This is a genomic window from Photobacterium sanctipauli, from assembly GCF_003026495.1.
In the GTDB taxonomy this organism is placed as follows: Bacteria; Pseudomonadota; Gammaproteobacteria; order Enterobacterales; family Vibrionaceae; genus Photobacterium; species Photobacterium sanctipauli.
The window spans coordinates 461,371-519,041 of record NZ_PYMA01000002.1 but is presented as its reverse complement, the minus strand read 5'-3'; the positions used below and the strand labels follow the sequence as shown (position 1 = coordinate 519,041).

General features: G+C 45.7%; 46 protein-coding genes (1 of these 46 running past the window's edge). 12 read left to right on the top strand and 34 right to left on the bottom strand.

From position 1 onward, the window contains the following. From C9I98_RS05490 to C9I98_RS05475, 4 genes are all read right to left on the bottom strand, one after another. Positions 1-778, bottom strand: partial view of an MFS transporter gene (locus C9I98_RS05490; protein WP_036824519.1) — the beginning only. 1,337 nt of this gene lie to the left of the window's left edge; the window shows 778 of its 2,115 coding nt (coding positions 1-778); its start codon is at positions 776-778; its stop codon lies off the left edge, out of view. After that, positions 778-1,608, bottom strand: coding sequence for a hypothetical protein (locus C9I98_RS05485; RefSeq protein ID WP_107271679.1), 831 nt, complete (start codon positions 1,606-1,608; stop codon positions 778-780). Before C9I98_RS05485 ends, C9I98_RS05490 begins: the two co-directional genes overlap by 1 nt. An 833-nt stretch (positions 1,609-2,441) precedes the next feature. Further along, positions 2,442-2,840 carry a tRNA (N6-threonylcarbamoyladenosine(37)-N6)-methyltransferase TrmO gene (gene tsaA, locus C9I98_RS05480; RefSeq protein WP_036825243.1) on the bottom strand — a complete coding sequence of 133 codons (399 nt, stop codon included), beginning with the start codon at positions 2,838-2,840 and terminating at the stop codon, positions 2,442-2,444. 3 nt (positions 2,841-2,843) lie between these two features. Then, positions 2,844-3,725, bottom strand: coding sequence for a DMT family transporter (locus C9I98_RS05475; protein ID WP_036825245.1), 882 nt, complete (start codon positions 3,723-3,725; stop codon positions 2,844-2,846). Positions 3,726-3,928: 203 nt separating this feature from the next. On the opposite strand from C9I98_RS05475, the gene C9I98_RS05470 reads away from it, so the two are divergent. The 3 genes from C9I98_RS05470 to C9I98_RS05460 all read left to right on the top strand — a co-directional run bounded on the left by C9I98_RS05470 (position 3,929) and on the right by C9I98_RS05460 (position 7,996). Beyond that, positions 3,929-4,519 (top strand): TetR/AcrR family transcriptional regulator, encoded by a 591-nt coding sequence (locus tag C9I98_RS05470; protein WP_036817500.1) that lies wholly within the window; start codon positions 3,929-3,931, stop codon positions 4,517-4,519. 174 nt (positions 4,520-4,693) lie between these two features. Further along, a complete protein-coding gene (locus C9I98_RS05465; protein ID WP_036817498.1) occupies positions 4,694-5,623 on the top strand; it encodes a putative 2-dehydropantoate 2-reductase in 930 nt (309 codons plus the stop codon). 294 nt (positions 5,624-5,917) lie between these two features. Then, on the top strand, positions 5,918-7,996 hold the full coding sequence (locus C9I98_RS05460) for a DUF4962 domain-containing protein (RefSeq protein WP_036817495.1): 2,079 nt from the start codon (positions 5,918-5,920) through the stop codon (positions 7,994-7,996). A gap of 111 nt (positions 7,997-8,107) precedes the next feature. Here the strand turns inward: C9I98_RS05460 and C9I98_RS05455 are convergent, their stop codons facing one another. Further along, positions 8,108-9,547: a cytochrome-c peroxidase gene (locus tag C9I98_RS05455; RefSeq protein WP_107271678.1), complete on the bottom strand. Its 1,440-nt coding sequence runs from the start codon at positions 9,545-9,547 to the stop codon at positions 8,108-8,110. A gap of 546 nt (positions 9,548-10,093) precedes the next feature. On the opposite strand from C9I98_RS05455, the gene C9I98_RS05450 reads away from it, so the two are divergent. Next, the gene (locus C9I98_RS05450; protein WP_107271677.1) at positions 10,094-11,776 is read left to right on the top strand and encodes a hypothetical protein; all 1,683 of its coding nucleotides are present in this window, start codon (positions 10,094-10,096) and stop codon (positions 11,774-11,776) included. Between the two features lie 103 nt (positions 11,777-11,879). Here the strand turns inward: C9I98_RS05450 and C9I98_RS05445 are convergent, their stop codons facing one another. The 3 genes from C9I98_RS05445 to C9I98_RS05435 form a co-directional block, all read right to left on the bottom strand. Further along, entirely contained in the window at positions 11,880-13,031 is a 1,152-nt protein-coding gene (locus tag C9I98_RS05445; protein ID WP_107271676.1) for a M20 aminoacylase family protein, read from the bottom strand. A 59-nt stretch (positions 13,032-13,090) separates the two neighbouring features. Then, on the bottom strand, positions 13,091-14,068 hold the full coding sequence (locus C9I98_RS05440) for a DMT family transporter (protein ID WP_036827901.1): 978 nt from the start codon (positions 14,066-14,068) through the stop codon (positions 13,091-13,093). Between the two features lie 74 nt (positions 14,069-14,142). Further along, complete coding sequence (locus C9I98_RS05435; RefSeq protein WP_107271675.1) at positions 14,143-15,309, bottom strand: M24 family metallopeptidase; 1,167 nt, start codon at positions 15,307-15,309, stop codon at positions 14,143-14,145. Between the two features lie 329 nt (positions 15,310-15,638). On the opposite strand from C9I98_RS05435, the gene C9I98_RS05430 reads away from it, so the two are divergent. Next, positions 15,639-16,316: a helix-turn-helix transcriptional regulator gene (locus C9I98_RS05430; RefSeq protein WP_036819072.1), complete on the top strand. Its 678-nt coding sequence runs from the start codon at positions 15,639-15,641 to the stop codon at positions 16,314-16,316. Between the two features lie 83 nt (positions 16,317-16,399). Here the strand turns inward: C9I98_RS05430 and C9I98_RS05425 are convergent, their stop codons facing one another. From C9I98_RS05425 to C9I98_RS05410, 4 genes are read right to left on the bottom strand one after another with little or no spacing between them, the layout of a single operon-like run. Further along, entirely contained in the window at positions 16,400-17,347 is a 948-nt protein-coding gene (locus C9I98_RS05425) for a DMT family transporter (protein WP_036819070.1), read from the bottom strand. A gap of 2 nt (positions 17,348-17,349) precedes the next feature. Then, positions 17,350-18,309, bottom strand: coding sequence for a DMT family transporter (locus C9I98_RS05420; RefSeq protein ID WP_036819068.1), 960 nt, complete (start codon positions 18,307-18,309; stop codon positions 17,350-17,352). Between the two features lie 9 nt (positions 18,310-18,318). Next, complete coding sequence (locus C9I98_RS05415; RefSeq protein WP_036819066.1) at positions 18,319-19,089, bottom strand: maleate cis-trans isomerase family protein; 771 nt, start codon at positions 19,087-19,089, stop codon at positions 18,319-18,321. Between the two features lie 58 nt (positions 19,090-19,147). Continuing rightward, positions 19,148-20,314, bottom strand: a complete 1,167-nt coding sequence (locus C9I98_RS05410) for a M24 family metallopeptidase (RefSeq protein ID WP_107271674.1) — start codon at positions 20,312-20,314, stop codon at positions 19,148-19,150. Positions 20,315-20,722: 408 nt separating this feature from the next. Here C9I98_RS05410 and C9I98_RS05405 point away from each other — a divergent pair, with 408 nt between their 5' ends. Then, positions 20,723-21,109, top strand: coding sequence for a RidA family protein (locus tag C9I98_RS05405; protein ID WP_036819372.1), 387 nt, complete (start codon positions 20,723-20,725; stop codon positions 21,107-21,109). Positions 21,110-21,179: 70 nt separating this feature from the next. Continuing rightward, on the top strand, positions 21,180-22,346 hold the full coding sequence (gene dpaL, locus C9I98_RS05400; protein ID WP_036819368.1) for a diaminopropionate ammonia-lyase: 1,167 nt from the start codon (positions 21,180-21,182) through the stop codon (positions 22,344-22,346). A gap of 132 nt (positions 22,347-22,478) precedes the next feature. Here dpaL and C9I98_RS05395 read toward each other — a convergent pair whose 3' ends face one another. From C9I98_RS05395 to C9I98_RS05335, 13 genes are all read right to left on the bottom strand, one after another. Further along, entirely contained in the window at positions 22,479-24,053 is a 1,575-nt protein-coding gene (locus C9I98_RS05395) for a GTPase family protein (RefSeq protein ID WP_036819370.1), read from the bottom strand. Next, on the bottom strand, positions 24,034-25,176 hold the full coding sequence (locus tag C9I98_RS05390) for a YcjF family protein (protein WP_107271673.1): 1,143 nt from the start codon (positions 25,174-25,176) through the stop codon (positions 24,034-24,036). The genes C9I98_RS05395 and C9I98_RS05390 overlap by 20 nt, the downstream gene beginning before the upstream one ends. A gap of 148 nt (positions 25,177-25,324) precedes the next feature. Then, entirely contained in the window at positions 25,325-26,275 is a 951-nt protein-coding gene (locus C9I98_RS05385; protein WP_211318303.1) for an SDR family oxidoreductase, read from the bottom strand. Between the two features lie 138 nt (positions 26,276-26,413). Then, the gene (locus C9I98_RS05380) at positions 26,414-27,544 is read right to left on the bottom strand and encodes an AI-2E family transporter (RefSeq protein ID WP_107271734.1); all 1,131 of its coding nucleotides are present in this window, start codon (positions 27,542-27,544) and stop codon (positions 26,414-26,416) included. Beyond that, entirely contained in the window at positions 27,537-28,211 is a 675-nt protein-coding gene (locus C9I98_RS05375) for a potassium channel family protein (protein ID WP_107271672.1), read from the bottom strand. Before C9I98_RS05375 ends, C9I98_RS05380 begins: the two co-directional genes overlap by 8 nt. Positions 28,212-28,220: 9 nt before the next feature. Beyond that, the gene (locus C9I98_RS05370) at positions 28,221-29,123 is read right to left on the bottom strand and encodes an HlyD family secretion protein (RefSeq protein ID WP_036825293.1); all 903 of its coding nucleotides are present in this window, start codon (positions 29,121-29,123) and stop codon (positions 28,221-28,223) included. Positions 29,124-29,140: 17 nt separating this feature from the next. Then, positions 29,141-29,344, bottom strand: a complete 204-nt coding sequence (locus C9I98_RS05365; protein WP_107271733.1) for a DUF1656 domain-containing protein — start codon at positions 29,342-29,344, stop codon at positions 29,141-29,143. A 5-nt stretch (positions 29,345-29,349) separates the two neighbouring features. Continuing rightward, positions 29,350-30,975, bottom strand: a complete 1,626-nt coding sequence (locus tag C9I98_RS05360; protein WP_245907099.1) for a TolC family protein — start codon at positions 30,973-30,975, stop codon at positions 29,350-29,352. Between the two features lie 50 nt (positions 30,976-31,025). Beyond that, a complete protein-coding gene (locus C9I98_RS05355; protein WP_036817210.1) occupies positions 31,026-33,272 on the bottom strand; it encodes an FUSC family protein in 2,247 nt (748 codons plus the stop codon). Positions 33,273-33,640: 368 nt separating this feature from the next. Further along, the gene (locus tag C9I98_RS05350; RefSeq protein WP_107271670.1) at positions 33,641-34,960 is read right to left on the bottom strand and encodes an amidohydrolase; all 1,320 of its coding nucleotides are present in this window, start codon (positions 34,958-34,960) and stop codon (positions 33,641-33,643) included. Between the two features lie 35 nt (positions 34,961-34,995). Further along, the gene (locus C9I98_RS05345; protein WP_245907090.1) at positions 34,996-36,105 is read right to left on the bottom strand and encodes a lipocalin-like domain-containing protein; all 1,110 of its coding nucleotides are present in this window, start codon (positions 36,103-36,105) and stop codon (positions 34,996-34,998) included. Further along, positions 36,105-38,570, bottom strand: a complete 2,466-nt coding sequence (locus C9I98_RS05340; RefSeq protein ID WP_036817205.1) for an ABC transporter permease — start codon at positions 38,568-38,570, stop codon at positions 36,105-36,107. Before C9I98_RS05340 ends, C9I98_RS05345 begins: the two co-directional genes overlap by 1 nt. Further along, positions 38,551-39,222 (bottom strand): ABC transporter ATP-binding protein, encoded by a 672-nt coding sequence (locus tag C9I98_RS05335; protein ID WP_107271669.1) that lies wholly within the window; start codon positions 39,220-39,222, stop codon positions 38,551-38,553. The genes C9I98_RS05340 and C9I98_RS05335 overlap by 20 nt, the downstream gene beginning before the upstream one ends. A gap of 462 nt (positions 39,223-39,684) precedes the next feature. Between C9I98_RS05335 and C9I98_RS05330 the strand changes: the two genes are divergently transcribed. Further along, positions 39,685-41,145 carry a DUF2867 domain-containing protein gene (locus C9I98_RS05330; protein ID WP_107271668.1) on the top strand — a complete coding sequence of 487 codons (1,461 nt, stop codon included), beginning with the start codon at positions 39,685-39,687 and terminating at the stop codon, positions 41,143-41,145. A gap of 89 nt (positions 41,146-41,234) precedes the next feature. Here the strand turns inward: C9I98_RS05330 and C9I98_RS05325 are convergent, their stop codons facing one another. The 3 genes from C9I98_RS05325 to rsuA all read right to left on the bottom strand — a co-directional run bounded on the left by C9I98_RS05325 (position 41,235) and on the right by rsuA (position 44,082). Beyond that, positions 41,235-41,882 carry a DUF2913 family protein gene (locus C9I98_RS05325; RefSeq protein ID WP_036831209.1) on the bottom strand — a complete coding sequence of 216 codons (648 nt, stop codon included), beginning with the start codon at positions 41,880-41,882 and terminating at the stop codon, positions 41,235-41,237. Between the two features lie 8 nt (positions 41,883-41,890). Next, positions 41,891-43,081 carry a Bcr/CflA family multidrug efflux MFS transporter gene (locus tag C9I98_RS05320; protein ID WP_036831211.1) on the bottom strand — a complete coding sequence of 397 codons (1,191 nt, stop codon included), beginning with the start codon at positions 43,079-43,081 and terminating at the stop codon, positions 41,891-41,893. A gap of 305 nt (positions 43,082-43,386) precedes the next feature. Further along, positions 43,387-44,082, bottom strand: a complete 696-nt coding sequence (rsuA, locus tag C9I98_RS05315; protein WP_036831213.1) for a 16S rRNA pseudouridine(516) synthase RsuA — start codon at positions 44,080-44,082, stop codon at positions 43,387-43,389. A 308-nt stretch (positions 44,083-44,390) separates the two neighbouring features. Here rsuA and C9I98_RS05310 point away from each other — a divergent pair, with 308 nt between their 5' ends. Then, on the top strand, positions 44,391-44,885 hold the full coding sequence (locus tag C9I98_RS05310; RefSeq protein WP_036831216.1) for a GNAT family N-acetyltransferase: 495 nt from the start codon (positions 44,391-44,393) through the stop codon (positions 44,883-44,885). Between the two features lie 166 nt (positions 44,886-45,051). Continuing rightward, positions 45,052-46,797: a DNA repair helicase RadD gene (gene radD / locus C9I98_RS05305; RefSeq protein WP_036831219.1), complete on the top strand. Its 1,746-nt coding sequence runs from the start codon at positions 45,052-45,054 to the stop codon at positions 46,795-46,797. Between the two features lie 60 nt (positions 46,798-46,857). On the opposite strand, the gene C9I98_RS05300 is transcribed toward radD, so the two are convergent. Both C9I98_RS05300 and C9I98_RS05295 read right to left on the bottom strand, forming a co-directional pair. Beyond that, positions 46,858-49,008: a TonB-dependent hemoglobin/transferrin/lactoferrin family receptor gene (locus C9I98_RS05300; protein ID WP_107271667.1), complete on the bottom strand. Its 2,151-nt coding sequence runs from the start codon at positions 49,006-49,008 to the stop codon at positions 46,858-46,860. A 312-nt stretch (positions 49,009-49,320) separates the two neighbouring features. Then, positions 49,321-51,456, bottom strand: a complete 2,136-nt coding sequence (locus C9I98_RS05295) for a TonB-dependent hemoglobin/transferrin/lactoferrin family receptor (protein WP_036821995.1) — start codon at positions 51,454-51,456, stop codon at positions 49,321-49,323. A gap of 379 nt (positions 51,457-51,835) precedes the next feature. On the opposite strand from C9I98_RS05295, the gene rplY reads away from it, so the two are divergent. Continuing rightward, positions 51,836-52,114 carry a 50S ribosomal protein L25 gene (gene rplY / locus C9I98_RS05290; RefSeq protein WP_036821992.1) on the top strand — a complete coding sequence of 93 codons (279 nt, stop codon included), beginning with the start codon at positions 51,836-51,838 and terminating at the stop codon, positions 52,112-52,114. A gap of 88 nt (positions 52,115-52,202) precedes the next feature. Here rplY and C9I98_RS05285 read toward each other — a convergent pair whose 3' ends face one another. Then, positions 52,203-52,454 (bottom strand): DUF1289 domain-containing protein, encoded by a 252-nt coding sequence (locus C9I98_RS05285; protein ID WP_036821989.1) that lies wholly within the window; start codon positions 52,452-52,454, stop codon positions 52,203-52,205. 303 nt (positions 52,455-52,757) lie between these two features. Between C9I98_RS05285 and C9I98_RS05280 the strand changes: the two genes are divergently transcribed. Next, positions 52,758-53,069: a hypothetical protein gene (locus C9I98_RS05280; RefSeq protein WP_036825707.1), complete on the top strand. Its 312-nt coding sequence runs from the start codon at positions 52,758-52,760 to the stop codon at positions 53,067-53,069. Between the two features lie 86 nt (positions 53,070-53,155). On the opposite strand, the gene cobT is transcribed toward C9I98_RS05280, so the two are convergent. From cobT to C9I98_RS05265, 3 genes are read right to left on the bottom strand one after another with little or no spacing between them, the layout of a single operon-like run. Beyond that, positions 53,156-54,184: a nicotinate-nucleotide--dimethylbenzimidazole phosphoribosyltransferase gene (gene cobT / locus C9I98_RS05275; protein ID WP_036825704.1), complete on the bottom strand. Its 1,029-nt coding sequence runs from the start codon at positions 54,182-54,184 to the stop codon at positions 53,156-53,158. Between the two features lie 18 nt (positions 54,185-54,202). Then, positions 54,203-56,584 (bottom strand): DNA polymerase II, encoded by a 2,382-nt coding sequence (locus tag C9I98_RS05270; protein ID WP_107271666.1) that lies wholly within the window; start codon positions 56,582-56,584, stop codon positions 54,203-54,205. 52 nt (positions 56,585-56,636) lie between these two features. Next, entirely contained in the window at positions 56,637-57,410 is a 774-nt protein-coding gene (locus C9I98_RS05265) for a nucleotidyltransferase family protein (protein ID WP_107271665.1), read from the bottom strand. Positions 57,411-57,671 lie beyond the last annotated feature (261 nt).

Below are 57,671 nucleotides of genomic sequence, written 5' to 3'. Positions count from 1 at the left end.
AGTCATGGTTGAGGCGATTCGAAAACAGGCCAATGGTGCCGCGCACTGACGTATTCTCGTCAACCGAGAAGTCACCGTTGATTTGTCGACGTAAAATGGTTTCCGACTCTTCCAATGGCCCTGAAATATAGACCATGACCACAACCATTACGACTTCAAAACACACTAGCAGTACCGCAATCAATACAATGCCGATATCGAAGAAGATGTCGATCAGTTGAGATTGGATATAAGTCGCACTTAATCCCACATAAACGCTGCCATTAACAGCTTGCGCCGCTTCAAGCGGTAGCCTGAACACATCGCTCTGTGGCGGGCTGTCGGTAAAGGGGGAAGAGAAAATCGAAGGCAGTTGGCTAGCAGCCACACTGATTCGCTCTAATAACGATGCATTCAGGTACTGCTTAGAGACTTGCTCAAAAGCGAGTGTATCGACAGTACTCAGATCGGAGACGACCCCAGCCTGATAAAGTAAGTTGTCGCCTGCGGTCACCGCAACAAATGTTAATTCAGGGTATTTTGAAAGCGAGTCATCAAGGTAAGCGTCCATCCCACGAATTTCATTAAAAGGAATACCGGCATTCACCGCAAGCTCAACATCATCATGGACAATCTGGGCAATGGCATTAGCTTTTTTCAATAATTCAGGTTTTACCGAGAAGTTGAACTCAACCAATGTATATAAAGCACTTAATACCGAGGCAAACAATGCACAAAGTACCGTAATTAAAATTAAACGGCTGTTTATAAAGCTAGCCAAGCTTCTGACTTGCCTCATTATTTCACCTCTAGCGATGTTTCTTTTTTGTTATTTGTCTGGCTTGCAGCCATGTCTTGAAGTTTTTCTATTTCACCAGAAACATAGCTTTTCATTTTTTCGCTTTGTTCGATTTGATCAGCAAAGTTTCTCGTCATTTCGCCAGCAGGCATTTTCTCTGGCTTTTGGGACGCCTCAGATGAATAGCCATGAATAAGCTTGATCACGCTGGTAATATCACCAAACCCAAAACGAATGGCTAATAACACAATCAAAGCGGTAAATAGAAAAATAACCACCGTGGCTTCTAGCAAGTGAAGTCGTACAACGGCATATAACCCGTATAGACCTGACTTGTCATACTCAATAACAATACTCCCTGCCAATTGATTAAAACTATCTTTTATCTGTAAGCCACTGAATAATTTAGTTTCTGTACTTAACACCCAATTAGGCTCATTCGAGCGAAGCGCCCGGCGAATAACACTTTCTGGAAGGGGGGGGATAATACTACTCTCAGTCAGCACTTGTTGTTCAGCGTAGGACTGGATAATAGGCGTGCCGTTCTTATCGATTAAAGTGATGGCTTGTACATTGGCCTCCCGCTCTCTCGCCCTATCAAAGCTGTCTTTTAGGTTACTCGCAGACTGGAGCGGCATACCTAAGCGCTCAACACGCTTAATCGATGTATCTAACGAGGATGAGATGACATCGAGTTTAGATGACACCACTTGAGACATTAAGCTATCAAACTTCATATAGTTCATGAGGTAAAGCAAACCAAGCACGGATAGTAAGATCACCCAAACCGTAATAACTAACCGTAAATGTACCTCAAAAAAAGCCTTCATTGGCCATGACTCCCATACCACACATTACCGCTTATCAAATAATATGCAGGGAATTTGAGAAAGGTGTGCCAAGCAAATTTCTTTATGTAAAAACTCTGACCTTCATTCTAAAAACAAAAATTCAATTTTGTCTTTTCAAGAATATCTACTAATAAAATAAACAGTTAATAACCATAATAAACATCATGTTATATCCAGTTAATATCCCCACGATAAATAGAGATATTGATAAAAACAGTCTTTACCGCTATTCCGCTAAGATGCAATATTCATCAATAAAGCCATATTATTTATTGGGTTAATGATACTTATATAACTTTTCTCTTATAAAATAATGAATATGTTTATAAGTTTTATCTATCGATATCCTCCGTTACCAAGTAATATTTGTTATATCTCGTCTTGGCAATCCTTTTGCTTAAACTTGAATGTCGGCAACTTAATTGCTGCTTTTATTTGCAAAACGGCCTTTCTATTAGGCTATATTCAACGACCATTTGCCTTCGCTGCTTTGCAACGAAGGCTTTTTTTGGTTGATTTACTTACAAATGAAACTTTATATCGCCAAGCCAGCAGTCACAGCAAAAAGGCACATCTATACTATAGAAAAATGCTTATCAGCACCTTCAATACTGCCGACATCATTTATCTTTCTTAAAATATTCACTTTCACTATGATGCCTATTCAAGCTCATCCGATCTGAACATTCAGATAAATCCTTGCATTAGGCTTTCACCACATATGGTACCTTCGCTATCGTTTAGGGTAACTAGGCTACGCGAAGGCTTTTTTTAGCGAGCGTATCTTTACGCACTTTTCTTAATGAACAGCTTTAGAGCAACTCACGATAAATCGCGGGCTTGATATCGATAACTTTTGTACCATTCAAACAATCCAGTCCTCGTACGGTTAACCTGCCCTCTTCTCGCTTTTCTATCGTAAGCACAGCAGCTCCAATCGGATTAGGTCGATGGGGCGATCGCAACGCAAAAGTCCCTTTCTCCACCCCAGCCCTGCATGTTGGTTGTTTCACCGCTGCTCTATTCGCATCGTAAAGCCAATACAAGATCAGTACTTGCTGGCCATCTTCTAGCCCTGTCAGCCCTTCCTTGAACTCATCATATAGAGTGACTTCACACAAAGGACCATCAAATTGAATATTGTTCGGGCATTGGTGAATCTCGGTGTATGGCGTGCTGATTGCACCAATAAAGTTAAGTTCAGTTGTCATTGTTTACTCCTTCGTCATTGAAAATGCGTAGATAAAAATGGTGACTAAGATGATGGAGCCACCAATCATGCTGGCGACAGGGGGAACTTCATCAAAGAATGCATATGCCCAAACAGGTGCCAAGACCGTTTCAATCATCAAGATCATGCCAACTTCCGGTGCAGTGATATATCGGGTTGCTACTTGCGAAAGCACACGCCCAAAAGGAGCGGTGAATAACCCCATAACACCCATCACCAACCATGTGCTCACACTGTATTCAGATGGCGAGGCGACAAACAGCATCGCTAATGCCAGAAACAGCCCACCAAACCCGACACTGGCCATTCGGCTTACATGCTGGTATTTACGTAGCTGAGTTTGGTTTAACGCCAGGCAAACCACCGCAAACAAAGCAAGGCCATCACCCAATAGATTGCCTGACTTAAATGAGCCAGATACGACAATGGCGATCCCCACCATGACACTGGCAATGGCTATCCATGTTGAGCGCTTGGTTACCTCACCCAAGAAAATTCGGCTAAATACCGCCGCCAAGGCCGGGGCTGCGCTCAAAATCACAAAGGTATTCGCAATTGAGGTATAAGTAATACTCAACACTAAGCCAGCAGCACTACCCAACATCAATAAGCCAGATAACAGAACTTGCCAGCCACTTTCCCTTACCGCAGTAACAAGACCGCGCTTGTCCAGCAGCTGGATACACATAGGCATCGAAATAGCAGTAAATAGACCGAATAAAAACGCCGTATCAAACCCACTCACACCAGAAAAGCGAATAAAAATAGGATCCAGGCTCATCAACAAAGCGCCCAGCAAGGTAATAAATACCCCTGTTGTCCGTGCACTTTTTTGACTCATTACATTCATGATTGTTGTTGTCATCATCCTCTCCACGTTGCTTTAACACAAATCATACTCACAAGTATGATTTTATATTTGAGAATGATTGTCAACAAAAATCATACCTACAAGTATGATCTTGTTTTGTGCTGCGCTTGAAGCGATTTAGATGATCGTTGGATTGCACCAAAATAAACCATACCGTATAGTATGATTTTCATGGTGTTAGATATGGGTAAAGCAAGTTGAGTAAAATTGAACAAAACAGAGAGAAAAAACGCAAAGCGATCTTGGCTAGTGCGCAGGATGTGTTCCTTTCTGATGGCTATGTACTTGCGAATATGGATAAAATTGCCGCTCACGCACAAATGACCAAACAAACGGTTTACCGCTATTACCCTTCAAAGATTGACTTGTTCCAAGCTACATTAAGGCATATTGGTGAACAGCCTGATGAGGGCTTTCTTGAACACCTGAACAATTCAGATCCCAAGCAAGCCCTCACAGACTTTGCTCGTGACTTCATTACCTTCCATCTTTCAGACGAACACTTGGCAACTTATCGCTTGTTGGTTGCTGAAAGCGCCAAAGCACCAGAGATCCTCGAAAGTTTTCAATCTGTTGGCCCCAATGAAACTCATGACCGCTTATTCCGCTTCTTTAGTGAACGACTGAACATTCAGGAACCTGAATCCCCTATTCGGCTATGGACGGGGATGTTGCTTGCACTTCGTGGCGAAGTATTAATGGGCATGGCAAAACCAAGTCAAATACAGATTAATGCGCATGTAGACGCAGCCACTCAAACTTTGCTTGCTGCCCTGCGACAAGACTAGCGCAGTACCACCAAGCTACTGCAAGTTGCATGAGTATAATAGTAGCCAGGTGAAACAATGAGTTGTGAATAACATCACTGGATGAATTCAGTTTACATAGAGAACGATAGCCACCTCCATAACAAATCATGTACATTATCTAAACAAATAATAATTAGCATGGAAGTAAAGCAGATGGAGAGCAAAACTTACGCGGTGATCGGCACTGGGGCGATTGGTGGCTATTATGGCGCGCGATTACATCATGGCGGAAATAGCGTACATTTCCTATTTCATAGTGACTATGATCATGTGTGCCAACAGGGTTTAACCGTTGACTCCCACTATGGCGATTTCTCAATTGCTGCCGACCAGCTTCAGGCTTATCAGTCAACAGCTCAAATGCCCAAAGTGGATGTTGTTCTAGTGGCGCTAAAAACCACCCAAAACCAACATTTGGCTTCTCTTATCCAACCCCTGCTTAAGCCTGATACGCTCGTGGTACTGCTACAAAATGGTATCGGTGCCGAACAAGAATTAGCCCAACAACTTGAGCTTCCTTATGTTGGTGGTGGCTTGTGCTTTATCTGCTCAAACAAGCTTGGACCCGGCCACATTCATCACCTCGACTATGGCCGAATTACCCTAGGCATGCACGGCGAAACGGGACTACCTGCATTGAGCCAGCTCGCTGAAGACTTTCGCCAAAGTGGCATCGAAGTCGATGTTGAAGACAACATCTTCGCTGCACGCTGGAAAAAGTTGCTCTGGAATGCACCGTTTAACGGTCTCTCAGCGGTACTCGATACTGACACCGCCCAGATGATGCAATGCCCGGAGATCGTCGAGCTGGCAAGGGATATCATGCTGGAAGTCAAAGCTGCTGCCCGCTCAAGTGATACCGAGCTAGAAATCGATCTCATTGAAACCATGCTTACCAATACCGCCAAGATGAAGCCCTATCTGACCAGTATGCTACTCGACAAACGCAATGGCCGAGAGCTTGAACTGCAATACATGTATAAGAATGCCCTTGATATCGCAGCAGAACAAAACATAAAGATGCCAAAAACAGAAGCGCTCTATCAGCAGTTGTGTTTTATCAATAAAGCTATCGTGAGTTAGTCAGCCCTCTCCCTACCTACCACTTCTAATAATGCTGTGATCAATCGAGTCGCCATCGCTCGATTGATCATCACTACTATCAATATTACTCACCCCTGTATTAACCAAGCCACCAATAAAACATTACACTTACCTTGATGTTACATATGCTCAACCTTTGGCGTGTTGACTGAGGCAGATGTCACGAAATCACCATAAATTTTCGATTAAGATTCGCGTTTATTTTTATTATTGTATTACAATAAGGCTTATAGAATTTGTAATCCCCAATCAATACGACATAAGCGAGTTAGTATGAGCAACCAAAAGTCTCTTGATGCGATCAGGAAGATGAAGCTGGAGAACGACACTTCAGCCGGTAACCTTGTAGACCTACTCCCTATCGAAGTTCAAAAGCGTGACTTCGACCTATCATTCCTAGATAACCTGAGCGAAGCGCGCCCTCGCCTGCTTGTTCAGGCCAAAGATCTAGAAGAATTCAAAGCGAATGTGAAGGCAGATGAATCTTTCTGCATGTTTGATGACTTCTTCAACAATTCTACGGCTAAGTTTCTAGATACAGCGCCGTTTGAAGAGCCTCAGCCTTACCCGGAAGAAACGGTAGGTAAGGCATCACTATGGCGTCCGTACTGGCGTCAAATGTACGTTGATTGCCAGATGGCACTTAACGCAACCCGTAACTTGGCTATCGCGGGTATCGTAAAAGAAGACGAAGCGCTTATTGCTAAAGCAAAAGCTTGGACACTAAAACTGTCTACTTACGATCCAGAAGGCGTGACTTCTCGTGGTTACAACGATGAAGCCGCATTCCGTGTTATTGCAGCAATGGCTTGGGGTTACGACTGGCTTCACGCATACTTTACTGATGAAGAGCGCCAGCAAGTTCAAGATGCTCTTATTGAGCGTCTTGACGAGATCATGCACCACCTAAAAGTGACGGTTGACCTATTGAACAACCCACTAAACAGCCACGGTGTGCGTTCTATCTCCTCTGCTATTATCCCAACTTGTATCGCGCTATACCACGATCACCCGAAAGCCGGCGAATACATCGCATACGCGTTAGAGTACTACGCTGTACACTACCCGCCATGGGGTGGTGAAGACGGTGGCTGGGCTGAAGGCCCTGACTATTGGAATACCCAAACGGCATTCCTAGGTGAAGCATTCGATCTATTGAAGGCCTACTGTGGCGTAGACATGTTCAACAAGACATTCTACGAAAACACCGGTGACTTCCCGCTTTACTGTATGCCTGTTCACTCCAAGCGTGCGAGCTTCTGTGACCAATCATCAATCGGTGATTTCCCTGGCCTAAAACTGGCTTACAACATCAAGCACTACGCGGGTGTTAACCAAAAGCCAGAATACGTTTGGTACTACAACCAGCTGAAAGGCCGTGATACGGAAGCACACACTAAGTTCTACAACTATGGTTGGTGGGACTTCGGTTACGACGATCTTCGCTTCAACATCCTTTGGGATGCGCCAGAAGAGCAAGCACCATCCAATGATCCGTTGTTGAAAGTCTTCCCAATTACAGGTTGGGCTGCATTCCACAACAAGATGACCGAGCGTGACAACCACATTCACATGGTCTTCAAGTGTTCACCGTTTGGCTCGATCAGCCACTCTCACGGTGACCAGAATGCATTCACCCTGCACGCTTTCGGTGAAACGCTAGCAGCAATTACGGGTTACTACGGCGGTTTCGGTGTTGACATGCACACCAAGTGGCGTCGTCAAACATTCTCGAAGAACCTTCCACTATTTGGTGGCAAAGGCCAGTACGGCGAGAACAAGAATACAGGCTACGAGGGTCATCAAGACCGCTTCTGTATCGAAGCTGGTGGTAACATCACAGGTTACGACACTGAGTCTGATGTGAAGATGGTTGAAGGTGATGCAACGGCTTCATACAAGCACTTCGTACCTGAAATCGAGTCTTACAAGCGTAAAATCTGGTTCGTCCAGGGCAAAGTATTCGTCATGCAGGACAAGGCTTCTCTATCCGAAGAGAAAGACATGACTTGGCTGATGCACACAACGTTTGCTAATGAAGTGGCTGACCAGTCGTTCACTATCTGTGGTGAAAAAGCGCACCTAGACGTGAACTTCATCAACGAGTCTGCAAACAATATCCTTTCTGTTAAGAACATTGAAGGTTTCGGCGAAGTTGACCCATACGAGTACAAGGATCTAGAGATCCACCGTCACGTTGAAGTTGAGTTCGGTGCCGCTAAAGAGCACAACATCCTAACCCTGCTTGTTCCTAACAAGAACGGCGGCGAACAGGTTGAAGTGTCTCACAAGATTGAAGGCAACGCGCTTGAACTGACCGTTGACGGCGAAACTGTCACTATCGAGTTGTAAGCAATTCGATAGGTAGCATAAAGTTAATACCGCTTTAAAGCCCCAGATCACATGTGTGTCTGGGGCTTTGTTTTAGCACACCCTTTCATAACAGAGTTAGCTACCTTGGCTCTAATCCGCTAATGGTAACTCACTCGGAACAGTTCTTGGGGCTTTATCACGAATATCTAGGCTTGCAGGATCCGTGAGAGCGTAAAGGAACTCCATAATCTTATCGATGTCTTTTTTACTGTATTTAAGTTTCTTTATCTCACTGGCTTCAGCAATTTTATCAACAAGATACGGATTTTCCATCACTTCAAAGTCAATTGCATCAAGGTCTGAGCGGGACGGCATTTGTGCCTGACTCGTATCATAGTTATATAAGGAATAAATCGCATTAACATGATGATCGACAACCTTACGCAAGGTATCAAATGAACCAGTGTGACCATAAGGCGCTGTAAGAACTACATTACGAAGCGACGGGGTTCGAAATTTATATAAATCATTTTCATCGCCACTGACACGAAAATGACCAAAGTCTTCACGACCATTCACACCATCACCTTTACCTGGACCAATTTGTGGCATAGCAATAGCATGAAAGTCCTGATCTGTCTGCAAGGTGCCACTATGACAGCTACCGCAGGTCATACCGCCTAGATTTTTAGCATTCCCATCATAAAATAGGCGCATCCCCTCTTGTGCAGTAACGCTCATTGCTCGCTTATCACCTCGCAAAAAACGGTCAAAAGGACTGTTGTCAGCTCGGAAGCTTGTACCAATATAGGCGGCAATCGCATTACCTACGTGAGTAATATTCATATCGGCGGCACTATTTACATCATCAAATGCCGCTTGGAACAGAGAAGCATATTCAGGAATACCTCTCAGGCGGATGAGTAATAATTCCCAGACACCGTTCGGACCTTCGAAAATTTCATTAACCGCGGCATCAGCGACATCATTTTCACCAGCTTGCCCCGCCATTTCAGTCACATTTGTGAGAGGAAGAATATTTTGTGCTGCCAAAATACTATCTAAGCCTACGGGTAATTGGTGACCTGCTGGTGAATTAAAGCCGCTTGCGAAATTTGAATCAGGAAAAATACGCCCATCATTAAATAACACATTAATTTCTAATAACCCACGGTTAAAAAGATCAGGTGAGTTATGCGGAACACGCTGCACAATTGCATCAACGCCAGTTCCCGTATCCCTTGCCGGGTGTCCCAAGCCCCTACCACCTTCACCCACTGATAGAGAAAGAGAGTCAGCAGTGCTAGTTAATACATGATGACAAGTACCGCAGGAGATATTTTCATTACCACTCATTATCTTATCGAAGAACAAGTTTCGGCCTAACTCGACTTGAGCCGGATCAGATTGTCGAAAGTCTGCGTCTTTCAAAGGCTTTAGAGCAAATGAGCTATTGCCAGATGATGGCGGTAAAAATTGGTCTTTCCCTTTAGGTGATGATGAAAAGTCAAAACCACCGATAGCAACTGCACTCGAACTTACCAGAAGACCACTTATTATTAGACTTATTTTAAGTGTATTAGTTTTCATGTTTATCCCCTATTAAATAAGTACTAGTAATCACTAGCACCCTAATAAAAGATAAGTTTTTTTCAGGTCGTAGTGTAGGCAACTGCATGCACTCTTACAATCAGTACAATTGGGTACTTTTTTGAGCAAGGTTCTTAAATTTAGTACTTTTCTACGATCGAAATAACATCATAAAAGCAATAAATCACCACCTAAATTTCATCAACAAGCAAAAATGTGCCAGCAACTGGATTCAAGTTCAAATAGAGCAACAGTCACGACTCAAAGTAAATGATGGGCTACTATTTTATACTCTATTTAGTGAATACCTACCTTCCATTGAATTCTTAATTATTATTCAATATTTCAATACAGTATGAACTGCTTTTAGTGCCACCGCAGCATTCCAAATAATGCAGTCTCTATTGCCTACGCTTACTAGTTTTGCTTCCTTATTCTCCAACACCTATAATATGAAACTACAACCTTATTAATATTCCTGACAACACCACTTTCTGTTGTCAGGAATATCCATTTCTGTGAAAGTCTTTACCGCAAGGAAATATAATGACTTACACACTAAATGTACTTGGCTTCCCTATGGCAGAAGATGCGCCTAGTCAAGCGTACCCCGAAAACCAACTCGATGATTTCCCTTCTGATTTACAACAGAATATTGGTGTAGCCTTCTCAGGAGGTGGGACACGCAGTGCTTGTTGTACCTTAGGGCAGTTAAAAGCCCTGCACGACACTGGTATTTTGCCAAAGGTTAAATACATCTCTTCGGTCTCTGGTGGAACATGGGCTAGCGTCCCTTTTCTTTTCCTACCTGCAAATAAAATAGGCAATTATTTCTCTGGGGTTAAAAATCCAGATCAAATAGACCTGACCTCAGGTAAGGAAATTAGGCGCCACTGCTTCCAGTACTGCTTAACCCATGCAACCGTCGTCGATAAACTCCTGAAAGCCGCTTTCAACGGCAAAGGTGATGAAAGCTTCGCTGAGGTCATTGGTAAAACATTCTTAGCCCCTTTTGGCCTTCATGACAGCAACAAGTATTTCACCTACAGCAATACAACCCTTGAAGAAGCACTCGAAAGAAACCCTGAAATCGTATCTGCGGGTATACTTGGCCCAAATGACTTTTTCACTCAACGCGCTGGCACTCCATACATGATTGTAGGCGCTACCCTACTCAACCACGATGGGATCGAATTCAAAAAGAAATACCCTGTTGAATACACGGCTTACTACTCAGGCATTCGTACTTTCTTTGAAGATAAAGATTTTTTCAGTAAAGACGATTATTTTGGCGGGGGTTATATCGAATCCTTAGGTTACGACTGTATCGGTCCGAGAAGAGAGTATCAACAAAGTAACAAACCAGTATTCACCGTTAAGCGTCCGGGCAAAGGCTTCTTCGACTGGACACCAGAAAGAGCCTTTTCGCTGTCAGATATCATGGCAAGCTCCGGTGCAGCCCCTCAAGAATTTACCAATACCATTGGGCTAGGCGCACTTGGCTTTCCCGAGTTTTACCATATTCCAATGAGAACTGAAGCAGGAGCCGCAAAGGTTGCCGAAGAGTATCCACACTCTGACGGCGGACACATGGAAAACCTAGGAATTATGCCGCTTCTTGCCAGAGAAGTTACCCGGATATATGTCTTTATCAATACCAAGTGCGTTTATTACCCGCAAAAGAACTGGCAGCCAAATATGGCAGAAAATAATGTTGATATCGAAGATACCAATATCAATAAATCTGTCAAAGGACTCTTTGTCCCCCTCAAAAACTGGTTCGGATTATCTAAGTTTGATGATAATTTGGTTTTTCACGACGGAGCTAACAAGCTCAAAGAACTAATCACGGCATTTAATACGCAAGTGACTGTAGAAGGAAATAGAAGGACTTGCTACGCCAAAGAAGGGCTAGTGTTCACCCAACAACTCGTGACTAAAGCCAATTCGCTATTTAGTGTGCCGGATGGCTTGCAAGTAGAAGTGACCTGGGTTTACAACCAACGAAGCAAAACTTGGGAAGATGCCCTGAAAGACCAAGCTATTGCCGAAGAAATTCGTCAACAACGCTCAGATCACCAGCATTACGATCCACTGAACCTATCCAACTTCCCTCACTATGAAACCTTTTTGGAAAATGGTCCGGTTATAAACTTGCAACCACTGCAAACTAATCTGCTTTCGAGCCATGCCTACTACGTTGCCACTAATGCATTCGCTGTAAACTAAGCATTCCTAAGAATTCCGACCGTGATAATTTAACGGTCGGAATAAATCCATCAGAACCTTTGTGCGGCGAGCCCTTAAATTTGCTTCTCGTATTTGAGTGGCTTTATTTTGCTAACTGAGCTTCGACCAGCGTCTGCCAGTAACGCATACCGGTGCCTAGAATCTCATCATTAAAGTCATAATATGGATTATGTAAAGCAGTACCACCACATTCACCAACACCATTACCAACGAGAATGTAGCAGCCTTTAACCTCGCGTAACATAAAAGAAAAGTCTTCGCTAATTGTAAACGGCTCACAATTTCCGACCACGTTCTCAACGCCTACAACTTTCTCGGCCGCAGAAATCGCATGCTGTGTTTCTTCTTGCGTATTGATTGTCGAAAGGAAGCTGTTATTAAATCGGTATTGATAATCTACACCTGCTGACATGCATTGACCCGCAACGACTCGCTCAATCCCTTCTTCTATCTTCCGCAAGGCTTCGTCGGTAAAACTACGAGTATCACCCGTAATTGTTACCTGCGATGGGATAACGTTAACCGTGCCATTAGTTTCAAAATTAGTTACAGAAATAACCGCAGTTTCATTAATCGCACTCAGATTACGGGAGACAATTGTTTGTAATGCTGTAACGACTTGCGCACCTACAACTATCGGATCGGTCCCCATATGAGGAAGCGCGGCATGCCCACCGGTAGCATTGATCACAATTTCAAAACTACTTTCACTCGCCATGACAGAGCTAGGGCGAGTCACAAATTTACCAGCAGGAATACCTGGTAGGTTATGCATCGCATAGATTGCGTCCATTTTCCAACGAGTGAACAGACCATCGGCAATCATAGCTTTAGCGCCAGTTCCCCTTTCCTCATCAGGCTGGAAAATAAAATAAACAGTACCATCAAAGTTTCGATGTTGGGCAAGTTCGCAAGCCGCACCCAATAGCATCGCAGTATGGCCATCATGACCACAGGCGTGCATAGCACCTTCAAGTTTTGAGGCATGGCAAAATGTATTTTCTTCTTGTATTCGCAAAGCATCCATATCAGCTCTCAAGCCAATACTTCGCTCACTTGAACCTTCACGTAGAATACCGACGACACCAGTGCCACCGATACCTCTATGAACTTCAATGCCAAACTCCTCAAGCTTATTTGCAACAAACTCTGCCGTTTTGAACTCTTCAGTACCAAATTCAGGGTATTGATGAAGATGACGGCGCCATTCAATTGCTGCTTTATCTACAGTCATTTATTTCTCCAAAGAAGAAGCTACCCTATGGGTAACTTCTATCAGTATTTATTTTGATATTAAGCTTCTTGAGCTTTGAGTTTTTCTGCTGCCTGGGGCTCTTCTTTTGTTTCATATTTAGTGAACACATAAAGTGCGACAACAATCAGAGATACAATAATGGTTTTGCCCACCGCCAATTGCTCACCCAGCGTAAACACAGCAACTAAATAGCCAACAAGTGGCATCAAGTTTAGTGCCATCGTCGCTTTTTCAACGCCAATTTGTTTAAAGGAATATAGCTGGACCAGGTAACTACCACCCGAGATACCAGTACCAAGGAAAATAAGCAGAGCAATCAAAAGTGGGCTAGAGAATATGATGTATATCTGAGAGAGATCTAACCCCATTGCGATGACAACGAAGATCCCCATCACAGCTACCGATATATACTGATAAAGCATTGAAACAACAGAACCATACTTTTCTGCTAGACTCGCACGCAGGTGAGCTGTCCATGCAAGTGCTAGCATTGAACAGGTTACATAAGCATAACCAAGCAAAGGTGACCCACCGTCAATGGTATTCGTTGGACCAACACTCATCGCATAGATACAAATCGCTGACGCAATGAATGCCCCCCACTGGACCTTATTCATTCGGAAATTCATAAACATCATGCCAAAGAATACAGTCGCAAAAGGTTGCATACCTTGAATCACACCGTTTTCTGTAGCGCCAATATGTGCCAGTGAAAGGAAGTTAAAAAGTGAGAACACCCCTTGGCCTACGATACCGCACAAGACGATTCTACCAATGTCTTTTTTATCTATTTTAAGTGATGCCCCCAAGTCTACACTCAAGCTCTTGCTGCGAGAGGTAAAGAGGAAAATGATTGACAAGCCAATCACGGCAGTAACATAGCGGAAGAACACCAATGTCATTGGATCAACCGCCATAGATAAAGGCTTAGATACCACCCCGGTAACGCCCCATATACATGCCACGGCAATTGCCGCAACCCAGCCTAGAAATGTATTTTTATTTGTTGTGTTCATATCTATCCTTAAAATTCAAACGTTTGTCTACGCATGATTAGACGTTCGTTGGCTATATCCGTAACTGGGTAAAGTTAGTCGATAATGATTAATTCTGGTTCAGCGCGTTCTGACAGCCATTCCGCACCGTCTTCCGTGATCACGATATTCTCTTCGTGCACCATGGATTTACCCGGGGCGTAAACCATTCCCGGCTCTAGCGTCATCACCATGCCCGGCTTCAGCACCGTGTTGTCCGTAGCCGTATTCGATGGACGCTCGGTCAACTCCATACCTAGCCCATGGCCAAGACGCCCTACGTCATTGCCCAATGCACCGTTTGCTTCCAATACCTTCCACATCGCGTTGTAGATATCGGTGGTCGTTGCCCCTGGCCTTGCGGCTTCAAAGCCTTTGGTCGTCGCTTCATATGTGGCACGATACGCCGCCTTGGTTTGCTCACTCGCATGACCAAACGCCCAGTTGCGGTCGAAATCCGAGAAGTAACCATCTCGCACCGCGCCCGTATCAATTATCAGCACATCACCCGGTTCGATAATACGGTCTGTAGGCCCCATAATGATGCTGTCATAACCATCAGGCCCCGAGCCCGCAATGATATATGGACACTCATCGGCACCTTCAAGCAGCATATCAATCCGAAAACGCTTGCAAATTTCACGCTCGGTCATACCCGCTTTGGCATACTCTGGGACCTTGTTGAAACCAACATTAGTAATGCGGCAAATTTCGCGAGTTTTCTCAATTTCTGCCTGAGATTTAATTTGGCGAAGCTCGTGCATATCTAATGACACATCAACGAAGTCTTTCTTCACCATGGTGGTCAGTTGGAGGTAGTTATTCACCGGCATACGCAGATGGGATTCAATACCCAAAGTTGCACCCACGCGGCCATGGCGGCAAGGCAGTGAATTCAATGCGCTTGCAACTAAGCTGATACCGTCATCCTCCGGGCGCGGGGATGGCCAGGTAATGATGTTATCTATCCAAGTTCCTGCCATACCGCTGGCACCAATTTCAGGGATGATAGCAATTGGCTTACCTTCTGCTGGCACGATAACGAACCAAGGGCGAGTTGGGCTATGCCAAAACTGTGTATGGAAACCCGTGAAGTAGCGGACATTTGGCTCGGTGGTGAAAATCATGGCATCCAGCTTTTTGTCATGCATGACTTTTTGAGCGCGCTGAGTTCGATTTTCAAACTCAGCCTGTTCAAACCCTCGATTCAGATAATTGGTCATTGGAACCTCTTTGCTTGTTCTTATTAGGCTTAGTAAAAGTTAACAAGCCTTATAGTTAATCTTTGTGAACGGTACAAAAAGAAGTTTACGGATATTTCAGTCAAATAATGTGACCAACACCCTACAGTTAACTATTGTTCACTATCACCCCCTAAATTAGCGATAAAACTTGATCTCAGTCAACAATGAGTTACCTAAAGTTAACCATATGAACTAAAGAGAATCTCACGTCCGTTAAATTAGTTACATTTAGTTAATTCCCAGGTTGATTTTGGTTCACCATAGGAGGACAATCACCCCCACATTAAAGTTAACAGTAGTGGTCTATAATGAATGCATCAGCTTATAAGTCATTTAATGTGGAGTTCACGGATATTGACCGACAATATCTCGAGTCTAACTTTCGACTAGCGGAAACCATTGCAGACTTTATTGGTCCGCACTGTGAAGTCGTTATTCACTCATTTGAGAGCTTCGAAAAGTCCGTCGTAAAGATTGTCAATGGACACCACACCGGAAGGGAGCTTGGCTCTCCAATCACTGATATGGGGCTAAGAATGCTCAGTGCATTCGAAAGAACAGGTGAGGTCACGCCTAAAAGCTACTTTACCAACAGCAAAGACGGTTCTTTGCTTAAGTCAACGACTTGTGTCCTTGCAGGAGAAAATGGTAAACCGATTGGTCTTTTCTGTATTAATATGAACCTCTCCCATCCATTCCCTGAAATCATCAAAACTCTAATGCCTGATGCATCTCTTCCACATGTAGGAGTTCATGAGAATTTTAGTTCATCAGCAACTGACGTTATAGAACAAGCGCTAGAACATGCCATTGAAGAAGTGCAGAACGATACCTCTATTAACTTAAAGAGTAAAAATAAGGCGGTTACCAAGGTCTTATTTGATAACGGTATCTTCGAACTGAAAGAAGCAACCGGCCTTGCTTCCGAACGATTAGGCATTACACGCCACGCAATTTATAAATATATTCGCGAGTTCAAAGCATAAACTTTATAGATTGTTCATGAAGGAGGGGCGCTACTGCAAGGTAGCGCCCCTCCTTCATTAACTCCCTTGATAAGCCAACTTACTTAACTAATGTTGTAGGTTAATTGTGTTTTTTTAGGGGTTACAAACAACACCATGCCGCCAACAATCAAGCACATGGCAATAATGCGAAGCGGAGTTACCTCCTCATCGAAAACGAATTTTCCGATAAGAAACGCAGAAACTGGCATGAGATTCAAAGCCATGCTGCTGCCATCTACTCCAACTCTTTCGATACTGTAGATATACACAAGATAGCCTAACCCAGACACACAGCTACCAAGAATTAGAATGCAGAGTAATTCATATGAAGGAGTTAATATCAGCCATACACCGCTTACATCTACATCACCAAACATCAAATAGAAAAAGAACCCTAATGCTGCAAAACCAAATTGATAGAACATTGTTTGAGCCGCGCCATATTGCTTGGCAAGATTAGCTCTCAAATGGGTAACAGAGGCAAAGCTGAGTACACTTAGCAAGCAAATAAAGTGGCCAATGTTCACTCCTTGCTGATCTGAAGACGGGGAAAATACAAGTAATGTCACACCCGCAAGTGCTACAACAGCCGCGCCCATTTGAGCTATTGTAAATCGTTCACCATAGAACAGTGTCCCCATAAGCAAAATAGCGATAGGGACAAGCCCTTGAATAACACCATTTTCTGCTATCGATATATAGTCGAGAGACAAGAATGAAAAGAAGCTAAATAACCCCTGCCCAACGACGCCGCATAGGAATAAACTCAGAATGTCTTTACGATTCTCCCAGCGGAAGTGAAGTACTATTGGCTTCTCTCGATGAGAGGAGGAGGAAAATAGAGACACTGCTAAAACAATGAACAGTACAACGGATGCAATCAAATACCGCAACCATACAATCACCTGAGCATCAATCATCTGTAGCGGCAATGTCGCCAGAGACCCTTCGGCTCCCCACAACAGCGCTACAAATGTTGCTGCAATCCATCCTTTAGCAGTGTTTGACATCGTTAGTTGCTCTCAGCCAGTTTCACTTCTGCTTCTGGCTCTTTTTTATGAGAGCACTTCATAAACATCATCATGGAGCAAATAACCACAGCAATTGCTAGCAGCCTCATTGGGGTCACAGCTTCACCTAATGCAAATACAGCTAGAATGAAAGATGACAGAGGCATTAGGTTAAGTGCCATCCCCGTACCGTCGACACCGACTCTTTCCATCGCATAAATGTAAATTAGATAACTGATACCAGAGATACCCACACCCAAAATAGCGATACATAGAATACGTAGAGGCGAGCTGAAGATTCCCAGTGCTGATGAGAAATCAGCACCAGCGAATAGAAGGTAAATACCGAAACCTATCGCCGCAAAAATAAATTGGTGGTACATCGTTGCGACAGAACCATACTTCTCAGCCAATTTTGCTCGTGCATAAGCCATTGTTGAGAAACTTGCTGCACTACCGAAGCAGATAAGGTGTCCGATATTGAAACCGCTACCTTCTACTGATGGATCGGTGACTAGAATAGCCACACCTGCAAATGCACCAACGGCTGCAACAACCTGTAGCACAGTAAAACGCTCACCATGACGAAGGAAACCGACGCAAAGGATAATAATTGGGATCAAGCCCTGTATAACGCCATTTTCAGACGCCGTGATATAGTCCAATGAAAGAAACGAAAGAAAACTAAATGCACCCTGGCCTATGATCCCGCAACATGCAGCCCAAAAAATATCATGGCGATTGTCCCAATTTAATTTAAAGTCGACTTTCTTCTGAGGTTTACCAATTGCATTGCTCACCTTAATAATGACAAACAATGTAATAAAGGCCACACTATAGCGAACCCAGACTAAAACCTGTGCATCCATTACTTCAAGAATCGGTGTACCTACTATCCAGGGAATACCCCATAGTAAACCGATAAATATCGCTGCTAACCAGCCTTTTGCAGTATTATTCATTTTCCTTTCCTATAGATTTAATAGTTTTCCGTAACCAGGACACTGTGCTTTCTTCCCAACCAAGTGCATGGCATGCCAGAACATGGCTGAATTGCTACAAACAACGGGGATATTGAATTTGGTTTCAATCTCTTGAATATGGTCGAGAACACGAAGGTTGGTGCAAGACATGAACACCAAATCCACATCAGATTCAGACAAGATGATGTCTAGCGCATCTAACATGGACTCTTTTGAAATTTTGGTAATATCAGTATCTTTCTCAATACCCAATGAACCCAACACACTCACTTCAAACCCAGCGGCAGTAAGTTGCTTATACAGGGGAAAATTAACCTCTGTTGGATAAGGAGAGAACACGGCAATCTTCCGAGCACCTAAGTGTTTAAACGCGGCTTGAGCCGCTGTCCAAGGGTTTGTCGCCGGAATATCACCACGGTTTTTTGTTAGTAAATGCGCGACTTTCTCTTCCCCAATAATGATTGATGCGGAAGTACAACCAAATGCCATTACATCCATTGGTAAACCGGTTGCAATCAAATCGGATGCTTCACTGATTCCAATCGCTATTTGGTCTAACGCCTCTGGAGTCATTTCACTGCTGTAATAAACACGCGAACTAAATACACCCGCTTGCGTACCTAACAGTTTTGCCCAATCCATTTCCAACGAATGATCAGTACTTAATTGCACCAAACCAATATGAACACGACCAATTCGCGGAGCTTGAGTGTGAGAAATGTTGATTTCCCAATCTTTAAATTCTTGTATGCTTTCCATAATATTTTCTCTTCGGAGCTTCTCTGAATATCAGGAAACAAAGAAGCCCGCAGGGGAATTAGTCGATAATGATCAATTCTGGCTCAGCGCGCTCTGACAGCCATTCCGCACCGTCTTCCGTGATCACGATATTCTCTTCGTGCACCATGGATTTACCTGGGGCGTAAACCATTCCCGGCTCTAGCGTCATTACCATGCCCGGCTTCAGCACCGTGTTGTCCGTAGCCGTATTCGATGGACGCTCGGTCAACTCCATACCTAGCCCATGACCAAGACGCCCTACGTCATTGCCCAATGCACCGTTTGTTTCCAATACCTTCCACATCGCGTTGTAGATATCGGTGGTCGTTGCTCCTGGCCTTGCGGCTTCAAAGCCTTTGGTCGTCGCTTCATATGTGGCACGATACGCCGCCTTGGTTTGCTCACTCGCATAACCAAACGCCCAGTTGCGGTCGAAATCCGAGAAGTAACCATCTCGAACCGCGCCCGTATCAATTATCAGCACATCACCCGGTTCGATAATACGGTCTGTAGGCCCCATAATGATGCTGTCATAACCATCAGGCCCCGAGCCCGCAATGATATATGGACACTCATCGGCACCTTCAAGCAGCATATCAATCCGAAAACGCTTGCAAATTTCACGCTCGGTCATACCCGCTTTGGCATACTCTGGGACCTTGTTGAAACCAACATTAGTAATGCGGCAAATTTCGCGAGTTTTCTCAATTTCCGCCTGAGATTTAATTTGGCGAAGCTCGTGCATATCTAATGACACATCAACGAAGTCTTTCTTCACCATGGTGGTCAGTTGGAGGTAGTTATTCACCGGCATACGCAGATGGGATTCAATACCCAAAGTTGCGCCCACGCGGCCATGGCGGCAAGGCAGTGAATTCAATGCGCTTGCAACTAAGCTGATACCGTCATCCTCAGGGCGCGGGGATGGCCAAGTAATGATGTTATCTATCCAAGTTCCTGCCATACCGCTGGCACCAATTTCAGGGATGATAGCAATTGGCTTACCTTCTGCTGGCACGATAACGAACCAAGGGCGAGTTGGGCTATGCCAAAACTGTGTATGGAAACCCGTGAAGTAGCGGACATTTGGCTCGGTGGTGAAAATCATGGCATCCAGCTTTTTGTCATGCATGACTTTTTGAGCGCGCTGAGTTCGATTTTCAAACTCAGCCTGTTCGAACCCTCGATTCAGATAATTGGTCATTGGAACCTCTTTGCTTGTTCTTATTAGGCTTAGTAAAGGAGTTAACAAGCCTTAAAGTTAATATTTGTGAACGGAACAAATAGAAGTTTACGGATATCTTAGTTAAATAATGTGACCCAAACCCCAAAGTTAACCATAGTTAACCATAGTTAACCATAGTTAACTAGAATGACATTTATGGCGATAAAATCGTGATCACGCCCCACCAAAGTGACACATAGTTAACTTAGGTGTTGACCAAAGCAAAAAAAAATAGTCATATAGTTACCAAGAGTTAATTTTAAACCAAATAATCAAATTACTCTCAAAATGACACACGTCAATAAAGTTAACTAAAGTTATCTACTCGGTGTTGGAATTTGTTAAAGTTAGACACCGATGCAAGATACAAAAACCAAGAGATTGAAAATGAAAACTAAAGTACATACAGACAATGCACCAGCAGCTATCGGCCCTTACTCTCAAGGCACTGTTTTCCAAGGTTTGGTATTCTCATCAGGTCAACTACCATTAGATCCAAAAACCATGACGTTTGTTGAAGGTGGTATTACTGAACAAGCTCGCATGTCACTTGCAAACCTTAAAGCAGTATTGGAAGAAGCAGGAGCTTCAATTGAAACCGTTGTAAAAACAACATGTTTTCTTTCAGATATGGAAAACTTTGCTGCATTTAATGAAGTGTATACTGAAGTATTTGGCACAGAAAATGCGCCTTCACGCTCATGTGTAGAAGCGGCTAGACTGCCAAAAGATGCGCTTGTTGAAGTAGAAGCAATTGCTTACGTAATTAAATAAATGTAATGAGAAGGCCACTTTAATTTCTATGGCCTTCTGTTCCGTCAACTTTATCCATTAAGTGTGCCTCATGCTAAATCTATCTAAAAATACATTCTTTTCCGGTAAAACAAGCGAACTCTTTAGTGTTGAGCAAGCAAAACAAGCCCGTGCATTTCATTCTCAAATTGATGGCTACCAACCAACACCTCTAGTTTCTTTACCAGCATTGGCAAAACAATTCGGCGTAAAAGCCATTTTGGTAAAAGACGAATCAAAACGATTCGGACTAAACGCGTTTAAAGTTTTAGGTGGCTCTTACGCTCTAGGCCGCCAACTAGCAAAACATCTTAATGTTGATATTACTGAGATAGACCTAAAAACAGTAGCTACAAAATTAGAAGAACCTCTGACTTTTGCAACTGCAACTGCTGGTAACCATGGAACAGGTGTTGCTTGGGCCGCTCGTGAAATGGGTCAGCAAGCGGTTGTTTATATGCCTAAAGGCTCCCCTCAAGCCAGTGTTGATCGTATTCGAGGTCTAGGTGCTGAGTGCATTGTTACTGAAGTCAACTATGACGATACGGTAAGACTGGCAAACGATACAGCTCAAAAAAATGGCTGGATGCTTGTACAAGATACAGCTTGGGAAGGCTATGAAGAAATCCCAACTTGGATTTCTCAAGGCTATATGACAATGGCCGACGAAGCGATTGAGCAAGTAACCGAATTAGGTTTTGAAATGCCAAGCCATGTACTATTGCAAGCTGGCGTTGGTGCAATGGCAGGTGGTGTACTAGGTTACCTTGCCGATAAATTAGATCCTACCAAATTCGATACGGTCATCGCGGAACCAAAAGCTGCTGACTGTATTTACCGTTCAGGTACAAGCGCTTCAGGTAACATGGTTAACGTCAGTGGTGAGCTAAACTCAATCATGGCAGGACTTGCGTGCGGCGAGCCAAACCCAGTCACTTGGCCAATTTTGAGAGATTGCAGTCGCTATTTTGTTGCAGTTGAAGATAATATTTCTGCTACGGGTATGCGCATCCTAGGTAACCCTCTCGCTGGTGATGAGAAAATTACTAGCGGTGAATCTGGTGCGATTACATTAGGTACGCTTAACGAGTTAATCAAACTCAACAGCGAAATTGGCCTTACTAAAGATTCGGTTGTACTGCTTTTCAGTACTGAAGGGGACACAAACCCAGAACGCTACCGTCGCATTGTTTGGGAAGGAGCGTTCCCTGCTAATTAATTATGCAGCTCCCTGCCCTTTTCTAAAGTGTCGCTATTCCTAGCGACACTTTTATAATTGAGTCTCATACCAAGCACAGCTTTCTTAATCGCACTTCCCTATGGCCTTATGCCAGCCTACATAAATGTCTGCTCAACGTAACTTATCCCAATTAGTATTAAACGTCACCTTACCCAATTGATACAACCGCTTGAGTTGGTCTGCCGCATCAAGCTTTTTGTGCTCTAGCCGCCTGCGGTTAAGCTGGGTGTTTACCCCTTCTTCAAAGCCAGCCAGTAGGCTATCTGCGAGTTGCTCGAGGTTATAAGGCTCTTGGCCTTCTTTTACGCTTATCGGTAGGCAATCGTCTGGAGTCAGTTGCTGGCAGTTGAAATCTATCGCGGCTTTGATGGTTTTCGCCTTTTCACTATTAGGATGCTGATAATCATAAGGTGGATTCCACTCGCCTTGTGGTTTGAGCCTATCGACTTGGTTAAGTAGCAGAATTGTATTGGGGCGCTTGCGGCTACGGTTCTCTGGTTGCTGATAGAAAGCATCGAGCTTTTCTTTAAATTGGATATCGCGTTGGCGAGCTGGCTGGTTAGCCTTTACAACCCAAAGTAGGATGTCGCTGTTCACCACGTGGCGAAGTAACTGCACTTCGTTTTCCGCATTGCCATCAAGCCCAGGAAGGTCAACCAAATGAATGATATCCACCCCTTCCACCTCGCAGCGATGGATGGTGGCTTTATCCGTGGTTGGCAAAACGCTAGTTTCTGCAACCAAACTCCCCACAAACGCATTAATCAATGACGACTTACCCGCACTCACCTGCCCGACTACTGCAACTCGCAGCGGTTCTAGTACCTCGGCTTTATCCTGCTCGTCTTGTTTATACTGCTCACTGGTTGGCAGCTCTGCTGCAGTCGCACTGAAACGCCCGCTGTACAAGTCGATAGCAACCGAGATCACTTCTTGCAAGAACACGCGCTTAAGTTGAAGCTGTACCTCATCGTTGACTTGATCAAAAATTCGACCAAAAATCTGACTTCTTGCTTCGGCGAGTAAGCCTGCTGGCGTCATCGCGCGGAAAACACGATAGACCGAATACACCTGCTTGGCCGTTTCTAGCTTCTCTTTATTTTGGTAGCCATATTTCAGGGTCGATATTTTTAGCTTTTCGGCAAAAGGAACATGATTGAGCAGAAAGTGTCGGTATCGGCGGCTGACTTCTTCCAACATTAACAAGAACTCTGGCGCGGTAAATGCCAATTCACCTGCTTGCTTATCTTTGTGATAATGCTCCGCGACTTGGAAGCACAAATGCCAACCATGATCCCGCAATGATCCCCACGCGGGATCGTGCTCAAGTAAGACAGGGATCTGTTGCTTTATGGCTTGAAAAGCTTGCTTATCGAACTCCCCCCACTCAGCCGACGGCGCCACGTCGTAATCACTGACTGCCTGCTCATCGTCTAGCGCTTGTTGAGCATCGGCTGCGTTCCTTTGTGCTGTTTTGTATCTTTGCAGTAAATAAACACCGAATACCAACACCGCGCTGCATAGTACTGAGGCGGCTAACACGAGCCAAAGATCATCACGAAACACACTGATAAGGCCGATCACGGCCAGAACCAAAACTGGGAAAACCACAGCTAGCAATAGCAATGGGATCACACCACCTGAGAGCTTAGCCACAGCCCCCAAACTATTCGTTGTTCGCTTCATGCTTCTCTCGGCTCTCCTTTGCTTGTTTTAACGCAGCTTCGAATACGGCTTTGATTTCATCGGGTGATACCGGCTCGCCCTTACTGATATGGTACAAATACATACAAGCAGCGCGGCCAATTGCGTAAGTCACACCAAAACTGATAGCTGCGGCCACGGCACTGCCAATGGTTTGGCCATACACCGGAATAAACTTTGCAATTTGGCGTACCCCTAATTTTGTTAGGTATTTCACGGCAAAACTGCCGCCGAGCAAACTGGCAAACTCGGTAAAGCGCTGCTTGTTCCACTCAACCCCGTAATGGCAGCCTAAACTGTGTAGCATTTTGCCCTGAATAGCAGGCACACTGACTAAGCCCACAGCTGGCAGCACATCTGACGCACTCGCAGTACTGGCATACCACATCACTTCACTTTTCAGCTTGGCAAAGTTCTCTGCTTCATGGGTTTTATGCTGCTGGCTATCCAATAGCATATAAAGCATTGGCATCACATCTGTCAGGCTCTGCACTAATAACTGTTGACCATAGAAGCTATCAGCGTCAGCGTTGGCATCAAAGCTAGCATCAATAAAATCAACACTGGCATGTGGGCATTCTTCTCCCCAAACAGCTTCTACTTGCTGCTGGTTATGCGCTATTGCTTGGGTGCGTTGCACAGGCGTTATCGCTAATACCCCGGTGTGAACCACCAGCAACTGTTTAATTTGCCCGTCTTTTCGGATCTGCTTTAATGCCCGAACCACATCGCTCTGCTCTGGTTCTTCCGCTTTCATCACGACAATCAGTGCATTGCTTTGCGATTGGCACAGGGCGATATCTTCGCTGGCATCATAGTCTGCTTCTGATAAACCACGGGTATCTAGAAATCGAATAAGCGGATTAGAGATGGGAAAGGAATAGGCCATTGATGCTTGGGTACACGGTTGAAAACCATTGCCAATATCGACCGAGCTATCACCGGTCACGGCTTCAATGAGTGAGGACTTGCCTGCTCCTGTTTTACCCAGCAGCCATAAGGTGGGTAGTTGCGACTTCCATTGCTCGGCCAACGGCTGAAAATCATCATCAGCCGATGGCGTTATGTATTGGTATACCTGCTTAAAAAACTGCTGTACAGACACGATACTTCCTCTGTTACACCCAAATCATGGTATTCATGACTGACTATAACAAACCAATGTTATCGTTAGGAAAGTAAAGCCACTTTCTTTACTACAAAGTCAGCGTTTATTCACCATATAGACAGCTAAGCAATGAACCATTAGCCAATTACGTTAAAAATAAATCTCGCTGAAGGCTGGCGCCGGGCTTGCAGGCATACTCCGAAAAATCCGTTACACCTTGGTGCTGCAATACCTCTTCATCAATAAGAAATTGTCCTGTGCACTGGGTCGATTCTCGGGTAATGATTTCATAACAGGCATCAGCCATGATGGCAGGGTGGCGCGAGTGCTCCATTATCTTCTTACCGTTTTTCATGTGGGCAATGGCCGAGGTCGCAATGGTGGTTTTAGGCCACAGCGAGTTAGCAGCAATGCCGTATTCTTTTAGCTCATTGGCAAAGGTCATGGTCATCATCGACATACCGAATTTCGAGCTAGTATAAGCCCCATAATTCTTAAACCATTGTGGGCTTAGATCAATCGGTGGCGAAAGTGTCACGATGTGCGGGTTTGAAGATTGGCGTAAATACGGCAAGCAAGCTTGGGTTAACAAAAAAGTGCCACGCACATTTATCGAAAACATCAAATCAAAGCGTTTACTCGGGGTATTTTCCATATTCTGCAAGTGGATGCTGCTGGCATTATTGATCACTACATCAATGCCACCCGTTTGAGCCACCACGTGCTCGACTGCACTGGCAATGGCGTTTTCATCCCGAATATCTAACACAACCGGAATGGCCTTCCCTTTGCCTAACTGATTAATTTCTTCAGCAGCAGTATAAATGGTGCCGGGTAAAGTTGGGTGGGGCTCGGCAGTTTTTGCCGCTATCACCACGGTTGCCCCTTCCTGTGCACAACGTTTTGCTATGGCAAAGCCAATACCGCGGGAGCCACCACTGATAAATACTGTTTTGTTGTTCAAGCTGCTCGATTGGTCTGTCAGCGGGGCACTCTTGTTTTCTTCATCCGCCTTTACCTTGGGCATGGAAATGGTATTAACCATCACTTCTAACTGGTTGATCGCCCGTCTAGCTTTATCAAAAAAATTACCCATTACCGCCACATCCTGTTGTTGTCGTTATCCATTACATGTCTAACCAGTATAGAGTAATTATTCGAATTACAAATAATGAAAAGCTGGAATACGAAAGTCATAAAAACAATCAATATTCCAGCTCAGGTGAAGCGAGGGCTAGTCCGAGTCAGACTGAACGGCTGGCGTTTCATCGGCCTCGTTAGCCGCCTCTTCTTCTTGCGGCGACATTTTGACCCAAGTGATGAACAGCTCGTACCAAATAGCTAGTACGACGGCCCCAAGGAACAAACCGATAATCCCCGCCGAGATCATCCCACCAATGGCACCAATTAAAATCACCGGCATCGGTATCGATACCCCACGCCCCATCAACATAGGCTTCAAAATATTTTCCGATAACGCCGCCACTAATACTAATACCGTAAATATAGTGGCCGTGGTTGAATCTTCCGCCGAATACATGTAGAGAATTACGGGTAATACCACAAGCAACGCTGGTAACTGAGCTATCGCGAAAATAAACACAATTAAAGTAATGCCCGCAGCCGCTGGCACAGCAAACACGAACATAACGGCACCAATCAAGACAGACTGGATAAAGGCGACGCCAACGACACCTAACAGCACACTGCGCACTGTTGCTGCGGTAAGACTCGCCCATTCTTCGCCATGCTGACCGACAACGCGGATTGACACCGCCCTAACAGCTGAGGCCATGGAATCTGAATGCGCCATAAAGCCTGCGGCAATCAGCAATGAAATCATGAACATGATGATGGTGGCTAAACTACTGCCCAACCAGCCGGCAATGGTGCTCGCCCCGGCTTTGATTTCGGGCAAGAAACGGGCAACCGCATGTTCAAGGTTGGTGGCAAACAAATTCCAAACTTCAAAAAGCTTGTCACCAATTAAAGGAATATCAGCGATCCGCTGGGTCGGCCTTGGTATCGTCACCGAGCCTTCTTGAAGCATCGCTGTTAGCGCCACCCCGCCGTCATACAGCGAACCAGATACCACAACAATTGGCACAATTAATATCGCAACACCTAATAGAGCAAGAATGGTTGCAGCGAGCCCCCGTTTACCTCCTAGCATTCCTTCCAACTTCATGGTGATCGGCATTAGAGCAACAGCAATAATCGCACCCCATAGCACCGGAATAATAAATGGCTTCACAATGTCATAGGTCCAAACGATCAGCATAAACAACAAGCCTATGCGGATAGCAGACTCAACCATGTTACTGACGAAAATACTGCTCTGTTTACTTTCAAGTTGTTTATTCATCATTCTTATCCTGATTAGTTTGGCTCGCCGCTCCTACTAAACTCGCCACAACGATAGCCATATAGAACACTCCCGCAATGGCTTCCAAATAGACAATCACCTGGGCAACGGGAGATACCGGGCTGATATCGCCGTAACCCAAGGTGGTTAGTGTTACAAAACTAAAATAAGCCGCATTGGCAAAGTTCTCTCCCCAGGCCTTATGCTCCATACCGGTAAATGCGTTTGGCGAGAACTCAAGAATAAATAGATAGGCAATGGCCCACATCAGCCCTAGCAACAAGAAAAGTGCAAGTGACCCCACCACCTTGTTGGTGTCGATAGAGCCGGTAAGTAATATTTGCCGGGCAATGGATTTAAAGGTGCCAAAGAAGAAGCTGAACATCAGTATCAGCATGAAAATATCAGTCTGGTAAAAACCAAACACATTCTTGATGACAGCCATAATGACCCACAGCACTAACAAGGTCATAAGAAAGCGATACCAACCACTATCAAAACGTAAGCTCATCAAGCAAATAATGAAGGTTGTTGTAGTGATTAGCTGCAATACGAGATCCAACCAACCCACCCGCAACACCAACTCCAGCGAAGAGCTCACCAGTAAAACAACCAGTGCTAAGGTCAGGTAATAGAAGTTGTTTTGTACAGTAATTTTTCTTGCCATGCTTTACTCCTATCTTGCTGCCGTATCTGGCTGTGGCTGTTGATCGTCCTGCAATACCATGATGGAAGCCGTCATACCAAAGCGTAAGTTCACGCCTTCCGGCAGCTCACTCAGGGTGATCCTGACCGGAATACGCTGAGCCAAACGGATCCACTGAAAGACCGGATTGACATTGGGTAGCAAGTTATAACCCACTGAACCGTCTTGGGGGGCTATCCCCCAGCCAAGCGAATCTACCACCGCTTCTATGGGTTGCTCGGGATAGGCCATCAAAGTCACCTTGGCTTCATCGCCAATTTGGATATTGGCTAACTGGTTTTCCCTGAAGTAGCCGAATACCCAAAAACTGTTCACATCCACCAGCGCCAGTAAGGGTTGGTTTGCCACCGCTTGCGTCCCTTGTTGAATGTCGATATTCGACACATAGCCATCAACTGACGCATGCACCTGGGTAAACGCCATATTCAGTTTTGCCCCACGCAACTTTTCTTCGGCCACTTTGATCTGAATAAGGGATTCTTCGTAACTGATTTGGCGGCGGGTTAAATCTTTCAGAGATACCGCCCCCCTGTCTTTTGCTTGAATATCTAACAAGCGGTCGTACTCGATTTTCTTACCACGGGAGCTGATTTTTGCCCGCTCTAGCGAGGCCTCTGCTTGAGAAAGCGCGACTTCATAGGTACTGGGGTCAATTTGAAACAGCAGCTCACCCTTGCGGACAAACTGATTATCTTTCACCGCAACATAGACGATTGGGCCGGAGACCCGTGGCGCAATCTTGACAATATTCGCCCGCACCTGACCATTTCGCGTCCAAGGATTAGCAAAGTACTCTTCATACTTGAGGTAACCCAAATACACCGCGCCAGCGATAATGCATAAGTTCAGCGCGACTACGAATAGCTTTTTTATCTTTTTCATATTCACACCTAAAACTTCAAATAGAAGGCATCGATGGCAACAACATAAAACACGGTGATCGCCAGAAATGTTACCGAAGGAAAAGCAATTAACCGTGAAAGCCGGGTTTTATTCATGACGCCCACTGTTACCCATGCCGCAATTACTGCCAACACCAACACCTGTAAAAATGGCGAGTAATAGACATCTCCCCAAGCAAGCTCATGAGGCATTTCCATTATGATCCTCCTGTCGATTCTGGTTTAAAGGGGTAATCTTGCTGACTAGGATCGATAGGCTCACCAAAGGGCGATTTAGCCTTGGGAACAGATTGCGGTGATATCACCGGAACAGTGGTGTCATCGAGTAGCTCCCCCCAGTCGGTACGTTGCTGCATCTGCTCTTTGATTTCAGGCTTAACAAATGGCTTACCGGTTTCAGCCTCCCAGCCGCCGCCCAATGATTTATAAAGGGCAACAACCTGATTGGCGACGCTCCCTTTCACTTGCGCGTAGGTATCTTCGCTACGAGTCATTTTTTCGACCGAGTTCAACAAACGCTCAAAGGTAATTTGCCCGTTCTCGTACTGGGTCAACGAGATATTGAATGCCCTGACCGAGGCATCCACCGAATTGAATGCCAGCCCTTTTTGCTCAAGGTTCAACTGATATGACGACAATGCCGTGCTGACTTCCTGCACGGCCAATAATACTTGCTTGTTATAGTTGGTGAGTGTTTCTTGGAATCTGGCATCTTCGATACGGATGCTGTTTTTCACCCTGCCGTATTGGAAGATATTCCAACTAAACGCAGGCCCTAGGGATAGATTAAGCGAGTCGCTAAAACTAAAGTCATTGCCGGCTTGAACCGTACTATTAATACCAATGGCACCAAACAGTGAAAACTGAGGATAAAGATCGGCTTCGGCAATGCCTATCTGGCTACTCTGAGCATGGGCTTGTAATTCGGCTAACTGTAAATCTGGCCGGCGCAGCACCAAATTGGCATCAACTAAGGTGCTCACGGCTGGCACCGGCGGAATTAGCGAGTATTGATCATAGCTTTCGGCCAACCGCCGATTTCTGCTGTGCTCGTATTTATTATCAAAGGCTTGGATCTTGGCTGAGGTTGCGGGATCGCTTAACAACAATTCAGCCTCAGCCGGTAAGATCCCTAGCAATACCGCAAGGGCGTTGCGCGACTGGATCATTCCGATCTTCAAAGCTGGCAGCGCCGATTGGGTATTGTAGAGCTGGGTTTTCGCTTGCTGAACATCAAGCTCGGTAACATTGCCCGATTCATATTGGATCTCGGTAATTCGTGTCACCCGCTTTTGGATATCAATATTACGTTCCGACAGCAGCACCCGCTCTTGGAAAGTGCGGTAATTAATATAGTTTCGCGCCACTTCTGCTGTAATGGTCACCAAGATATCGTGATAGGAAGCAATCGATGCATACAATCCGGCCTCCGCCGATTCTATCCCCCTTGCATAACGCCCCCACACATCCAGCTCCCACCCCGCATCAAAGCTGACCGTCGCGTTATCCAATGTGGTTTCATTTTGATATATCTTTGCCAAACTCCCCGAGACCGTTTGGCGCTGAGGAAACTGAAACGAATCCGCGACACCCACGGCCGCTCGTGCTTGCAAGATCCGTAACCCGGCAGCTTCAAGATCCAAATTTTGCAGCCCAGCTTGATTAACTAACTCATTCAATACGGGATCATTGAATTGCTGCCACCATTTAGCGGTTTTCCAACTGCTATCAATATAATCCACTTGCTGCCACTGCTCAGGCAAAGCCACAGGCTCGACACCTTCAAAGTCAGGACCCAATACGGTACACCCCGATAGCATCATAAGACTGATGATTGAACTCTTGAGTCGAATATAGCCTGCCACCAAGCCCCCTAAAACTTCTTGCCTGCTAAGGTATCCCATGAAATGTCGTCATGGGATTGCTTACAGGTGATCAATGATTCAAATATATTTTTCTTCAAGTTTAGAAAAATATAGAAACCTGCAATGTCTGAATTTGAATACGTGTCTCCTTCAAGGGAATCAAAATAATGATCAAGCTGATGTTCTAAGTCGTTATAGTCTTGGCGAATATCACCCAGTGACGCTGCACTGTCTTGTTTCGAATAAGGGCTATCAACCGCAAGACTGTGTGCAATTGCTGGGATTATTTGGTCACGGTATTTTTGTCGTGCTTTTTGCACCAGTGGATTAACCACCAATTTTTTTTCGGCCATCACCAATGTCATTAGGTGGTGCTGAAAAACATCACATTGCTGATTGAAGCTCGCCAGCGCCTCTACGGTTACAGGTGCGTAATATTTAGTATCGACTTTGGTACTCCAAATAGTCATTTTCTTGTGCGCGACTTTCATGGTCGCAATACGCCAAACCAGCTGTATTTTTCGAAAAAAAGACAATTTATCATGCTGTTGCAGGGTAATAATGCCATGTGCATGGCGGAAAAAACGTTCCCTGAAAACCAATAACAAATGCTCAGGCCGTGATGAAAACGGGAAGTAATAAGACATCACTACCACAATCACTACCAAGTAAAACAAGCTAACTATGGTGATGGTGATACCGAAATGGTAAACCATGGTGTTATTAATCCCGAGCGTGAACATCCCGAGCAAAAAGAAAATGGTGATCGGCCCCTTGAAGACATAAAAACCTACAAACGTATATATGAACATAAAAATGGCGAGCTCAGAGCCGAGCGTCAATTGGGGAAGAATAAATACGTAAGCGGGTACTGAAAATATGAACCCCAAAGTAAACAAAATAAACAATAAAAATGGATGGATCGGCAAGTAAGAAAGAATGGAGGCGAACAAGGTACTAAATACGATAAAATTATAGCCCCCCGGCGGATTGAAATAGATCCAAAACAAGGCCGAACACCAATACGTCAAAAACACCTTTACTGCAGTTTTGGCATTCTCGGCATCCCACCAATTAAAGTCCGGCATTTGTTTTAAGCTTGGCAGATCAAACTTTACTCGTCCTGTGACTGAATCAATGCTACTGATACAGCTATATAACTCTGCCAGCCTTTCACGCAGTCGTTTAAACAAGAACAAGCTACTGATGGCTTCGCCACGGTATAAATGGCTTGATTGCGCGAGGTGCGCCTTATCAGACTCTATCGGAGAAAAGGCTTTTAGCTCTTGCACCTCTTGGCTTTGCCAGGCTGTAGGCACCTGCTCGAATAGCTCAACCACTTCATCGCGCAGCGCTGGAAAATCCTGTATATACTCGGATGGATGTCCACCAGAGCGGGATTGCTCCTTAGCAGCAAACAACAATAGCTCCGTCACTTTCTGATAGAGAGCCAGTGTGCCATCCCACTCTTTTTTATAAGCCGAAATCTCGCTGCAATCGGCGTTAATCGTATGGTAACGGGTTTCAAACGCTTGTTGCGCTTCAAATAGCTGCTTACTCAGCTCAGCTACAGTCGGAGGGGGGCTTGCTTGATCTTCTTCCTCCGCTTGTTCTGAATCACTGTCTTGTTCATGACCCATCGCTAGGGCTTCCGCCCCTTCCTCTTTGCCACTAGCTTGCTGGCCAAGTTGCTCTGTTTCGTCTTCCTCTTGAGGTAGCGCGCTCATCGTACTAAACAACTTTAACTGGGCTTGGGTGAGTGCATTAGCCAACTGGTGCAAGTTTTGTTCAACCTTGGGCGGAAACAAAAAAACCCCGACGACGGTATACACCACCACACCGAATACGGTCATGAAGGTGCGCTCAATACCATAAAGAAAAGCCCCTTCGGCATCGCCTCCGTTGTACATCATCAGTATCATGACACCGGTAAGCATAAACAGAGTTGGGTCTTTCAGATAAGCGGAACGAATATAGAAAATAACGGTGATAACCACCGACACCGCTAACATATATTGGAAACGGTCTTGGGCAAATGCACCTACCAACAACAAGCCAATAATGCCACCAGCGATGGTGCCTAATACCCTCAGCGTCCCTTTAGCAAATGACTCTCGGCGGCTACCGGTAGAAGCAATCAGCATCACAGTGGTGGCTGCTGTAGACGGCTGCGGCCAACCCATCGCCATCGGAAATAGATAAGCAAAGGTCAAGCTAACCGCAACACGGGTGGCAAACTTGAACTTATCACTCAAGCAAAAAGGCACCAGCCACTTATCGACATTAAGCCACCCACCGGTTTTAGCCGATGCGTTCTCCGTTGTCGATTGTACTTCAGTAGCTGTTTTCTCCACCCACTCCCCTTTTAGGCTGACGCTCATTTTTGATAGTGATATCAATTAACTTACGGAATCTGCCTAATAAGGTTAGATGAAAAAATCTATCTCCAGTAAAAGATCATGTCTTAACGTTTAAACTCTGCGTTCAATACGTCATTTCTAAAAAATCTAGATTTATAAAGCAGGCTTAAAGCAGCTTTCAAGTAAAAGACAAAGCCTCAAACCAGCGTGAACTTGTTTGAGGCTTTTAGCTGTCACGAATAAAACAGCATTAAGGTAGGATATTAAGAGTAGATGATCTCTTGCCCAGCATATTTCGCCTGGGTTGCTTTTACAGCATTGAACAGAAGTTTCACTGCCGGCAGCATACGGCTTTCATCAATATCGAAGTCACCGTTATGATGGCCCGCTGTTAAATCTGAGCCGACAAGGCAATAAATCGCCTTTCCACCTGAAGCCTGCACTCGATCAACTAGATAGCCCGCGTCCTCACTGGCGCCAAAATCTTTCTCACGGAAGATCTGTGTAAAGCCGCTTTCTTCGCCAATTGATTCAAGCAACGCCACCAGTTCAGGATCGTTCGCTAGCCCAATCGCCTCACCCTGCGGGCAAATATCGACACTTACGCCATGCATATCAGCCGATGCTTTGGCAATACGCTCGACCTGTTGGTACATAAACGAGTTCAGCTCACGGTTTTCACCACGCGTCTCGCCCATTAGCACCGCATTGGCCGGAATGACATTACGGCCATCACCAGCGTGCATTTGCCCCACGTTAATACGTGTCATACCGTCACGGTGGCGCGGAATAGCGAGCATTTGAGTAACCGAAGTACAAGCAGCAGCCAACGCATTTTGCCCGGCATTTGGCTCTATACCTGCGTGAGCTGGCTTACCCGAAAAGTGTAAATCAAACTTGGAGCTGCATAAAAAATGCTGAGGGTCACACACCAGCGTTCCACTCGGTACATTCATACCCATGTGGGCTGCAAAAAAATAATCAACGTCATCCAACCAACCACTTTCGGCAATCGCCTTACCGGCACGACACCCTTCTTCGGCAGGTTGGAACAATATCTTAACCTTACCAGTCAGGTTCGCCTGCTCTTGAGCAAGCAATTCAGCGATACCTAAGCCAATCGCGGCATGGGCATCATGCCCACAAGCATGGGCCACTCCCGGAGCCAGTGAGGCAAAACCCAAAAAGCGTGGCCGGTGCGAATCGTCTTGGCTTTCCATGACTTCAACCGCATCGATATCAAAGCGCAGTGCGACAACAGGCCCCGGACGGCCAGTGTCCAGGATGGCGCCAACCCCTGTCATGCCATTCATCTGGGCTAGGAACTGTAAATCAGCACCCCAGCTGATCGCCCTCTCTTGCGCTTTGGCAACCAGATCAGCATCGCGACCCATTACTGAGTCACGCTTAATAATTTCTTCGTCGAAGCATAGCGAATACCCCATCTGTTGAAGATGGCTCGCGATACGGCTCGTAGTAAAAAACTCGCGCCATGCAGCTTCTGGATAGCGATGAAACTCCCGGCGGTGGTTCATTAACCGCTGTGCCAGGGCACTTTCATCGAAATTGATGTTACTTTGCACTATTTCTTCCTATTATTTTATGGTTTCTCAATGGCTTAATAGCCAGTAAGCTCCATAAATCCTTGTCCTGAATGACTGCCTGAAACCTCAATCGGCCCTTCCCAGTATGAGAAGACAAATGGCAACCACTGTTCCTTTCGGACAACATCCACTTTTATTGATATATCCTGACTTGGGATAGCTATCGACCATTTCAGCGGATAGTTTCTTCCCTTGTGAGTCGTGAAAGTCACAGGAACCAGCCTGATATCACCTTCACCCAATTTCAACGACTCACCATTTGGCCAACTCAACGAGCCAAAATAATACGGTTGACGATTTTTTTCCCTGATCTGGTACAGCATTAATGCGCGACCATCGTCTAAATGGACAGAAAACCAGTCCCAGCCTTGCTGCAATTCAGATAAACCGACACTGCTCCACTCATGATCATACCAGCCCTTCCCCTTAACCTTGTATGTTTCACCGTTAAGCTCCAACTTACCGTTTACATGCAAGAAGGGTTCACTGTAATAATATGAGGCGATATTTTCTGTCGCATGTTTTTTACTATAGCCTTGTTCACCTTGGAGTACATGCTCACCCGTTTTCTGTACTGCCAATGTCGCTTTCATATCACCATCGGCAAAAGTAAGCACTGCTGGGAATGGCGAATCACTGTAAGAACGCCACTGCCAATTATCAAGCCAAGCAAGAAAAGGACGACTGCGCACACCGGCTTGCCCAATACCACCACGGGCAAAACGCTCCGCCGCCCAGGTTTGTTTAGCGCTGGTGATCACCGTATGTGACATAAACCGTTGTGGGCTCTCCCAGCCTTTGCCGGAACTGTTGGAGGCCGCCGAACGGAACAAGGTCCACTGCACCCCAAACACTTCACCATTTTCCGCCTCCAGATTCGCGGTTAAGTACCACCATTCCGTTCTGAAGTCGGGATGCGATAAATGATCGCGAGGAAAAGAAAGGATCTTGCCGGGCTCAACTTGAGAAAATTGCTCGTCGACTTGTGCCGCCATCAAGGCAATAGCCCTATCATCATTTTGGGCGCTATCTTCACAACCTAACAACCCCAATGCTGACAGTAACACCACAATAAGTTTTAATCGCCAAAGCCAGTGACCACTCACCTTCCTTGTTGCCATCATTAGAACGCCTCCCGCAATGAAAGGATCGCAGAGCGCTTCACTAGCCGCCATACCGGCCAGGCGCCTGCCACAAGCAACACAACTAACGCCGAGCCTAACGACAACAGATAATCGTTCGGGAAGTATTGCACTGGCATGGTCCAGCCAAATGAGTATTTCAGTACCACATCAATCAATAACTGAGCAAGCACCAAGCCCAATGGCAATGCGATCAATGCTGTGAGCAAACCTATCAGTAATAGCTGGCCACCACCAAGCAATGCCAACTCACGGCCGGTCATTCCCATACAACGCAATAGCGCGAACTGGCGCTGACGGGAGACCTCCCCCGCCACCGTAGCAAAGAATAAACCACACACGGCAACAAACAGGGTCAGCTTGCCGAGGGTAGCCGTAACGATGAAAGTGCGGTCAAATACCTGCATCGCACGCTGCATTAGCTCGGCATTATTTCTCACCCGCTCAGGCGGTAACCGGAACGTCTCACCTAAGTTTTTCATCAACTCAAGTGAGTCAACGCCGGACTTAAGGTGTACAGCCAATCCAACTTGACCGCGGTGCGGCCACATTGCCTGCCAACGCTTTTGCGATAAAATGATTTGCCCATAAGGGTTTCCGTAGTCGTAATACACCCCGGCCACGGTCCAGTTCTCATTCATCGGCGCGGGTAATTCGATAACATCGCCCGGCTCCCAACCTCGCTTCAATGCCAGTGATTCACTCACCAACACCGAGCGTTGGTGGTGCAGTTGCTGCCAGTACTCAGGCATCGCGACCTTAACTACCAATGCCTCTTTTTCAGCTTGAGTACCACCTACACTAACAACCTGTAGTGTCCCCGCTTCGGTTGGTAACGATTTACGCCACTGCCACCATACTTGCTTAACATCATCATGGTTTTCCAACCAATTCGACACCCGAGGGGCCACATTGATGGATGGACGAACATACACATCGGCCGCCAATCGCTGATCGAGCCAAGTTTCCGTCGTATTCCTGAAACTGCCGACCATAGTTTCCATACCAATGTTCGATGCCAGCGCCAACATGAACGCCATCGCAGCCACACCTCGGTAGCTCAAGCTGGCTGCCGCATCAGAGAAGAACCAACGAAGCCGTGCCGAGCGTACTATCACCCCGAGCAACTTAAACAGCTGCCACAGCAAGAATGGCATCGCCAATGCCGAAGCAATCAAAATACAAGCAATTAGGACAAAACCGGCCTGCTGACCATGGGGAAGCTGATAAACCGCAAAAGCGGCACCAATAAAGAAACAAGAAAATAACGCCTGAATGGCGAACTCACGACCACTAAAGCGAACCAGCGACATGTGGGTTGCCAAGCGAGCTGGCGGCGTACGAATTAGACGCACCAACGGCCAGCCACAGGCCAGTAGCGTACCCAATACCGCAATCAATAATGAGCTAAGCCCCCACTGCCAATGCCAAGTGACCGACAAGCTCACATTGGCACCGTACAAATCGCTAAGGGTTTCGGCTACCGACGGCAGCAACTGCTGAGCAAGTAACAGCCCCAAGGCATTACCACCAATCAGCCCCATTACAATCCAAACGACAAGTTCTAAAGACAACGCTTTGGCTAGCTGAATGGAAGAAACACCCGCTTGGCGCATTAAGCCTACCAATGGCTGTCGCTGGCTAAATGACAGTGACATCGCTTGGTAGAAAATAAACAAACCAACCACGAAAGCCAGCATCCCCATTGCAAACAGGTTCAAATGGAACGCATTGGTTAACGGTTCTAACGCAGCACTCTGTTCTTTTTCTATTTTAAGCGCGATAGGTAGCTGGTTCTGCAGATGGGCAAACTCACGCTCGGTCATTTCACCACACAAAATAGCCGTTAGGCCAGGCGTGGATTGAAGCTGACGAAGTAGCGACATGTCAGCCATCATACGCGGCCCTTTGATCCGCTCTTGCTCAACCAGTTTTAACGGGCCAATCTTCTGCCCGTTTTCTAACGTTAGGTGCTGACCATCTACCAACCCCATATAGTTTGCCAGCGTATTGCTGACCAAAATAGGGTACGGCGGCTGCATCAACTCCATCATCTGCACTTGATTCACTGCAGAAATATTGCCGTTTGCAGCAAACGCCGAAAACAGTGCGATTGGGTCGATACCAACCAACTCGAAATCTTGCCCTTTTTCAGTGACCACCCGAGTCTGGTCTAACGGCACGCATTGATTGAAGCCTTCACGCCGCAGTTGGACGTAAAAGCCTTGCGGTACTTCCACCGATGGTTGGCTATGACGAATACGATAAGGAAAAGGATTTGAAAAAAGTTGCTCACCGTCCCGGTAGCTTTCACGGGCCTGCTGGTTAACGGCAAGCACCCCCACCAGCAACGCGATACCTAAAGTTAGGCCAAACCAAACCAGAAGAATTTGCAGCGGGTGGCGGTTATAGTGCCCCCACAGCGCCTTAGCTACGGGGTTTGACATGCAATTGCCCTCCTTGAAGGCGAATGCATCCATTCATATGCTCTGCGACTTTCTTACTGTGCGTCACCAATAGCAAGGTACAATCAAGTTGCTTAGTGAGATTGACCAACAAACGGATCACGGCCCCGGCATTGCGCTCGTCCAAGCTACCCGTTGGCTCATCGGCTAATAAAATTTCCGGCTCCATATACAATGCACGCGCAATGGCGGCACGCTGTTGTTGTCCACCAGACATTTCTTCAGGATAGCGGCCTAGCAAGGGCATAAGGTCTAAAGCAGAAAGGATTTGGCGCCACAACGCCGGGTTTTCATCCAAGCCCTTTAGCTGGCGACAAAAGCGGATGTTATCTGCTGTGGTCAATGTTGGTAGCAAATTAAATTGCTGAAAAACGAGGCCAATATTGTTACGTCGGAAAGCGGTTCGTTCACGTTCTGTTATAGCATGAATGGGGGTGTCACCTAACCAAACTTCGCCTGAGTCTGATATGTCTAATCCGGCAATCAGGTTAAGCAGCGTACTCTTTCCTGAGCCGCTCTCACCCATCAATGCCAGCTGTTCACCTTGCTTAAGCTCCAGCTCCGCACCCTGCAAAACAGAATGGTATTCACCACCATCCTGGTACCCTTTGCACAGGTCGACCAGTCGTAACATTTTTATCCCCAGTTTAGGAAAGCAATAAAAAGGAATTTACCGTAAACCCCTAATTCTATAAAGTACTTTGAAAGTATTATTTAGAAATGCAATGTAATACGTTACAAAGCCTATACAAATCCCCCACACTACAAACAATATCCTCACAATATTCTGTTAAAACAGCCATCTAAGTGCCACCAATCACCTATTCATCAAAGCTATCTATAAATTCAACATTCAAAGCAATTATTAAATTATTCTGTGTGAGTATCTCGATGTAATTCATTGATGGAATGAAGATTATCCAGTCGCAAATCTCACTTTTGAATTCAATAAATTAACCACTCTAACGTGTTTTCCGCTACATTGATTATATACCCAAGTCGCTTCAACATGCATGATCCGTCGCCAAACCAGTATCTTCGCAAGGTTTAGCCATATTTAAGGATTGCAACGATTACAACAAGGAAGATGTAATTTATGAGCAAGACAATTTTGGTTGTTGGCGCATCGGGCTATATCGGCACCCACCTCGTGCCCGAGCTAGCCAATGCGGGCTATACCGTCAAAGCCACCTCGCGCAACGTAAAATTGTTGGAAAAACGAAAATGGGAAAAAGCTGGCAATATTACGCTCCATGAACTGGATTTAAATGCCCCTCACAACCTTGATGCCCTCCTCCAAGATGTTGATGTCGTCTTTTTCCTGGTTCATGGTATGAACCACGGGCACGACTTCATCGATATCGAAATCGATGCCGCGGAAAACTTCAGTGTTGCCCTTAAACAAAGCCAGGTAAAGCGAGTGATTTACCTTGGTGCACTCCAGCCCGCAGACGGCTTTTCCAAACATTTGTCGGCACGCAAGGCGACCGGTGAGATATTGCGCAAAGGCGATATTCCTATCACCGAGTTGCGCGCAGGGATCATCGTCGGTCCCGGCTCTGCAGCTTTTGAGGTCATGAGGGATTTTGTTTACCACTTACCCGTCATCGTAACGCCCAAATGGGTGAAGTCGCGCAATTCCCCTATCGCGCTTCGTAACCTGCTTTACTACCTACTGGAGTTGCTGAAGTTCGAACCCTGCCGCCACCAAATTATGGATATCGCAGGCCCTGATGACATTACCTATGAAGATCAAATGCGGATCCTCGGCAAGCATGCCGGTAAAAGAATACGGATCTTACCCGTTCCGTTTCTCACCCCTAAATTTGCCGCATACTGGTTTCGATTTATTACTTCGGTGCCCACCAATATTGCCAAGGCGCTCATTGGCGGGCTAAGGTTTGATCTTCCCGCCGATGGCTCTGCCATTCAATCATTAATCCCCCAATACCTGCTTAGCTATGACGAAGCGGTTGAGGAATGCCTGAGCCACGAAACAGAAGTGGTTCGCAGTGATATTTGGGGCTTTGACCCTGACGCACTTGCCCGTTGGCAGCCAGGGTTTGGCTATTACCCTAAGCAAGCCGGATACCGGCTAAAAACCGATGCCACAGCAGAGCAGCTATGGCGGCAGGTTCAATTAGTCGGTGGTAAAGAGGGTTACTTTTACGCCAACTTTCTTTGGCGGATACGTGAATGGATGGACTTCGCCATTGGTGGAGACGCCTTGAAACGCTATCGACGGGATCCAGATACACTGGAGCTTGGTGATAAGGTTGATTCGTGGAAGGTCATCAATTTAAAGCCCAACCGATTCTTATCGTTGTTATTTGGCATGAAAGCCCCCGGATTGGGTCGATTGGAGTTTACCATTGAGGACAAAGGGGATTATCGGGAAGTGGATATTCGAGCTTGGTGGCACCCAGCAGGCTTCCCCGGGCTGCTTTATTGGTTCGCGATGATGCCAGCACACCTGTTCATTTTCCGTGGTATGACCCATGAGTTAGTGAAGCGTTGCAAAGCCAAAGCACAAGAAGGGCGAACAGAAACCCTATAGCCGATGTTATACCCAAGTGACTTCAAGGTGCAGGTTATAATAAGCGAGAGCACGATTTGCTCTCGCTTATTATCGAGCGTAACGTTAACTTACTGCACCGGCAATTCAGGCAAATGCGTACCTGCATTACCCGGATAAACAACATACTCACCGTGGTATTTCACGATTGACTTATAGTCCGTCACTTTATACAACAGCAAGCCTTGCCCAAAAGCCATATTAACCAATGCCTTGGCATCCCCACGAACAAAAAATGACAACGGCTTAATTAATTCACCTTGTTCAGAAAATGCCTCTTTGGCCTTAGCCGAACATACAATCAGTGAAGCTTGGCCATCGGTATGATGCGTCACCTTGCGGTTGATTTCATACTCAGTGGTCAACAACCAGTCTTCGTCTTCCAATTGCTCAAACAGGGTATCAATCTGAGGCTTAGCGACCAGCTTGCCACAACCTTCCTCATTACGTGTCGCAGATAGCGTTGATTGAATGTGCTCAAACAATTGCTTCAGTTGGGCATTTTTACCCATGCTACGCGCCTGTTTTTGCCAAGCTATCAAGGTTTTTGCAACACAATGATCATAGGCTTGCTGCTTGATCACCTTGGTTACCCACAGGTTCATGAAGTGAGCTTCGCTGACTGGGTTACGCGGTGTTTTACCCGCAGCCTGAGACTCAGACAAAGTGCTTAGCCCCTCCGTCACTACCTTATAAATTTCTTGATAAAAGCTTGCCATGTGAATCCTTAAGCCTCACGCGATAGCGTCCAGTAGAAACCAGCAGATAGGATTGCACACAGTGCCATCGAGATAGCCATTGGCCATGCCGAAGCGTTGTGCATCAAAGCCACCATTCCACCGACAACCGTACCTGTCCCAAATCGCATTGTACCTGCCAAAGAAGACGCCGTACCCGCCATATGCGGATACTTGGCTAGCAGGCACGCCATTGTATTACTACCGATTATTGAAATCGTACCTACAAATAGCATGACAGGGATAACCACACCCCACAAGCCCAAGCCAAACACCTGGCCAAGAATTGCACCGATACCGGCGATTAACTGCACAAGCAGGCCGAATCGTAGCATCCAGTGCGAGCCCACTTTCTTCACCAGGCGACCATTGATACTGGTCATCAAGATCAAGCAGATCACGTTCAAGCCAAATAGCAGGCCGAAGTGCTCAGTACTGACATTGTAGATATCGATATAAACGAAAGAGCCCACGGTCAAGAAGGTGAACATACCGGCAAACGAAAAGCCGCTACAAAAGATAAGGCCGACCGCAGTAGGCGTTGTTAGCATTTTGGCGTAGTTGCGCAATGTCGACCCTAAATGGAACGGGAGACGCTTTTCTTTCGGCAGTGTTTCTGGAATACGAAATGCAACCGCAGCCACAATGATCACCGCAAAAATAGCCAAGACCCAAAAAATCGAACGCCAGCCAAACCATACTGCCAAGTAACCACCGAGCATTGGTGCAATCAATGGGGCGACCGTCATCACCAGGGTAATAAACGACATCATCCGAGCAAACTCTTCGCGCTCGAACATATCACGTACCAAAGCTTGGATAATAACGGCAGCCGCAGCCCCCGCAAAACCTTGCGCAGCACGGATCCAGGTTAGCTCAACAATGCCTTGGCTGGTAGCACTAAACATGGCGGCTATCGCAAAAAGCACCACACCAATAATCAAAATTGGCTTTCGGCCATAACTATCGGCCAATGGGCCATGTAACAACTGGCCAATCGCAAAACCCGCCGTGTAAGCAGTTAGCGTGGTTTGCACCAGGCTTGGATTTACGGCTAGATCTCTGGCAATCGTAGGCATTGCCGGTAAATACATGTCAATGGCAAGTGGTGTTAGTGCACCAATTGCACCCAGAATAAGGATAAATTGCAGGCTCAGCTTCTGGCCGCCTTGTGTTGTCATAAAAACTCTATTACTGATGGAATTATCGGGAAGATGTCTATTGTACGATGAATTAGACGAATTGACTCTTTCCAGGTAGGAAAGTTTGAGTTTCTATCAAGACAATTACCCCCATAAAATAGCGGGAATACTAGTGAATAGTTGCAGTATTTTAATCGGTAATAGTGTTTATTAGCGCCTAGAAGTAAAAAGGGAGCAAAATGCTCCCTATCGATAACGTTAATTCATTCCAGCTCGCACATTATAGCGAGTAAAATTTAGCCGCCACCGCTTATTAAAAACAGCAACAGCAGCTCAAGGCACCGTTACTTAACAAAAGAAGCGATTTCTTCTTCTGTTAACGGTCGGTATTCGCCTGGCTCCAGTTCTTCGTCAAGCTCAACGCTACCGATTTGCTCACGGTGAAGAGCAACCACCTTGTTACCAACGGCGGCAAACATACGCTTCACCTGGTGGTACTTGCCTTCCGAGATAGTGATCACTGCTGCACGCTCATCCAAAATTTCCAATTTTGCAGGGCGAGTTAGCTCTTTCTCACCGCGCAATTGAACACCTTCGGCAAATTGCTGAATGGTCTCTTCAGGTACGGGATCGGCTAACTCAACATAGTACACCTTCTCGCATACATGACGCGGCGAGGTAATACGGTGAGACCACTGGCCATCATCAGTCAGTAGCACCAAGCCTGTCGTATCACCATCAAGGCGACCGGCAACATGGAGCTTCTCAGGGCTGACTTCATCCAGCAGGACAAACACGGTTGGATTGTAATCATCAACATGGGAGCAAACAAAACCCGATGGTTTGTTCAGCATAAAGTAACGGGGACCATTGAATCGCAAAGAGCGGCCATTGAACTCAACATCGCAATCATCAGTGACTTTTAATGCACCGTTCTTAACGACTTCGCCGTTGACTTCAATCATCTTATCTTTAAGCAGTTTTCCTGCTTCTTTGCGTGTAATACCTAGCGTGGTACTTAGGAATTTATCAAGCCTCATTACTGGCTCCATGTGGTACAAAAACGCGTATCATAACAAGTTACACTTTTCCTGCACATCCTCTCTCAAAATATGAGCTAAAATAGGTAGCATCAAAACGCTACGTGATTCACTATGCAACCTGAAGAATCGGACAGAGTCACAAAATTCAAGTCTATTCTTCAATTTCAAACGAACATCAAAATCCAGAACATTTTTTGCTTTATGTGGTCTGAATTATTGGACGTGTCAGATATTGGTTACGTATAAACAGGAAGTATACGTTTCGCTACGTTTGGGTAGCGAAGCCTAACTGCTAAGGTCAAAATATGAACATCTCACTTGTTGCGCCAAGTATGTCATCAATGGACATGCTACTTAAACTCGTTGAGGAGCTATTTGAATACGAAGTTCTGCCTCAAAAGAAAGAACAAACTCATCACGCAATTACTCAGCTTCTCAGCAACCCTGAACTCGGCCAAGCCTGGTTTATCGAGGTTGATAACGACGGTGACAAAATCATCGCCGGTCATATCATCGTCAGCTACAGTTTCAGCCTCGAACATGGCGGGCGCGTTGGCCTTATCGACCAATTCTATCTCAAGCCGGAATGGCGTCAGCAAGGCATAGGGACTGCACTGATCCCCCAAATTGAACAACATACAGCTGAAGCCGGTGTGCACGCCCTATCGCTTGAAGTGAATATTGGTAACAAAGGTGCTCGTAAGTTTTATGAAACTCATGGCTTCATGCCACGCCGTCAGTTCTGCATGATGACCAAAGTCATCACCCCAAGCGAAGTACCACTCAATATCGCCTCGTAACCTTTTCTGTACCGCTTCTGATTCACCCTGTTGAGCTGCCTACCAACACAAGGCAGTTCAACTGATATTGGACCCGCTCTCTTCCCTGCCAAGCAACACTCGCCAACGGGCCAAAGCCTAGGTACACTATCAAGCCCTCAACAAGCTGTGATCAAAACGCCCAGAGATGTATACCCTACGCCCTTACCAGCAAGACAGTGTTAATGCGACTATCCACTACTTCCGAAAGCACTCCACCCCAGCAGTGCTTACCCTGCCAACCGGTGCGGGAAAAAGTTTGGTTGTCGCGGAATTAGCTCGAATTGCACGTGGGCGGGTGTTAGTGCTGACACACGTAAAAGAGCTGGTTGAGCAAAACCATGCCAAGTACGAGAGCTACGACTTAAAAGCCTCGATTTTCTCGGCGGGGCTTGGTCGTAAGGAAACCGACCAGAAAGTGGTCTTTGCCTCGGTTCAATCCATGGCGAACAGCCTTGATCAGTTTGCCAATGAGTTTTCACTATTGGTCATCGATGAATGCCACCGCGTGCCGGATGACGAGAACAGCGCTTACCGTAAGGTGATCAAGCATGTTCAACAGGTTAACCCAGGGATCAAAATCCTGGGTCTAACGGCAACACCCTATCGACTCGGTTTGGGCTGGATTTATAAGTATCATACCCGAGGCCAAGTCCGTACCGAACAAGAGCGATTCTTTCGAGACTGTATCTTCGAACTGCCTATACGTTATTTACTCGATGAAGGTTTTCTCACCGAGCCTAAAATGATGGATATGGCGGTGATGGGCTACGATTTTTCTAGCCTCAAACCATCCAATACCGGCCGTTACAAAGAGGCTGAACTGGACGCGGTTATCGAGAAGTCGGCCCGAGCCACCCCAATGATCATCGAGCAAGTGATTGACTATGCCAAAGATCGCCGTGGTGTGATGATCTTTGCCTCCACGGTCAATCACGCCAAAGAGATCATGGGCTACCTTGAGGGTGAAAGCGCCGCCTTGGTTATTGGTGATACGCCCATGGATGAGCGTGACCGTATTATCAATGAATTCAAACGCCAAGAAATCAAGTACCTCGTCAACGTCTCTGTGTTAACGACGGGTTTTGATGCCCCACATGTGGATCTTATTGCCATTCTTCGCCCGACAGAGTCGATTAGCTTATACCAGCAAATAGTGGGTCGCGGCCTTCGCCTATCTGAAGGTAAAGAGGACTGCTTGGTACTGGAATATGCTGGCAACTGCTACGATCTTTATCAGCCAGAAGTGGGGGATCCTAAGCCCAATAGTGATAGCGAAGTCATCATGGTTCCCTGCCCGGCTTGTGGCTTTAAAAACAGCTTCTGGGGCAAGCTCGACCCTGCTGGTTTCCTTATCGAACACTATGGTCGACGTTGCCAAGGGTATTTTGAAGACGATGACACCGGTGAACGCGAAGAGTGTGGCTATCGCTTCCGAGCTAAATACTGTGAAGAGTGCGGCGCTGACAATGACATAGCGGCCCGTCGTTGCCACCAGTGCGACTCCGTTATGGTTGATCCTGACAAAAAGTTGCGCGATGCCTTAAAGCTTAAAGATGCCATGATCATGAAATGTACTGATTTGCGTTTGGAGCCCGGTAAAAACAAATTCGACAAACCGCAGCTGAAGGTAATTTACACCAGCGATGAAGGCTCGGAAATCAGCGAAGTATGGCCGCTATCAACCAAGGGGCAGAAAAACGAATTCCTCAAAAAGTTTATTAACCCGCACTTAGTCGATCGCCATCGTCCATTTACCGACACCGCACCGACCAAAGTCGCCAATAATGAGCACCGGCTGCGCCCACCAGAAGTCATTATTGCCCGCAAAAGCGGTCGATTCTGGGCAATTAGAGATAAGTTATTCGATTTAGACCAATACCAAAAAGCTTAAACAAAAAGGTCTAGCCACCATGGCTAGACCTTTTTCAATATCATCAAGCTAAGTTGAATATTAGAAGCTGTAATCTAGGTTAATACCCCAGTTGCGGCCTGGCTGAGTACGACGGTCGATACCCGTCGTCGTGGCATCAGTACCCTCAAGATCTTGGTACAGCCAGTACTTCTCATCAAACGCATTGAATAGGCCAGCACGCAGTGTTAGATCGTCTGTTGGACGGTAGTAACCGGTTAGGTCAACCACAGTGTAACTCGGCGCATCTAGGTTATCTGCCTCAGACCAGTCATCACCTGATTTAGAAGCAACCATGGTAATGTTAACCGCACTACCCCACTTCTCACTCGGTGCATCATAGCCAACACCAACAACAGTTGTTAACGGCGCAACGGAATCAATTGCTTCGCCCGTTGTTTTATCTTCACCCTTCGAATAAGCCACAGACAGGCGAGAGTATGTCCCCATCGGCGCACCCAAGGCTTCGTCTAGGTACAACGCACCTTTAAACTCGGCACCGTAGATCTTCGCCTCGTCAATATTATTCTTGGTGTAAACCTTCCTATCATCTTCATCTATACCAATCATTTCTTGGGCGATAAAGTTTGTATAGTCGTTGTAGAAGCCTGCAAGTTCCAAGTTACCAAGGTGATTATTGGCACGAATACCAATCTCAAAAGACTCACTTTCTTCAGGCTTCAAATCTGGATTTGGCAGGAATACCGCACCCATGCTGTAGAAAGAGTACAAATCTTGAAGTGTTGGTGCTTTAAAGCCTTGGCTATATTGGGCAAACGCACTGACATTTCGGTTAAAGTGATACACACCACCTAATTTCGCTGTAAAGGCATCACTTTCGTGGTCTGGGTGAGAAGAGCTCGACTCAGGTTTTGCCTCAAATGAGTCGTAACGAATACCCGCCGTTACAACTAAAGATTCATCAAGTAAAAACGCTTGGTTCTGCAAGAAAACACCCCATTGGGTTGAATCTGCTTCTGGGATCTCTGGCGTTTTATCATCAACTGTACCCTGATCAAACTTAATATCTGTGTAATCAAGTACAAAGTTATCGGTCACACCAGAAAGGCCATAGGTTAGCTGGTGACGACTTGATGAAAGCAAAATTTCTTTATCAAACTGGGCATCGAACTGGTAGCTTTCACTTAGGCCATTACGTAAACGATGACGTAAACCTTGGGCATAATCAGAGTCGCCAAACGTATTATCTTGGGTTAAGTGATCACTTTCGATCTCTTGCCAGTTAAAACTCCAACGCAGGGTATCGAAGGCAGCATTGTTCGCTAACCATTCGTGTTCAATACCAATACGGATACGATGATCTTCGTCTTCCGCATAGTTATTGTCGTATGTGAAGCCAGGCATCATTTCCCAGTTATCTTTACTGAGAAGACGGCCTTCACCTGAACGCGTAAAGTACTCACCCGTCAAACCCACACGGTGATCATCGTTCACTTGGTAAAATACTTTGGCCAATACATTGTCTTGGCGGTAGGCGTATGGGTTTGCTTGACCACGGTTAGGCCCATCGATATCCGCCCCATCACCATGAGTTTTCGTCTCATGACCATCAGTATGGGTATAAATCAGCAAGGTTTCCCAATCGCCCGTACGGTTTGCCAGTGTCAATGTTTGCTTGTAGCTTTCATCGGCACTTTTATACCCAGTTTTAAAACCAACATGGGTATCATCACCTGCACCGAGCAAATCTTCAGGGTTCTTAGTACGAAGTACAACGGCACCACCTAGCGCATCACTACCGTATAGCGTTGATGAAGGCCCTTTGTTTATCTCAATGGCAGTCAAAGTATCAGTTTCATACATATTTTGGTTGAAACGCATTTCGTCGGCGCCCGGGTTGTATGATACAGGCTGCTTCACGCCATCAATCATCACCTTCACACGGCTTTCATCCATACCACGGATATTGAAGCCGTTTAAACCAAATCGGCCGCCGCCATTAACACTTACACCCGGCTCATACTTAACCGCATCGCGAATGTCAGTGACTAAGTTGTCACCCATTTCTTCAGAAGAGACCTTGGCAACACTGCTCGAAACATCTTTGATACTTTGTTCTGAACGCGTACCAGAAACAACCACTTCATCAAAGATAGAAACTTCTTCAGCGTGAAGAGCCGGAGACAGCGCCAATACAACAGAACTAGCAAGAATACTTAGCTTGTAATTCATATACCCTGCTTATTTATGATTTTATTAATAACTAAACTGGCGCGAATTATTACAAACACAAACGATAATTACTATCATTATCAGTGCTGTTTCTATTGTTTTTGAACCGTTTATTGATCTAGATACATACTTTCCACATAAATAAGAGCAAGTTATGGTTACTATCTCTTTAGATTTTCATCTTTACAGCAAATAACTCTACAACAAACATTCACCGAGCAAATAAAAGCCCTGATATCACTATCAGGGCTTAAGGCAGTTGAGGAGGTTAATTCCTCACGATATTGAAATGTGACCTTAAGGTCGAATCAATTAGAAAGCGTAATCTAGGTTAATACCCCAGTTACGGCCTGGCTGGGTACGACGATCGATACCTTCAGTTGATGCCGTTGTACCTTCAAGATCTTGGTACTGCCAGTACTTTTCATCAAACGCATTGAATAGGCCAGCACGTACTGTTAGATCTTGCATTGGACGGTAGTAACCCGTTATGTCAACAACAGTGTAACTAGGGGCTTCTAGATTATCCGCATCTTCCCACTCATCTTTTGCAGCAACAGTGGTAACTGTAAGTGCACTACCCCATACATCTGAAGGTGCATCGTAGCCAACGCCTACAACTGTTGTAAACGGTGCAATGGTATCAAGCGTGTCACCTGTTTCTTTATCTTCACCATCTAGGTAAGCCATAGACAAGCGAGCATAGGTACCCATTGGTGCACCGAACGCTTCATCTAGCCACAAGTTACCCTTAAACTCTGCACCGTAAATTTCAGCTTCACTGATGTTTTCATTGCGGGTGACTTCTACACTTCCGTCCATTGTCGATTTGCTCGAAATGAAGTTCTTGTAGTCATTGTAGAAAGCAGCCAACTCTACGGAGCCAAGACGGTTATTCGCGCGAATACCCACTTCATAAGACTGACTTTCTTCTGGCTTCAGGTCAGGGTTGGCCTCAATACGGTAACCAAACATCGTATTATCTTTGTCATAATACATTTCATAGATAGTCGGCGAACGGAAACCCTCACTGTACTGGGCGTAAGTACTAATGTTGTTATTCCAGTGGTAAACAGCACCCAAGCGCGAGGTTAGTGCATCACTATTGTGCTCTTCTAAGCCAGATGAACTATCAGGTGTTGCCTTGTAATCGTCATAACGAAGACCCGCAGTGACTACCATGCGATCGTCCATAAAGAACATCTGATCTTGAATGAAGATTGCACGCTTTTCAGATTCAGAGCTTGGTACTTCTTCACTGCCTGGTGTGCTAGTACCCTCATCCAAGTCGTAGTCAGTGTATGACAAGCTGAACTTGTCATCAGAAGCAGCTACACCATAAGTCAATTCATGGCGACTCGTTGCCAGCTCAATGGTCTTTTGCATCTGTAGATCAAACTGCAAACTTTCATCTTTACCTGAACGAGCACGGTTTCGATTACCTTTCGCTACAGTGTGATCGTAGCTATTATGGTCTGCTTCACTTTCGGTCCAGTTTAGGCTCCACTCTAGTGTATCGAAAGCAGTCAGATCAGCTTGCCACTCATGCTCAAAGCCTAAGCGGTAGCGATCGTCTTTGTCCTCACCACGTACATTGGTATAAATGTAGCCCGGCATGCCACCGTCACGACCTTCACCTGAAAGGATGTCACCTTTCGCTTCACGAGTGTAAAACTCGCCAGTTAGGCCAACACGGTGAGCATCATTAATTTGGTAAAATGCCTTAGCCAATACGTTATGTGACTCGATTTTATATGGGTCAGCCGCACCACGATCTGGGCCTTCAATATCTGCACCATCACCATGGGTTTCAGTTTCATTGCCATCGCGATATGTATAGATAACCATGGTTTCAAGATCACCTGTACGGTTTGCAACTTCGACTGTTGCCTTGTACTGATCGCTCGCGCTAGCGTAACCTGTTTTTAAGCCAACATGAGTATCATCACCCGCGCCTAATAAATCTTCAGGATTCTTAGTACGCATTAGCACCGTACCGCCCAAAGCATCACTACCATAAAGAGTTGATGTCGGGCCTTTGTTTACTTCAATTGCCGTTAGCGTATCAACTTCAAATGTATTTGCGTTCTTACGCATTACATCTGCACCAGGGTTATAAGATGAAGGCTGCTCAACCCCATCGACTAGCACTTTTACACGGCTACCGCTCATACCACGGACAGTAAAGTCTTCCATGCCAAAACGGCCTTGACCATTAACTTGTACACCAGGTTCATATTTAATCGACTGCTTTACATCAGTTGCTAAATTTTCTTCCATTTGCTCTGAAGAAACTTTAGAAACCGATGATGGAATGTTCTTAATACTTTGTTCAGAACGGGTACCAGATACGACCACTTCGTCAAAAATAGACACTTCTTCTGCATGAATTGCTGGTGATAGCGCTAGCACAACTGAACTGGCGATGAAAGTAAGCTTGTAACTCATAATCCCTGCTTAAAAATATTGTTATCAACTAATTGTTTCCCGGATTATTACAAATACAAACGATAATTACTATCATTATCAGTGTGATTTCGATCGATTTTTTACCATTGATTAACCATTGCACTATTTGTGATGCTAAAATGTACAGCCAGTATCAAAGGGGAAAAGCCACCTTTGGCTGCTAACTAGACGGGCTTTAAGGGCAATCGGCCCCTAGAGTAAATTCTGAAGTTGGAATGTTTAAAAAATAGCAAGTTAGCTAAATTTAATTCGTTTAAAGCTTGCTGATAGCACTGATCACTGCTAATATCCGCGCTCGTTTTTACGACATTGAGTAAGGTCGCATTACTCAATGAATTTAATTGAAAGAGTATTTAATATGAAATTTGAAGCAGTAGTACGTACTGACCTAGGTAAAGGTGCGAGCCGCCGCCTACGTCACGCAGGTAAATTCCCAGCAATCGTTTACGGTGGTGAAGCAGCTCCAGTATCTATCGAGCTAAACCACGATGACGTGATCAACCAGATGGACAAGCCTGAGTTCTACGAAGGTATCGTTCTAGTGATCGACGGTCAGGAAGTTGCTGTTAAGCCACAAGACATCCAGCGTCACGCGTACAAGCCAAAAGTTGAGCACATGGACTTCAAACGCGTTTAATCGCATTTGATTCATACTCAATGAAAAAAAGCACCTTCGGGTGCTTTTTTTGTGCCTGAAATTCAACGCTTGAAAGGGTTTATTTGAGCTAGAACAGCTCTTGTTGACCTGAGTCTTGCGACTTACCTTCAGCTTGGGCTTGTTGATTTTTAGCCCGGAGGATCCGCTGGTAGCGCTGTTTGCAAAGCCGGATAACGTTGCGCTTCTGTTCATTGGTCAGGTTCTGCCAATGAAAGCGCTCCTCGCGGCTTCGGAAGCAACCTTTGCAATAACCCCGGTTATTTACCTGGCAAACACCAACACAAGGGCTAGGTATGGTAAAGAAGTCTAATTGTTCCATACTGCCTCCCCTTGCTATATTTCTTTTAACAATAATCGTTTATCAGATTTACAGCAAACTACTTACGCTAAAATAATCAATATACCCAAGCTACTTCAAGGTGTAGGGTCAGTAAGAATTTATAAGCTTGTAGCCAAAGCATTGTTTTGAAGATCTAGCGGATCTAAATCGAAAAACAAGCATATCCATTCAACTGGCTTGCAACACCAACATTAATTCTGGTAGTGTTTAAAAGGTTATCAGGAGAGATAACTAGAATTGACACAGTAGGCAATATCGCTGCTGTATTATCTGGAGGGAACCATGGATTTCTTTGTACCATCGGCATCAAGCCCTAGTCAGGCTGAAGCAGTATTCACTTCAATTGCAAATCATGTTGATGCGCCATCTCAAGCACAACGTGTATTTAAGCTAAAATGGCAACACGAAGGCCAAGACTGTGCCTGTGAAATTGGCCAGCCACTACCGGCTGTTTTCCGTACTGATGAAACAGTGCTCGCTATCTTCGATTGTGGCGATGTTTATAAGATTTGTACGCCAAACCGTGGTGCAATCAAGTTTGATCCTATTCATGCATCCAAGTCATCTGTGAGTGACGTTGAGTACTTCAGCTAAACTCACCAAAATATGAACCTAAAAAACCCGCATTATGCGGGTTTTTGTTTATGTCTTGTTTATGAATGATTGCTAGTGAATAACCTTTAAACCGTGACACCGGCCTCAGCAAAGCTCGCCATATGATTATAAAACTCAGCGGCAGCCCTTAGCATGGGTACCGCCAATACCGCACCAGTCCCCTCGCCTAACCTTAGCGACAGATCTAACAATGCCTCTGCCTCTAGCAGCTCAAGTGCAAGCTTATGGCCAGACTCATGGGATTGATGGGCAAAGATCATGTAATCACGACAACGGGGATCGAGCTTAACAGCGACTAACGCCGCGACAGTAACGATGAAACCATCAACCAAAACGGGAACTCGGTTCTTCGCAGCCGCTAAAAATCCACCCACCATTTGAACAATTTCATAACCACCAAGCTCGGCTAACAGCTGGCTTGGAGCCTGCGTGTTGCATCTCGCCACCCCCTGGGCTACCAGCTGAACCTTCCTGTTGAGTTGCTCACCGGAAATTCCGGTACCTAGCCCGACACAGCGCTCAGCAGGCTCATGAGAGATTGCCGCCAATAATGCCGAAGCACTACTGGTGTTGCCGATACCCATTTCACCAAACATGACAAGGTTACAACCACCGTCAATAACCTGTTGGACAACTTGCTGACCATATTCCAAGCCTTGGGTAACTTGCTCCTCTGACATGGCCGGTTCAGCCGCAAAGTTAGCTGTTTGCTCCCCTAAACGCTGTTTTACCAAGCGTTCATGTTCATCTTCAACCGGCACCAAAATACCACAATCCACAACCTTAATTGCCACGTCATTAGCTCGACAGAAGCAATTGATAGCGGCACCACCAGCCAGAAAATTCAATACCATTTGTTGGGTTACCGCGCTTGGCGCAATGCTCACACCTTCATTGGCAATGCCATGATCACCAGCGAAGACAAGCACCGTTGGCTTTTCAATCCTGATGTCGGTAACAGCGGCTGGCTGGCCTTGGCTTTGGATCAAGGCCATTTGATGAGCAACCGCTTCTAGCTGACCAAGTGCACCAACTGGCTTGGTTTTCTGATCGATCCGTTGCTGAATTTCTTCGCTGTGTTGCTGTTCAAGCATTGATTCTTCCTTGTTACTTTAAAACAAACCAAGTTGCGGTGCGGTGATATCATCAAAATACTTACCGATAAACGGCAATATGCCGTCCGCAACCGGTCTTAATTGTTTATCGACATAATGGTCGTAATCGATCGGGCTTTGCTGCGCCTCAACGGGCTCAGGACCATTAATGGTTATCACATATTCAATCCAGCCGCCGTTTTGGTATTGCAAAGGACGACCTAGCTTCTTGTTCACTTCATCCGCCATACGGGCAGCACGCACATGCGGTGGCACATTCTTCTGGTACTCCGACAAGTTACGGCGTAACCGCTTGCGGTAAACTAATTTATCATCGTAGGTGCCAGAACGAGTTTGCTCAGCATAATCGCGCACATACTCCTCTACCCCCTCATCATGGAAAACCCGATGGTAAAGCTCTTGCTGAAACTCCTGAGCCAAATTGGTCCAGTCGGTACGCACCGTTTCTAGGCCCTTGTAGACAATAGATTCTTCATCGCCTTGCTTAACCAAACCAGCATAGCGCTTCTTGCTACCCGTTTCCTGACCGCGGATCGTCGGCATCAGAAACTTGTGGTAATGGGTTTCATACTCAAGCTCTAAGGCAGACGTAATACTGTATTCTGCCTGCAGGTGCTCCGCCCACCACTGGTTAATGTGAGCCACCAGCATTTGGCCAATTTCATCGGCTTTCTCGGCACTGTGGCTGGTCTTGAGGGAAACAAAAGTCGAGTCGGTATCGCCATAGATCACTTCATAGCCTTTGGCTTCGATTAGCTCACGGGTCGTCTTCATGATCTCATGCCCGCGCATGGTGATAGAAGATGCAAGGCGATGGTCAAAGAAACGGCACCCCGACGAACCAAGCACGCCATAGAAAGAGTTCATGATGATTTTAATAGCTTGTGAAAACGCCTTTTCCCCCTCTTTCTTCGCCTGATCCCGTGCCGCCCACAGGTTTTCAATCATATTTGGTAAGAAGTGTTTTTCACGATGAAAACGACCACCTCGAAAGCCAGCTATGGCTTGTTCAGCCCCTTTCCCTTCTTCCAATAACAAGCCTTCAACCAAACCAAGGGGATCAATTCTGAAGGTCCGAATGATTGACGGGTACAGTGATTTAAAATCCAGCACCAAAACCGACTGGTATAAACCCGGTTTCGAGTCCATAACGTAACCGCCGGGGCTCGCTATCCAATTTTCACTATCTAGGCTTGGCGCAACATAGCCTGCCCGGTGTAACTGTGGCAGATACAAGTTAGTAAAGGCCGCCACCGAACCGCCTACCCTATCTATCTCAACACCGGTTAAGCAGGTACGTTCAATGGCAAAATCCAACAAATGGGTATGATCGAATATACGGGTAACCAACTTACAGTCTTGCAAGTTGTATTTCGCCAGAGACATCTTGTCATGGCGGAACATATGGTTGATTTCAGCCATGCGGTCATGAACATTGTGAATGTCTTTACCTTCACCTAGTAGTTCTCGAGATACCGACTCCAATGACCAAGAACGGAAATGATAGGTGGCTGTTTTTAAAGTATCGATACCATCAAGCACCACTCGGCCGGGAATAGTAATAAAACCTTGGTTGGGATTTTGGGTAGATTTACGCCAATGCGGTGTTTGCTTGCCACGGCCAATACGTAAACTAATCGCATTCCATTCAGCACGTTTAAGTAGCAGGCGAAAGTCAAAATCAATGACATTCCAACCTATGATGATGTCGGGATCGAACTGGATAAACCACCGTTCTAGCGCAAGCAGGAGGGTTTTCTCATCTTCTACCCACTCAATCCACCCACAAGATGCGTCTTCCTCATTGTGGGGTTGCCCCACCATGATCACCCGGCTGTCAGCTTCACTGTGGAGACCCACCGAGTAAAGCACGCCTTTTTCCGAACATTCGATATCTAAGGAAACAGTTGTTAACGCCGGCTTATAATCTGCAGCCTTGGCTTTCACCTGTGAATATTCAATATACCCTGCTCGCTGCTGAGGTACCCCGCTAAAAGCGATGCCTCCCTGTATAAAGCGCTCCATCAAATAACGATCAGCCAAACGAATATCTGACTCAAACGCTTCGATACCCGCATTGGCTAATGTTTGCGGTAGCTGCAAGCTATCCCTGATTGAAGAGGAATAGCACGCCACCATCGCTTGGTGTTGGAAGTTTTTTAGCGCTAATGGCTTATAGCTAACATTCAACCCAGCCTTGTGCAATTGTTGCTTTGCTTGTGCTAGGTCTTGCTCGCGAATAAAGCACACAGGCTTATCACCTTGCACGACCAGTCGGGCAGGACCTTGTTCGGTTTTAAGCCAAAGTATGATTTCTGTGCCATTACGACTGTCTCGGCTTTGTCGGGTAAGCACAAAGCCCGTAGATTGAGTTTGCAAAAACGCCTCTTTTTTATGCCGGCCCTAGCAATGGCAGCCTGCACAATAATGATTAACCTATCTTGCGTTCAATTTTATCAAATTCTGCAACAATCCACCCGCCAAACTCGTTGACCATATACAGTGATGCTTTTTTAGGCACTTGCTGCCTTGAAGCCAAAATAAACAAGCGTTCTATTTCGGTTTCTTTTTCCGGGTAGTATTTCAAAAATGTCGTTGCCGCTTCTTCGAGGGAAAGCACCAACACCTGTTCTCGATGAAGTACCAGTGAATAGCAGCTCCAAATCATCTTCTTGGCGATATGCTGGCAATACTCAAGGTAATTGGCCAATACTTTGGTCGCCATGATTTTTTGACGCGTTTCTGCCAGCTGCTTGGCAATATCACCATTCAGTGATTTTGCGATATCCCAACTTGGCTCGAAGCTACCAAATCGACTAGCTAAATCATCGCCATAAAGACAAAAGCAGCAATGCTTTAACCAAAAGCCCCAAGTGAAAATAGCATCTAATGACAAAACTTCATCTAAGCAGACTATACGCAGGGATAATGTTGTCAGTACTTTTTGCTGCTTGGAAAAGTGATGCTGGATTGAGCTTAAAAAAGCCTGTTGAGCCGGTGTTAAATCACGATTGAGCACCAGGGTTAAATTCAAGTCAGACTGACCCAGCACTGCCGTTCTTCGGGCGACACTGCCTGAAAGGTACACACTGTGTAAAGTTTCACCAAAACTGGATGATAGCTGTGTTACAGCCTCGACAACAACGGGGTGGCACTGAGACTGCAAAGGCGTCTGACTATCTAGCACAGGTAAAGCACGGACCACAATTTATCCTTTCAACCAAAATCTCTTGATAATTATATACTCAAGAAATCGTAATATACATCGCCAACTATTCAGATTACATATGCATTTATACTGGCACAGGTGAAAGTTCAGCCTAAATGCACAATCATTGACACATGAATATAATATACATAGACCAATATTATTTTCCTTATCTATATTTGTATTCAATGAATATCAATTTAACTAATCAGATTAAGTGAATATCAATTTATCGCCAGTTAAGCGCTATATCTCGTT

Excerpts from the sequence above, each read along its gene's own strand:
- C9I98_RS05485 (WP_107271679.1), bottom strand. The coding sequence starts at position 1,608 with ATGAAGGCTTTTTTTGAGGTACATTTACGGTTAGTTATTACGGTTTGG.
- tsaA (WP_036825243.1), bottom strand. The coding sequence starts at position 2,840 with ATGACAACTGAACTTAACTTTATTGGTGCAATCAGCACGCCATACACC.
- C9I98_RS05475 (WP_036825245.1), bottom strand. The coding sequence starts at position 3,725 with ATGACAACAACAATCATGAATGTAATGAGTCAAAAAAGTGCACGGACA.
- C9I98_RS05465 (WP_036817498.1), top strand. The coding sequence starts at position 4,694 with ATGGAGAGCAAAACTTACGCGGTGATCGGCACTGGGGCGATTGGTGGC.
- C9I98_RS05460 (WP_036817495.1), top strand. The coding sequence starts at position 5,918 with ATGAGCAACCAAAAGTCTCTTGATGCGATCAGGAAGATGAAGCTGGAG.
- C9I98_RS05455 (WP_107271678.1), bottom strand. The coding sequence starts at position 9,547 with ATGAAAACTAATACACTTAAAATAAGTCTAATAATAAGTGGTCTTCTG.
- C9I98_RS05450 (WP_107271677.1), top strand. The coding sequence starts at position 10,094 with ATGACTTACACACTAAATGTACTTGGCTTCCCTATGGCAGAAGATGCG.
- C9I98_RS05445 (WP_107271676.1), bottom strand. The coding sequence starts at position 13,031 with ATGACTGTAGATAAAGCAGCAATTGAATGGCGCCGTCATCTTCATCAA.
- C9I98_RS05440 (WP_036827901.1), bottom strand. The coding sequence starts at position 14,068 with ATGAACACAACAAATAAAAATACATTTCTAGGCTGGGTTGCGGCAATT.
- C9I98_RS05435 (WP_107271675.1), bottom strand. The coding sequence starts at position 15,309 with ATGACCAATTATCTGAATCGAGGGTTTGAACAGGCTGAGTTTGAAAAT.
- C9I98_RS05430 (WP_036819072.1), top strand. The coding sequence starts at position 15,639 with ATGAATGCATCAGCTTATAAGTCATTTAATGTGGAGTTCACGGATATT.
- C9I98_RS05425 (WP_036819070.1), bottom strand. The coding sequence starts at position 17,347 with ATGTCAAACACTGCTAAAGGATGGATTGCAGCAACATTTGTAGCGCTG.
- C9I98_RS05420 (WP_036819068.1), bottom strand. The coding sequence starts at position 18,309 with ATGAATAATACTGCAAAAGGCTGGTTAGCAGCGATATTTATCGGTTTA.
- C9I98_RS05415 (WP_036819066.1), bottom strand. The coding sequence starts at position 19,089 with ATGGAAAGCATACAAGAATTTAAAGATTGGGAAATCAACATTTCTCAC.
- C9I98_RS05410 (WP_107271674.1), bottom strand. The coding sequence starts at position 20,314 with ATGACCAATTATCTGAATCGAGGGTTCGAACAGGCTGAGTTTGAAAAT.
- C9I98_RS05405 (WP_036819372.1), top strand. The coding sequence starts at position 20,723 with ATGAAAACTAAAGTACATACAGACAATGCACCAGCAGCTATCGGCCCT.
- dpaL (WP_036819368.1), top strand. The coding sequence starts at position 21,180 with ATGCTAAATCTATCTAAAAATACATTCTTTTCCGGTAAAACAAGCGAA.
- C9I98_RS05395 (WP_036819370.1), bottom strand. The coding sequence starts at position 24,053 with ATGAAGCGAACAACGAATAGTTTGGGGGCTGTGGCTAAGCTCTCAGGT.
- C9I98_RS05385 (WP_211318303.1), bottom strand. The coding sequence starts at position 26,275 with ATGGGTAATTTTTTTGATAAAGCTAGACGGGCGATCAACCAGTTAGAA.
- C9I98_RS05380 (WP_107271734.1), bottom strand. The coding sequence starts at position 27,544 with ATGAATAAACAACTTGAAAGTAAACAGAGCAGTATTTTCGTCAGTAAC.
- C9I98_RS05375 (WP_107271672.1), bottom strand. The coding sequence starts at position 28,211 with ATGGCAAGAAAAATTACTGTACAAAACAACTTCTATTACCTGACCTTA.
- C9I98_RS05365 (WP_107271733.1), bottom strand. The coding sequence starts at position 29,344 with ATGCCTCATGAGCTTGCTTGGGGAGATGTCTATTACTCGCCATTTTTA.
- C9I98_RS05360 (WP_245907099.1), bottom strand. The coding sequence starts at position 30,975 with ATGATGCTATCGGGGTGTACCGTATTGGGTCCTGACTTTGAAGGTGTC.
- C9I98_RS05345 (WP_245907090.1), bottom strand. The coding sequence starts at position 36,105 with ATGATGGCAACAAGGAAGGTGAGTGGTCACTGGCTTTGGCGATTAAAA.
- C9I98_RS05340 (WP_036817205.1), bottom strand. The coding sequence starts at position 38,570 with ATGTCAAACCCCGTAGCTAAGGCGCTGTGGGGGCACTATAACCGCCAC.
- C9I98_RS05335 (WP_107271669.1), bottom strand. The coding sequence starts at position 39,222 with ATGTTACGACTGGTCGACCTGTGCAAAGGGTACCAGGATGGTGGTGAA.
- C9I98_RS05330 (WP_107271668.1), top strand. The coding sequence starts at position 39,685 with ATGAGCAAGACAATTTTGGTTGTTGGCGCATCGGGCTATATCGGCACC.
- C9I98_RS05325 (WP_036831209.1), bottom strand. The coding sequence starts at position 41,882 with ATGGCAAGCTTTTATCAAGAAATTTATAAGGTAGTGACGGAGGGGCTA.
- C9I98_RS05320 (WP_036831211.1), bottom strand. The coding sequence starts at position 43,081 with ATGACAACACAAGGCGGCCAGAAGCTGAGCCTGCAATTTATCCTTATT.
- rsuA (WP_036831213.1), bottom strand. The coding sequence starts at position 44,082 with ATGAGGCTTGATAAATTCCTAAGTACCACGCTAGGTATTACACGCAAA.
- C9I98_RS05310 (WP_036831216.1), top strand. The coding sequence starts at position 44,391 with ATGAACATCTCACTTGTTGCGCCAAGTATGTCATCAATGGACATGCTA.
- radD (WP_036831219.1), top strand. The coding sequence starts at position 45,052 with ATGTATACCCTACGCCCTTACCAGCAAGACAGTGTTAATGCGACTATC.
- C9I98_RS05300 (WP_107271667.1), bottom strand. The coding sequence starts at position 49,008 with ATGAATTACAAGCTAAGTATTCTTGCTAGTTCTGTTGTATTGGCGCTG.
- C9I98_RS05295 (WP_036821995.1), bottom strand. The coding sequence starts at position 51,456 with ATGAGTTACAAGCTTACTTTCATCGCCAGTTCAGTTGTGCTAGCGCTA.
- rplY (WP_036821992.1), top strand. The coding sequence starts at position 51,836 with ATGAAATTTGAAGCAGTAGTACGTACTGACCTAGGTAAAGGTGCGAGC.
- C9I98_RS05285 (WP_036821989.1), bottom strand. The coding sequence starts at position 52,454 with ATGGAACAATTAGACTTCTTTACCATACCTAGCCCTTGTGTTGGTGTT.
- C9I98_RS05280 (WP_036825707.1), top strand. The coding sequence starts at position 52,758 with ATGGATTTCTTTGTACCATCGGCATCAAGCCCTAGTCAGGCTGAAGCA.
- cobT (WP_036825704.1), bottom strand. The coding sequence starts at position 54,184 with ATGCTTGAACAGCAACACAGCGAAGAAATTCAGCAACGGATCGATCAG.